Here is a 53889-nt window from a genome sequence, read left to right as displayed (position 1 = left end):
AAGCTGTTGTTTTTACTGCGTGGTGGCAGCCTAAATATGTCTGGGGGGACGGTCGGACAGACGCGAGTGGCGCCGCTGTTGTTATGGCCTCTCGAAGGGTGGCATTTTCAGATGAGGGCCATGCAACGTTCCAGCCTTCGCCGCGGCGATGGTTTGAAAGATCGTCGGAAGCCCCCTTTTTCTTCGGGTGGATGAAAGGCTTAAGGCTGAGTTTGGGCGTCAGAGCGCCTGCGGTGACGTGCTGGCTATGGCGGATCGCAGCGATCACCCTGTCACAGTTCCTACGGTGCCTTGGCGTGGGCACGTCATTGAATGTGTTACCGAGGCCGCCCGTTTAGCCTGCGCGCGCCTCTAAAGCCCGACGTGCCGGTCCCCGAGTGGGGAGACAAACCCCACCCCTCGACCCGGCACCCCTTGTAGAATGGGCACCCCACGCCCATATCCCTTTCGCTATAGTCGCATATCGACGGTTTATCGGCGCTCTGCGACCCTTTCTCCCTCTTTCCCTGCAGCCCGGCATCAGGCGCAGCGACACGCGTTCCGCCTGTCACGAAAGAAGGGATTTCCCATGAGCACGATCGGCACCGTCAAATTCTTCAACGCCGACAAGGGGTATGGCTTTATCGCGCCTGAGAGCGGCGGCACGGATGCGTTCGTCCACATCTCGGCGGTCGAGCGCGCCGGCTTTGTCACGCTGACCCAGAACCAGCGCGTCGGCTATGACCTGGAAGAGGATCGCCGCGGCAAGATGGCCGCGGTCAATTTGCATAGCGTCGACTGATCCTCGCCGCCTGACATCGATCCGACGCCGTCCGATAGGGGCGGTGTCGGCATCTCGTTTCTCGTCCGGGGTTGAGCCATGTCGAACGATGCCGCCTTCTGCCGCCGTCAGGCGATGATCCAGCGTGGTGTCGCCGATGCGGCGACGCTGGACAATGTCCGTCTCCAGTCCGAGCGCGCCGCCGCGAGCTGGGATGCTATGGCCAGCCGCGCCGAACGGACCGAGCGCCTGCGTGCCGACCGATTGGCGCGCGAAACGATCCCCCCGACAATCCTGTCGTGACGGGCCGAGCGTCGGCTGTCGCCGCACGCATAACGCCCCGTCATCCCAACGTTCCGGAAACGTCGGTCGCGCTGGCCCATGCGACGCTGCGGCAGGGGGCGCGCCATATCGCGGGTCTCGCGCCTTGGGCTGATCCCATGGTGGAGGGGCCACAGGCGGTGGTCCGCGCCCGCTACGTGGGCAATTGCCTGCGGGAGCTCGACAGGTTTCTAGGCGTGTTGCTGGACGTCTCATGCCTCGCCCCACGGCCGCGGCTGCTGACGTTGAAGCCCGATACCGCAACCCGGATCGCCGTGTACGAAACGGATGGGTGGGACGTACGCCCGGCCCAGCGGCGACTGCGCGCCCTCGAACGGTCGCGCCTGTGCCTGTTTCATGATGCGGGACGGGTGGGCTGCGGGGATGTACCGCAGGCCCGCTGGCTGACATCGGGGTGGCGGGATGCCGGATCGCCGGACCTGCGCCGTTATGCGATCGGCGCGCGATTGCGCCCGAGTGCGCTGCATTTGCACGATATTGCCGGTTTCTACGCACGCTTGGGGGACCGCATCGTCAGCGGTGCGCCCGACAGCTGATCAAATCGCTTGCGACTCTGTCTCCGAAGTGACACGTTAGTGTCATAAAAGTGAAACCTGCACGTCATGCAGGGAAGGAGAAGGTGCTATGCGTGTGATGGTGGCAGCAATGCTCGCGGGTGCATGTCTGGCGACGCCGGCTCTGGCGGCGGATCGCACCGGCTATCAGGCGATCGCAGCCGGCGATTTCGCCACGGCTGCGAAGCAGATCGAGGCCGAGCGCCGGATTTTTCCGGGTCGCCCCGAACTGATGCTCAACCTTGCGGCGGCCTATCTGCGCACGGGGCGGACGGCGGATGCCCGTGCGCTGTATCACGGCGTCTTGGAGCGGCCGGCGGTGGCGATGGACATGCCGAACGGCGCCGTGCTCTCGTCGCATGACGTGGCGACGCGCGGCCTGTCACGGCTGACATCGACGACGCTCGCGACGCGCTGAGCCGCGGGGTGGCCCCGCAGCCGGGCGGCTCGGGGCGCGCCCGTGGGGATTACAGGCGGGGCAGAGTGACCCCGCGCTGGCCCATATATTTACCGGCCCGGTCGGCGTAGCTGGTCTCGCAGGGCTCGTTGCCCTTCAGGAACAGGAATTGGCAGGCGCCTTCATTGGCATAGATTTTGGCGGGCAGCGGGGTCGTGTTGGAGAATTCCAGCGTGACATGGCCTTCCCAGCCGGGCTCCAGCGGCGTGACGTTCACGATGATCCCGCACCGTGCGTAGGTCGATTTGCCGAGGCAGATCACGAGCACGTCGCGCGGCACGCGGAAATATTCGACCGTGCGAGCCAGCGCGAAGCTGTTGGGCGGGATGATGCAGACGTCGGTCTTGCGATCGACGAAGCTGTTCGACGCAAAGTCCTTGGGGTCGACGACCGCGCTATCGACGTTGGTGAAGATCTTGAATTCGTCCGCCACGCGCGCGTCATAGCCATAGGACGAGAGGCCATAGCTGATGCAGCCGTCGCGGCGCTGGCTTTCGACGAAGGGCTCGATCATCGCCTGCGTCTGCGCGGCCTCGCGAATCCAGCGGTCGGACAGGATGGACATGAACGGCTCCCCTTGAACCCGCGCGTCATTGCCGGTTCGGCGAGCAAGGGCAAGCTTTCGGACGTTTGCACGACTCGATAGAACATGCGGGATGCGTCCGCTGATCGATCTCGCCTATCGCTTGCGTCGCCGCGCGATGGCGCTGGTCGGGTGGCGGACGCGCGGCGTGAAGGTGATGGCGTTCGACGCATCGGGGCGGGTGCTGCTGGTGCGGCATCGTTATGGCCGGTCCGATCTGTGGATGCTGCCGGGCGGCGGCATCGCGCGCGGAGAGGCGCCGATCGCGGCGGCGTTGCGCGAACTGATGGAAGAAACCGGGTGCCGGCTGGATGCGGCCGAAATCGTCGGGCGATGGGACGCGCGCGCCGAGGGACGGCGCGATACGGTATGGCTCGTCCGTGGCACGACCACCGACACGCCGCAGATTGATGGCGTCGAACTCGCCGAGGCGTGCTTCTTCCCACCCGATGCCTTGCCCGCCGCGGCGTCTCCCGCGACGCGGCGGCGGGTGGACGAGCTGCTGGGCCGCAGCGTATCCGATGGACGGTGGTAGCGATGCTGCCGCCGTTGCGCAGGAGGGTGGCATGGATGGCGTAGCAGAGGTCGAACGCTGCGAGGCACGGTTGCGATCGGCGATGGTGGCGGGGGACGTTGCGGCCCTGTCGATGCTGATCGATCCGGCGCTGGTCTTCACTGGGCCGGACGGCAGTGTGCTGAACCGGGAGCAGGATCTGGCTGCGCATGCCGAGGGCCTGCTGAAACTGAGCCGCCTCGACCTGTCCGACACCCGCTATACCGTCATCGGCGACATGGTGCTCGTGACGACGAAGGCGACGCTTGTCGGTCGGTTCGCAGATGCCGTGATCGACGGGCTTTATGCCTACACCCGCCTTTGGCGGGAGACAGGGGGCGGCTGGGCCGTCGTGGCGGGGCAGGCGGCGCGTATCGGCTAGGCGATCCCGACGCGGACTGGCGAGCGCCCATCGCATCGGCTATCCGGGCGGCATGCTGCGCATCAATGAGCTGAAACTCCCCCTCAATCATCCCGAGGAGGCGCTGGCAGCGGCGATCCGGGATCGGTTGCGGATCGGGCCGCGCGATCTGGTGCGCTATACGGTGGCGCGGCGGGCCAATGACGCGCGCGATAAGATGGATATCCAGCTCGTCTATTCGGTCGACGTGACGGTGAAGAACGAGGGCACGGTGCTGGCCCGCTGCCGCCGCGACCGCAACGTCGGGTCGACGCCGGACACCGGCTATCGCTTCGTTGCCAAGGCGCCGGCGGATTACACGGGGCCACGGCCGGTGGTGATCGGGACGGGGCCGTGCGGTCTGTTCGCGGGCCTGATCCTCGCCCAGATGGGATTTCGCCCGATCATCGTCGATCGCGGCAAGGTGGTGCGCGAGCGGACCAAGGATACCTGGGGTCTGTGGCGGCGTAGCGAGCTGAACCCCGAATCGAACGTCCAGTTCGGTGAGGGCGGGGCGGGCACGTTCTCGGACGGCAAGCTCTACAGCCGGATCAAGGATCCGCGGCATCTCGACCGCAAGGTACTGACCGAGTTCGTGAAAGCGGGCGCGCCCGAGGAAATCCTGACCGAGGCACACCCGCATATCGGCACGTTCCGGCTGGTCACGATGGTGGAGAGCATGCGTGCGTCGATCGAGGCGTTGGGCGGCGAATATCGCTTCGAACGCCGGGTCGACGGCATCGACGTCGCGATCGACGCGGATGGCACCCGGCGGATGCGCGGACTGCACCTGCACAACGGCGACTATCTGGAGGCGGAGCAGGTGGTGCTCGCCGTCGGGCACAGCGCGCGCGACACGTTCGCGATGCTGCACGAGGCGGGCGTCTATATCGAGGCCAAGCCCTTTTCGATCGGCGTGCGGATCGAGCACCCGCAATCCTGGATCGATCAGGCGCGCTTCGGCCCCAATGCCGGCCATCCCATTCTGGGCGCGGCCGAATATCATATCTCGCATCACTGTTCGAACGGGCGGACGGTCTACAGCTTCTGCATGTGCCCGGGCGGCACGGTGGTGGCGGCGACGTCCGAGGAAGGGCAGGTCGCCACCAACGGCATGAGCCAATATTCGCGCAACGAGCGCAACGCCAATTCGGGCTTCGTCGTCGCGATCGATCCGGCGCGCGACTATCCGGGTGATCCACTCGCCGGCATCGCGCTGCAGCGCCGGATCGAGAAACTGGCGTTCGTTGCGGGTGGATCGAGCTACAAGGCGCCGGCGCAGCGGGTGGGGGATTTCCTGGCGGGGCGGCCGTCGACCGCGCTGGGATCGATCGCGCCGTCATATCGGCCGGGCGTGACGCCGACCGACCTTGCAACCTGCCTGCCCGATTTCGTCATTGCGGCGATGCGCGAGGCGCTGCCGGTCTTCGGACGGCAGATTGCGGGCTACGATCACCCCGACGTGGTGATGACGGGGGTGGAAACGCGCACCTCATCGCCGATCCGCATTACGCGGGGCGAGGATTTGCAGAGCCTCAATACGATCGGCCTGTTTCCGGCGGGCGAGGGGGCAGGCTATGCCGGCGGCATCCTGTCGGCCGCGGTCGATGGTATCAAGATCGCCGAGGCGGTCGCGCGGCAGATCATGGGAACGCAGGGCGCGGTTCCGCGGCAACGCCAGCCCGGAAAGCGGGCCGCGTAAGCGGTAGTGCCGATACGGTGTTGTTCGGCGCGCCAGACTTTCTATACTGAGCGATATGGAAAGCGTTCTTACCGCGTCACCCGGCCCGTGTGCAAAGGGGCGTCCGCGGGAATTCTGCACGGATACTGCCCTCGCCGCGGCGCTACGCGTCTTCTGGAGCAAGGGGTATGAAGGCACGTCGCTTGCCGATTTGACCGAGGCGATGGGGATCACGCGCCCCAGCTTGTACGCGGCCTTCGGCAACAAGGAGGCGCTGTTTCACAAGGCGCTCGACCTCTACGAGCAGGAAAAGCTGGAATATATGCGCGCGGCGCTGGAGCAGCCGACCGCGCGTGGCGTCGCAGAGACGATCCTGCGCGGCGCCTTGGCGATGCAGACCAGTCCCGGTGAACCCAAGGGGTGCCTGGGCGTGATCGCCACCATGCCCTGCGGATCGGAAGCCGATTCGGTTCGGGGCGAGATGATCGCGCGTCGCGCATCATCGCAGGCGGCACTAGTCGAACGGTTCGAGCGGGCGAAGGCAGATGGGGATCTGCCCGCGGCGGTCGATATCAGCGGTCTTACCAGCTATCTTTACGCGCTGTTGCAGGGGATGGCGGTGCAGGCGGGATCGGGCGCCAGGCGCGATGAACTCGAGCGGATGGTCGACACCAGCCTGGCGATGTGGCCGAGCCGCTAGGAGAGCGTCAGCTCAAGGGGTCTGATCTGGTGTCCCCTCGGCGCGCATTGCGTCGATCTCTCGGTCGACCGTGACGATGAACGCCCGTGCAAGCGGACCGCGATCGAAATCGCGGCGGATCAACTCCTGATGCAGCATGCCGAGCGCCATCGTTGAAATCATGTCCGACAAGACCGCACGCCGTTCCGCCATCCGCGGCGAGGGGGCGAGCATTTCCAACGCGTTGAGCATCAGGCCGCGGACGTCGTCGTTGATTCTGCGAAAGATCGCCGCAATCCGTTCGTTGCGTCCCGCCTCCGCGACGATTTCTGCGAACAGGCGCGAATTTTCGACGTCCTCCTCGGCGTCCTCGGCGGTGATGAACTGGTGCAACCAGTCGCGCACCAAGGCCGCGTCATTGTTTTCAATGGCGGCGCGCAGCGAGTCGCCTGCCATGAACGCGCAGCAATCGGCGTCGACGATCGCGGCAACGATGTCCTCCTTGGCCGAAAAGTCGCGATACAGCTGGCCGACCGCGATGCCCGATTCTTTTGCGATCTGCGCGATGCCGGTGCTGTGAAAACCTTTGTCGATGAAGAGCTTGCGAGCAGCCTCGATCACACGTTCACGACGCGCGTCCGCTTTATTCCTGGGTGCGGTGCAACAAAAATTCGCGTCGTTCATTCCATCCTCGTCCCGGCACGGGTTGACGCCCGTTCGAATCCGGTTGTACCAGAGCGTGAGTGATCGATCACTCACAAAAATCAAAATCGGACATTTCGGCATGGCGGATAAGCGACACGGCGCGGCGACGCTAGCGTTGGCACTGGTTCTGGGCGGAACGCTCACGGCCTGCGGCGGCAAGGGGCAACAGCAGCAGCAGGCGCCGCAGGGGCCGCCCACGGTCGGCTATGTCGTCGTGCGCGAACAGCCCGTGACGCTGACCACCGAATTGCCGGGGCGCACCACCGCCTTCGAAACCTCCGAGGTACGGCCGCAGGTCAACGGACTGATCCGCGCGCGCCTGTTCACCGAAGGCGACATGGTCCGCGCAGGCCAGCCGCTGTATCGCATCGATTCCGCGCCCTATCAGGCGCAGGTCGCCAGTGCCCGTGCGGCGCTGGCTCGCGCGCGTGCTGCGATCGCGTCGAGCGAGGCGCTGGCGCGCCGCTATGGCGAGTTGGTCAAGATCAACGCCATCGCGCGTCAGGAGTATGAAAACGCCCAGACGAGCGCGCAGCAGGCGCGCGCCGACGTTGCGGCGCAGCAGGCGGCGCTGCGGACGGCGCAGATCGATCTGGCGCGTACCACGATCCGCGCGCCGATCAGCGGGCGGATCGGCCGGTCGGTGTTCACGACCGGCGCGCTCGTCTCCGCGTCGCAGACCGAGGCGCTGGCGACGATCCAGCGGCTCGATCCCGTGTACGTCGATATCCAGCAGTCGAGTGCCGACCTGCTGAAGCTGCGCCAGCAGATCATGGATGGTCAGCTGCTGCGCGACGGCAATGCACCCGTGAAGCTGACGCTGGAGGATGGGACGGCCTATGGCCCGCAGGGGACGTTGCGCTTTGCCGACGTCACCGTCGATCCGACGACCGGATCGCAGGTGATCCGCGCACTCTTCCCCAATCCCAACGGGTTGCTGCTGCCGGGCATGTTCGTGCGCGCGTCGCTGGTGCAGGGCATCAAGCAGAATGGCATGCTGGTGCCGCAGCGCGCGGTGACGCGCGACGAAAAGGGTCAGGCGACGGCGATGGTGATCGGCGCCGATGGCAAGGTGCAGCCGCGCAGCTTGCAGACGACGCGAACGATTGGCGACAACTGGCTCGTCACCGGCGGGCTGAAGCCCGGCGACAAGGTGATCGTCGAAGGCGGCATGATGCTGCGGCCGGGTATGCCGGTGAAGGGCGAGCCGTGGAATCCGAACGCCAAGCCTGCCGGCGGTCCGCAAGGGCAGCCGCAGGCGCAGGGCCAGGCGAAGTAACGAACCATGGCACGCTATTTCATCGATCGACCCATCTTCGCATGGGTCATCGCCATCGTCATGATGCTGGCGGGCGCGATCGCGATCCGCAGCCTGCCCGTGGCGCAGTTTCCGGAAATCGCGCCGCCCGCGGTCGCGATCACCGCGAGCTATTCGGGCGCCGATGCCGAAACGCTGGAACGCACGACGACGCAGATCATCGAGCAGCAGCTGAAGGGCATCGACAACCTGCGCTATTTCTCGTCTTCGTCCTCCTCGGCGGGGACGGTGACGATCACGCTGACCTTCGAACAGGGCACCAACCCCGACATCGCCCAGGTGCAGGTGCAGAACAAGCTGCAGGCGGCGACCCCGCTGTTGCCGCAGGAGGTGCAGCGCCAGGGCATTCAGGTGACGAAGTCGTCCGCCAGCTTCCTGCTGGTCGTCGGTCTCGTCTCCACCGACGGGTCGCACAACAACACCGACCTGTCCGACATGGTCGTGTCGAAGTTCCAGGATCCGATCAGCCGCGTGTCTGGCGTCGGCGAATTGCAGGTGTTCGGCGCGCAATATGCGATGCGCATCTGGCTCGATCCGATCAAGCTGAACAGCTATGCGCTGACCGTCGCCGACGTGACGTCCGCGGTGCAGGCGCAGAACGCTCAGGTGTCCGCCGGTCAGATCGGCGCGCAGCCTGCTCCCAAGTCGCAGATGCTGAACGCCACCGTCAGCGTACAGTCGCGCCTTCAGACGCCCGAACAGTTCGGCGCGATCCGGTTGAAGACCACCACCGCGGGCGCCGTCGTACGGCTGCGCGACGTGGCGCGGGTGGAGCTGGGCGCGGAGAATTACGGCTTCGACGTCCAGTATAACGGCAAGCCCGCGTCCGGTTTCGGCGTGCGCCTCGCCTCGGGTGCCAATGCGCTCGACACGGTGGAGCTGGTCAAGGCGCGCGCGCAGGAGATCGGCAAGACGCTGCCCGCCGACGTCAAGGTCATCTACCCCTATGACACCACGCCGTTCGTGCGGCTGTCGGTCGAGCAGGTGATCCACACGCTGATCGAGGCGGTCGTCCTCGTTTTCCTGGTGATGTTCCTGTTCCTCCAGAACTGGCGGGCGACGCTGATCCCGACGATCGCGGTGCCGGTGGTGCTGCTCGGCACCTTCGCGGTGATGGCGGTGGCGGGCTTCACGATCAACACGCTGACCTTGTTCGGCATGGTGCTCGCCATCGGCCTGCTGGTCGACGACGCGATCGTCGTGGTCGAGAACGTCGAGCGTTTGATCGTCACGGAACATCTCAGCCCCAAGGATGCAGCGCGCAAGTCGATGGATGAGATCAGCGGCGCGCTGATCGGCATCGGCCTCGTCCTGTCGGCGGTGTTCCTGCCGATGGCATTCTTCGGCGGATCGACCGGCGTGATCTATCGCCAGTTCTCGATCACGGTCGTGTCGGCGATGGTGCTGTCGGTCATGGTCGCGCTGATCCTGACGCCGGCGCTGTGCGCGACGATCCTGAAGCCGCATGACCCGAACAAGGCGGAGGGCAACGGGCTGTTCGCGCGCTTCTTCCGCTGGTTCAACGATCGGTTCGAACGGGGCCAGCAGAAGTACGAAGGTGGCGTGAAGCGCACCGCGCGGAGCTGGAAGCGATCGCTGTTGGTCTATGCGCTGATCGTCGGTGGCATGGTGCTGGTGTTCACGCGCCTGCCCTCGGGCTTCCTGCCCGACGAGGATCAGGGCACGGTGCTGGCGCTGGTGCAGGGCCCGGCCGGCGCGACGAGCGCGCGCACCGACAAGGGGCTGACCCTCGTCCGCGATCACTTCATGAAAGCCGAAGGTGCCAACGTCGCCGGCGTGTTCACGATCAACGGGTTCAGCTTTGCGGGGCAAGGGCAGAATGCCGGTCTGGTCTTCGTGAACCTGAAGCCGTGGGACGAGCGCAGCGGGGCCGACAACAAGGCGCAGGCGATCGTCGGACGGGCGATGGGTGCGTTCAGCCAGTATAAGGACGGGCTGATCTTCGCGCTGGTGCCGCCGGCCGTGCAGGAACTGGGTAATGCGACCGGCTTCGATGCGCAGCTGGTCGACACTGGCGGCATCGGTCACGAAAAGCTGGTGCAGGCCCGCAACATGATGCTGGGCATGGCGATGCAGGACAAGCGCCTGGCACAGGTCCGCCCGCTGAGCCTGGACGATGCGCCGCAGCTGAAGGTGAAGATCGACGAGGACAAGGCGCGCGCGCTGGGTCTTGACCTTGCCGACGTCAATTCGACGATCGCGACGGCGTGGGGCGGTGGCTATATCAACGACTTCATCGATCGTGGCCGCGTGAAGCGCGTCTACGTCCAGGCCGATGCGCCCTATCGCCTCAGCCCGGAGGATGTCGGCGATCTGTACGTGCGGAACGGCACGGGTCAGATGGTGCCGTTCACCGCCTTTGCGACGCTGGAATGGGCGAATGCGCCGGTGCAGCTGACCCGCTACAATGGCCAGCCCGCCATGCAGTTGCAGGGTTCGCCGGGCGCGGGCCTAAGCACGGGTGCGGCGATGCAGGCGATGGAGGAAATCCACGCCAAGCTGCCACCGGGCACCGCGCTTGAGTGGACGGGGCTGTCGTTCGAAGAACGGCTGTCCGGCGGTCAGGCGCCCGCGCTGTATGGTCTGTCGCTGCTGATCGTGTTCCTGTGCCTCGCTGCGCTGTACGAAAGCTGGTCGGTGCCGATTTCGGTGATGCTGGTGGTGCCGCTCGGCGTGCTGGGTGCGGTGTTGGCGGCGTGGCTGACCGGCCTCAACAACGACATCTACCTGCAGGTCGGCCTGATCACGACGATCGGCGTCTCGGCGAAGAACGCGATCCTGATCGTCGAATTTGCCGAAGAGCGGATCAACGAAGGCATGCGGCCATTCGACGCGGCGGTGGAGGCGGCCAAGCTACGTCTGCGCCCGATCCTGATGACCAGCCTCGCCTTCATCTTCGGCGTGTTGCCGCTGGCGATCTCGACCGGCGCAGGTGCGGGCGGGCAGAATGCGATCGGTCGTGCGGTGGTCGGCGGCATGCTGTCGGCGACGCTGCTCGCGATCTTCTTCGTGCCGATGTTCTTCGTCGTGGTGCTGCGTCTTTTCGGGCACGGCCACGACGGCAAGCGGCCCGTCGAGGATAGGTCGCATGACAGCAATGACGCGGACGGCGAGGGCGATGCGCCCCGTCCGCAGGGAGCCTGAGTGGTGATGACACGCAAAATCGTCCTCGCGCTGCTGGGCGCCAGCGCGCTCGCGGGGTGCAATCTCGCACCGAAATACGTCCGGCCCGAAGGCGCGGTGCCCGCGGCCCTGCCGCAGGGCGGCGTGTATCCGGCCGCCGCGACCGATGCGCCCGACGTCAGCAAGATCGGCTGGCAGACGTTCTTCACCGACGACCGGCTGCGCAAGACGATCGCCCTGGGGCTGGAGAACAATCGCGATCTGCGGGTTGCTGCGGCCAACGTGCTGCAAGCGCGGGCGCAATATCGCATCCAGCGGGCCGATCTGGTGCCGTCGACCACGGTGTCGGGGTCGGGGACCTATACTAACAACATCTTCGGCGGCGCCTCCGCCGGTGCGGGTGCCGGTGCGGGTGGTGGCGCAGGAGCCGGTGCCGGAGCGGGCGCGGGAACGGGTGGCGGCGTGGGTGCCGGGGCTGGTGGCGCGGCGGTCGGGTCCAATTCGTCGAACCTCGAATTCTACTCGGTCAACGCTGGCTTTTCCGCTTTCGAGCTCGACCTGTTCGGCCGCGTCCGCAACCTCAACCGCGCCGCGCTGGAACAGTATTTCGCATCGGAAGAGGCGCAGCGCGCTGCGCGGATCAGCCTGATCGCCGAGATCGCGACGGCCTGGGCGACCCTGGGGTCGGATCAGGCCCACATTTCCCAAGTAAGGCGCTGATTTCGCTGTCCTGACCATTATATTTCCTATATAAAACATGGTGTTGAAGGCTGCGAGGGGCGCGTTTCATGGATCACCCAGAGGGTGCGGGCTTGCAACGGGCAGATCGGGTGGATTTCGACCCTCGCGTGCGGCTGGAATTTCGCGGCACGCAGCTCAGTTCCGACGGCGGCCTTCTGGTGATGCGCGAGCTTGATGACGCGCTCGGGTTGTCCGATTTGGCGTCAGCGGCGCTGCGCGATACTCGCTCTGGCAAGAACACGGTCCATCGGCTCGACGGCCTGTTCCGGCAATCAGTCTTTGGGCGGCTGGCCGGATACGAGGATGTCAACGACGCCAACCGTCTCGCCTGCGATCCGGTCATGCGCCAAGTTGTCGGCGGCAGAGCGGTCGATGCACAAGCGGCCTCGGCATCGCAGATGGGACGGTTCGAGACCGAGACGCTGGCTCTGGCCGGGAACCGTGCCGCGCTGGCCGACCTGAACGGGCAATGGATCGACCGGTTCCATGACCGTAACGGGCTGAAGTACATCGTTCTGGACATGGACAGCTCGGTCAGCCCGACCCATGGCGACCAGGAAGGGTCCGCCTGGAATGGCCATTTCGACTGTAGCTGCTATCACCCCAACTTTCTGTTCAACCAGTTCGGGATGCTGGAACGCTGCGCCCTGCGCCATGGCAACGTCCACAGCGCCGATGGCTGGCGTGATGTTCTCGACCCCGTCATTGCGCGCTACGCGGAGCGCGACCTTGGTGGCAGGTTCTTCCGGGCCGATGCTGCCTACGCGATCCCGGCGATCTATGAGCGATTGGAAGAAGCGCGGTTCTTCTACGCCATCCGGCTGCCCGCAAACGCGGTCCTCAAGGACAAGATCGCGCATCGGCTAACGCGCCCTGTCGGGCGGCCGTCACTGACCAAGGTCAAGCGGTTCTTCGAGGAATTCGAGTATCAGGCGGCGTCCTGGGACAAGGAACGCCGGGTGATCGCCAAGATCGAATGGCATCCGGGCGAACTGTTCCCGCGTGTCGGCTTCATCGTCACCAACCTGCCGATGGAGCCGGACTGGGTGGTGCGGTTCTACAACCAGCGCGGCACCGCCGAGCAGCACATCAAAGAGGGCAAATACGCCTTTCGCTGGACGCGGCTGTCGTGCCGGAAGTTCCGCGACAATGAGGTGCGGCTGCAACTGCACGCCCTGGCGTACAACCTGGCCACCTTCTTGCGCTGCATCGAGCTGCCCGAGGCCATGGCCGACTGGTCGTTGACCAGCCTGCAACTGAAGCTGATCAAGATCGGGGCACGTGTGGTCCGTCACGCCCGCACCATCACCTTCCAGCTGGCCGAGGTCGCTGTCACCGGCACGATGGTACGCGCCATCCTCGCCGCTATCCGCCGATTGCGAGCGCCACCGCTATGCGCATGATCGCGATCCACGCTCAAACTGAACGAAAGCGGCTGGACAGATCTGTCCGCTGCGCTGAAAAACGCCGCCCCTGGGCAAGGAAACAGCGGCTTCGCGGTCTGATCCGTCCAGATCCAGCAGTCTGCGCGACCGCAGGTGCCGCTTGCGGCAGAAAATCCTTGTCTAGCGCTCGGATACAGGCGATCTTCACCTCAAACGCCACGCCACTTGGGGAATGCAGGTCAGGATCAACTGCGCATCTCGCAGGAGACGCTGAAGGCGTTCGAGCAATCGCTGGAGCTGACGCGGGCGCAGTTCCGCATCGGTGTCGCCTCCGAACTGGAAGCGCGGCAGGCGGAAACGAGCTACCAGAGCGCGCGCAACGATATTGCCGTGCTGAAGACGCGGGTGGCGCAGGACAAGAATGCGCTCGACCTGCTGGTCGGTACGCCGGTGATGGCGGACCTGCTGCCGCAAGGGCTGGGTAACGGCGATGCCGCGTTGCAGGTACTGCCCGCGGGCCTGTCGTCCGAGGTCCTGCTGCGCCGGCCAGACGTGTTGCAGGCCGAGCATCAGCTGATCGCGCAGAATGCCAATATCGGTGCGGCGCGGGCGGCCTTGTTCCCGCGCATCTCGCTGACCGCGACGCTGGGGACGATCAGCACGGCGCTGAGCGGGCTCTTCGCGGGGGGCAGCTTCACCTATACCGGTGCGCCGTCGGTATCGCTGCCGCTGTTCGATGGCGGACGGCTGCGGGGCAATGTCGATTATGCCCGCGCGTCGCAGCAGGCGGCGGTGTCGACCTATGAGAAGACGGTGCAGACCGCGTTTCGCGAGGTCGCCGATGCGCTGGCACAGCGCGGCACGATCGACGAACAGATTGCGGCGCAGACTGCCCGTGTCGGGGCAGCGAACGTGGCGCTGCGCATTTCCGACGCGCGTTATCGGGCGGGGGTGGAATCGTTCCTCAACACGCTCGATTCGCAGCGCTCCGCTTATGCGGCACAACAGCAGTTGGTCACGACCCGACTGACACGCATCAGCAACCTTGTCGAACTATACCGCTCGCTGGGTGGTGGACTCGAGTAAACCATTTAACCCGTTCACCGTGCCGCAAGAGCGGACAGCAATCGAAGGCGCGGCACGGTGAACCCCGCCAGGCGGGGATAGCGCGCCTGTGGTTCGCGCTGGCGGACGGCTAGGCCGCGCGGCTCTCCGGCGCGCGCAGGGGCGCGAGGCTGTCGAGGAACTGGGCCGCGCTGCTCGCCCAAGTGAAGCGGGCGGCATAGGCGGTGCAGGTCGCGCGATCGCGGGTCAGCGCGCGCGGGATGGCGACGTCGAGGTCGGCGTCTATCGCGCCGACGCTGTCGTCCAGCACGTCCACCGGCCCCGGTGCGGGCAGCGCCGCGACGGGAGTGCCACAGGCGAGCGCCTCGATCATCACCAGTCCGAACGTGTCGGTGCGGCTGGGGAAGACCAGCACATCGGCGCTGCGATAGGCCGCGGCGAGGTCCGCGCCGAAGCGCGGTCCCAGGAAATGTGCCTGCGGGTAGCGTGCGGCCAGCATCGCCAGCGCGGGACCGTCACCCACGACCACCTTGCTGCCGGGCGTCGTCGACTGGAGGAACCCCTCGATATTCTTTTCGACCGCGACGCGGCCGACGTAGAGCTGGATCGGGCCTGGCAATGCCGTGATGACGGGATTGCGCGGCCCATCGGCGGTAAAGGTGGCGAGGTCGACGCCGCGGCCCCAGCGGCGCAGATGCGGCAGGCCATGGGCGCGCAGCACGGCATCGACCGACGGGGTCGAGGTGAGGATGGCGTCGGCGGGCGCGTGGAACCAGCGGATATAGCGCCAGATCCATTCGGCATTCACGCCGGTGCGTGCCGCGACATAATCGGGGAACTGCGTGTGATAGGCGGTGGTGAAGCGCACGCCGTCGCCGACGCACCAGCGCCGGGCGGCCAGGCCCAGGGGACCTTCGGTGGCGATATGCACGGCATCCGCGTCGAAGTCGCGGATCAGCCGCCCGATCGTGCCGCTGCGCGCCAGCGCCAGCCGGATTTCGGGATAGCTGGGGCAGGGCAGACTGGCGAAGCGATCGGGGGAGATCACGAGCAACTGATGGCCCTGCGCCTCCAGCTCGTCGCGGACGGCGGTGAGCGTGCGGACCACGCCGTTGACCTGGGGCGCCCAGGCGTCGGTGACGAGGGCGATGCGCATCAGGCGGCGCGGATCACGCTATCGGTGCTGGCCGGCGCATTGCGCGCCGCAATCTCATCCGCCCAATGCAGCAACTCCATGCGGCCGTCGAAATGTTCGACGAGGGCGGTGCAGCCCTCCACCCAATCGCCGTCGTTATAATAAGCGACGCCCTGGATATCGCGGATTTCGGCGGTGTGGATGTGTCCGCATACGACGCCATCGACGCCGCGCGATCCCGCGGCATGGGCGACGACCTCTTCGAAATGCGAGATGAAGGCGACGGCGTTCTTCACCTTCGCCTTGGCATGCTTCGACAGCGACCAATAGGGCATGCCGAGGCGGCGGCGCGCGACGTTGAGCCACTGGTTCACCACCATCAGCGCGGTGTAGGCGCTGTCGCCGATGAACGCGACCCAGCGGTGCGCGAGGGTGATCGCGTCGAATTCGTCGCCGTGCAGCACCAGCAGGCGGCGACCATCGGCGGTGGTGTGGATCGCCTTGCGGCGGATCTTGACGCCGCCGAAGTCCATGCCGGCGAACTGGCGGAACACCTCGTCATGGTTGCCGGGGATGTAGGTGACGCGGGTGCCGCGCTTGGCGCGCTTCATCAGGCGCCAGACGACGTCGTTGTGGCTCGCTGGCCAGTAGAAGCGCTTCTTGAGGCGCCAGCCGTCGATGATGTCGCCGACGAGATAGAGCTGGTCGCTGTCGACATGGTCGAGGAAGTCGATCAGCATGTCGGCATTGCAGCCGCGGGTGCCGAGGTGGACGTCCGAAATCCAGATCGTGCGATAGCGGCGGCGCGTGACGCCTGCAGCCTCCGGCACGGTCGGCCGCTGCGGCACGAAGGCGAGGATATCGGCGGTGGTCGTGTCGGTGGTCATGCGTGGCCCCCTCGGGAACCCGCTGTTCCCTTATGGGTGATGCATAGCCTGTCGATGTGACGCCGCGGTCACGGCGAGGTTACGGAAGTGTTGCGCTTACGCGGCCATCGTCGTGCGCAGCACGGTGAGCAGGATCCAGTAGAGCACGCCCGACAACAGCATCGCGGCGGGCAACGTCATGAACCAGGCGAGCGCCATGTTGCGCACGGTGCGCCATTGCAGGCCCGCGCCGTTCGCGACCGACGCGCCGGCGACGCCCGACGACAGGATGTGCGTCGTCGACACCGGCCTGGCGAAGTGATCCGCGAGCAGGATCGTCGCCGCGGTCACCAGCTCGGCCGACATGCCCATGCCATAGGTGAGGTGGGTCTTGCCGATCCGTTCGCCCACGGTGACGACGATCCGCCGCCAGCCGACCATCGTGCCGAGGCCCAGCGCGATGGCGACGGTGATCTTCACCCAGAGCGGAATGTAGCGCGTGCCCTGTTCCAACCGGCTGCCATAGGCCTTGATCCCGTCGATCTCGGCGGCGGTGAAGTGGGTGCGGGCGCCTTCGTCGGCGACGATCAGTTTGCCGGCATCGAGGACGAGGTACATGTCGCCGCGCAGGTTGGGCGTGGCAGCGGCGGGCACCTTGCCGAGCGAGCCGTAGCTTTCGAGCTTGTCGCCGACATCGCGCGACAGCGAGGCGAGGGCGCCGTACATGGCGGGCGTATCGACCCGGCGTTCGGCGAGCCCGCGCGTCACGGTGGCGCGGGCGATGTCGACCGTCGGTTCCGGCCCCGGCTGGCGCGCATAGATCTCTGCGGCCGAGCGCGCCTGTGCGACGAAGGCGGGCGTCGCGCTTTCGGGGACCGTGCGGTTCAGCGCGTAGGCGGTGGGCGCGCAGCCGATCAGGATCAGCATGATCAGGCCCATGCCCTTTTGCCCATCATTGCTGCCGTGCGCGAAGCTGACCGCGGTGCAGGTGGCGATCAGCGTCGCCCGAATGCCCCTGGGCGGCGGTGCCTGCGTGTCAGGCTCGCGATAGAGCTTGGGATCGCGAAGGAAGCGCTTCATGACCAGCAGCAGCACGAGGGCGGCGGTGAAGCCGATCAACGGGCTGAAGAACAGCGCGGAAAAGACCTTCTCCGCCTGATGCCAGTCGACGCCCGATGTGCCGTTCAAGCCTCGGGCAAGCAGTTGATTGGCGAGGCCGACGCCGAGGATCGAGCCGATCAGCGCGTGGCTCGACGAATTGGGCAGGCCGACATACCAGGTCGCGAGGTTCCACAGCACCGCCGCGAGCAGCAGCGCGAAGATCATCGCGAACCCGCCCGCCGAGCCGGTGTTGATCACCAGATCCACGGGCAATAGCGTGATGATCGAATAGGCCACCGCGCCCGACGAGGCGAGCACGCCGAGGAAATTGAACATGCCCGACCAGACGACGGCCAGCGGCGCGGGCATGGCGTGGGTGTAGATTACGGTGGCGACGGCGTTGGCGGTGTCGTGAAAGCCGTTCACGAATTCGAAGCCAAGCGCGATCAGCAGCGCGAGGCCGAGGAACAGGAAGACGCCCGTCGCCAGCGTTTCGCCGACCTCTGCCGTGTCCGTCAGGATGCTGGCGCCGGCATAGCCCAGCGCGCCGATCAGGACGGCCAGGAAGATCCAGCGACCGGCGGGATGCAAGTGTCCGTCGAGCCGCGGGCCGCGTGCAGCCGTTTGGGGGGAAGCGGCGGTGAGCGTCGTAGCCATATGTCCGCGGTGGACCCTGTATGTGACGAGTTCGTGACAGCAGCTGATTCGAACCGTGCCGACAACGCACCGATCGGCCATTGTGTTCGGGGCGGCGTAGCAGGGGGCGGGGCAGGGTGGCGGGGAGCCTTTGCCGGCTTGGTGCGTGTTAGCGGCGATGCATATCCCCTATCTCGATATCGACCTGCCGGACTGGGCGGGGAAGCTTGGCGGCGTGCTGGCGTTCGTCCTGCTGCTGTCGCTTGTCCATCGCATCCTGTTTGCGGCGCTGCGCCGGCTGGCGGGACGCACCGCGACGAAGACCGACGATATCCTGATCGCCCGGCTCGATCGGCCGAGTTTCTGGCTGGTGATCGTCATCGCGCTCGCCGCATCGGGGCCGGGGCTGGACCTGCCGCGGTACTGGGAGACGATCTGGCAGCGAGTGCTGGGGCTGCTGACGCCGGGCATCTTCGGCTGGATGCTGCTGGCCGGGCTGACGGCGTATCGGGACATCAGCGAGGTGCGGTTCGACATCACCGCCGCCGACAATCTGAGGGCGCGGCGGCGGCGGACGCGGATCGGCATCCTGCACCGGATCGGGGTGTTCGTGCTGATCCTGATCACGGCGATGATGATGTTGATGAGCATCCCGTCGGTGCGGACGATCGGGGTGACGCTGGCCGCCTCTGCCGGCGTGGCCGGTCTTGCCATCGGCGCCGCGGCGCAGCCGGCGCTGAAGAACCTGATCGCCGGCATCCAGATGGCCTTTACCGAGCCGATCCGGATCGACGACGTGGTCATCATCGACAACGAATGGGGGCGGATCGAGGATATCCGGCTGACCTATGTCGTGGTCCGGATCTGGGACGACCGGCGGCTGGTGGTGCCGGTGTCGAAGTTCCTCGAGAACAGCTTCCAGAACTGGACCCGGGAGACGAGTGCCCTGCTCGGTAGCGTCTTTTGGTATCTCGATCCCGCTGCCGATGTGGCTCGGATCAGGGCGAAGCTGGAGGAGGTCGTCCGGGCCAGCCCCCGCTGGGACCAGCGGTTCTTCAACTGCCAAGTCACTGATTCAAAACAGGATGGCCTGATGGAGGTGCGCGGGCTGATGACCGCCAAGGACGCCTCCACCGCGTTCGATCTGCGGTGCGAGGTGCGCGAGGCGATCTATGCCTTCATCCGCGACGAGATGCCGGAAGCGCTGCCGCGGACGCGGATCACGCCGGCTCCGCCTCCGTCTCCATCTCCAACGGGGCTTCCATCAGCGCCTCGGTGAAGGTCTTGCGCCACCAGCCGATATCTTCGCGGGTGATGACGTCCATCATCCGCTGCCAGCGTTCGATGCGTTCCTCGCGCGGCATGCGGAGCGCGAGCATGATCGCGTCGGACATCTCCTCGGCCGAATAGGGATTGATGAGGACGGCGTCGGTCAGCTGGCAGGCGGCGCCGGCGAAGCGCGAGAGGATGAGGACGCCGGGGTCCTCCGGGTTCTGCGCGGCGACATATTCCTTGGCGACGAGGTTCATGCCGTCGCGCAGCGGCGTCACGAGCCCGATCTTGGCGGCGCGATAGATGCCGGCGAGCACGTCGCGGGGATAGCCCTGGTTGACGTAGCGGATCGGCACCCAGTCGATGTCGGCATAGGCGCCGTTGATCCGACCCGCCAATCCTTCGAGATTGCTGCGGATTTTCTGATAGCTGCCGACGGTCGCGCGGCTGGGCGGCGCAATCTGGAGCAGCGTGACTTCCTTGCGCTCTTCGGGGTGTTCGACGAGGAAGCGTTCGTAGCCGAGGAAGCGCTCCTCCAGCCCCTTCGAATAATCGAGCCGGTCGACGCCGACGATCATGTCGCGCCCCACCGCGGCGTCGCGCATCTGACGATAGGCGAGGCGGCCGCGCGTGCTGACGGCAAGGCCGGCAAATTCCTTGGCATCGATGCCGATCGGGCAGGCCATAACGCGCACGCGGCGATCGTCCAGCACCAGCTCGTCGCCCTCGACGGTCGCGCCCAGTTCGGCGGTGCAATAGTCGCGGAACGACGACAGCCATTCGTCGGTGTGGAAGCCGATGACGTCATAGGCGAACAGGCTGCGGACCAGCGCTTGCGCTTCGGGCAGGATGGCGAGCAGGCGGCGTGGCGGCCAGGGGATATGGAGGAAGAAGCCCAGGCGGTTCTTCGCGCCGCGCTTGCGCAGTTCCTGCCCCAACGGGAACAGGTGGTAATCCTGGATCCAGACCGCGTCGTCTTCCTCGATCAGCGGCTGGACGGTGTCGGCGAAGCGTTCGTTGACGCGCTGATAGCCGCCGGCAAATTCGCGTTCATATTCCGCCAGATCGACGCGATAGTGAAAGAGCGGCCACAGGGTACGGTTGGCGTAGCCGTTGTAATATTCCTCGATATCCTGCTCTTCGAGGTCGACGGTCGCGGTGGTGACGCCTTCGCTGCGCTGGAAGGTGATCTGGCCGGTATATTCGTCGGTGCGCTCGCCCGACCAGCCGAACCACATGCCCTTATATTCGCGCAGGGCAGAGGCGAGGGCGACGGCGAGGCCGCCCTGTGCGCCCCCGGATTTGGACCCCGTGGGGGCGGACACACGATTGGAAATGATGATCAGACGGCTCAGCGGATCGAACTCCAGGGTTTGGACAGCAGGACGGCGCAGTTGATCATGCCGACCAGCGAATAGGTCTGGGGGTAGTTGCCCCACAGCTCCAGAGACGTAGGGTCGATATCTTCGGACAGCAACCCTGACGCGGTACGCCGTGCCAGCATCTCTTCGAAGAGAGCCCGCGCATCGTCGTGGCGGCCGGTGGCGTGCAGCGCCTCGATCAGCCAGAAGGTGCAGACGTTGAAGGCGGTTTCGGGCAGGCCGAAATCATCCTCCGTATCGTAGCGCAGCATGAAGCTGCCGCGACGCAGGCCTTGCTCGACCGCCTCGAGCGTGCCGAGGAAGCGCGGGTCGGTGGGTTCGAAGAAGCGCAGGTCGAGCAGCTGGATCAGGCTGGCGTCGAGGTCGTCGCCCGAGAAGGTCGCGGACATGCGATTGGTGTCGGGCCGCCACGCCTTGTCCTCGATCACCCCGCGGATATGGTCGGCGCGATCCTGCCAGAAGGTGCAGCGATCCTCCATGCCCAGCGCATGGGCGGCATTGGCGAGCCGGTCGCACGCCGCCCAGCACATCGCGACCGAATAGGTGTGGACGCTCTGCCGCGTGCGCAGCTCCCACAGGCCGGCGTCGGGCTTGTCGTAATGGGTCCAGGCGCGTTCGCCGACCTGTTCGAGGCGGTGGAAATCCTCGGCCGTATTGAGGCGGAGCAGGCGCTGGTCGAAGAAGGCGTGGACGCTGCACAGCACGATCTGGCCGTAGGCGTCATATTGATGCTGTTCGTAGGCGGCGTTGCCGACGCGCACCGGGCCCATGCCGCGATAGCCGGCCAGATCGGGCGCGAAGCGTTCGGTGAGCGTCGCTTCGCCGAGCACGCCGTACAATGGCTGAATATGGCCGCCGCGCGCATCGTCGACGATGTTGCGCAGATAGCCGAGATAGCCCTCCAGCACGTCGAGCGCGCCGAGGCGGTTCAGCGCCTGGACGGTGTAATAAGCGTCGCGGATCCAGCAGTAGCGATAGTCCCAGTTCCGTTCCGACCCGGCATGTTCGGGGATCGAGGTGGTGAGCGCGGCGACGATCGCGCCGGTTTCCTCATGCTGGCACAATTTGAGGGTAATCGCCGAGCGGATCACCACGTCCTGCCATTCCAGGGGGATGGCGAGGCCGCGCGTCCATTCCTGCCATTCGGCGATCGTCTGCGTGAGCATCGCCTCCATCGATTCCGCCAGATCGCCGCTGAAGCTTTCATCGGGGCCGAGGAAGAAATGCAGCGGGCGTTCGAGGCGGAAGATGCGCTCTTCCTGGATCATGCCGATCGGCGCGGTGGTGGTGAGGCGCATCTGCATCGTATCGAGGTTGATGCGCAGATGGTTCGACCCGCCGATCTGTTCGCGGCACGCACCGCCCCAGCCGCAGGTGGTGCGCAGCCGCATCGTCATGCGGGGGCTGCCCGACACCGGACGGACGATGCGCGCAAAGGCGACGGGGCGGTAGGTGCGGCCGAGGCGATCGAAGCGGGGGCAGAAGTCGATCACCTCCAGTGCGTTGCCGGCGCTGTCGGTATGCGTGCTGACCAGGATCGGCGTGTTGCGGATGTACTGCTGCTCGACCGACACCGAATCGGCGATCTCGACGCTCCAATAGCCGCTGTCCGGTTCGGCGCCGCCGACGAGGGCGGAGAAGAGCGGGTCGCCGTCGACGCGCGGCACGCACGCCCAGACGTAGCGGCCGGCGCGATCGATCAGCGCGCTGACCTGACAATTGCCGATCGGCCAGAGGTCTACGCTGGTCATGCGCTGAGGCTTTCGGTTGCGGCTTCGAGCCAGGAGAGGGTGTCGGCGACGCTGTCGAGGCGCCAGGCGGCGGCGGTGGCGCGGGGGGCGCCGATCAGGATGCCGGCGCCGCCGAGGGTCGCGGCGGCGGCCATGGCGGGTTCGTCGGTATCGTCATCGCCCAGGAAGACGGGTTTGCGGCCGGCAAGCGCAGGGGCCTGCATCATCTGACGCAGCGCGCTGCCCTTGTCGGCCCCGGCGACGCGCACCTCGACCATCATCTTGCCGGTCTGCAGGTGGAGGCCGGCATCGGTGGCGAGGCGGGTAGCGAGCTGCGTCGCGGCGGCTTCGGCCGTGGGGACGGCACGGTAATGGAGCGCGGCGCCGAGGGGCTTTTCCTCGACCAGGACGCCCCGTGTTGCAGTTGCGAAGTCGTGCATGTCGGCGACAATACGGTCGAGCGCTGCGGGTCGTTCCGCCTGGTGGACGCGGCCGTCGGGCCAGGCGACCTCCAGCCCGTGGCTGCCGGAGATGGCGAAGGCGGGGGCGTCGAACAGCGCGCGGATGCCGTCGACCGGCCGGCCGGAGATGATCGCGACGCGGCCATCGAGCGCGTGCGACAGCCGCTCGATCAGCGTGGCGAGGCGCGCGTCGACGCGGACGGCGTCGGGCCGCTCCTGCAATTCGACGAGCGTGCCGTCGAAATCGAGGAACAGCGCGGCGTCGCGCAACAGGTCGGCGGGGGGTGGGGGCAGGTGCGTCACGGCGCCGCTGTCCGGGATCGGGGCGAGCGGGTCAAGCGGGTCCGGCGCCCGATTCGGCGTTCGAGTCGGGGGCTGCGGAAGTGGACGAAGTGGACGATACGTTTTGCTCGGAAACGCCGCCTGCCCCGGGCCGCCGTGGGATGGGCGGGCGAGCGGAGGGCGCGGAGCATGGCGGGATCATAGCGGATCGACGGCGTGTAGGACAGGGCAAGTCATATCGGGATGGTCACGGTCTGGATCGTGGGCCTTGCCGATGCGGTACGATCATCGGACAAGATACGCCGTACTGTGGGGAAGGGATCACCATGGCCATCGCTACACTCTCCACGATTCTCAGCGCCGCGGCCGTCGTGGCGGGAAGCCCGGTCGTGGATGCGCCCGTCACGGTGTGGACATTGCTGCGGCTGGGAAACGTGGCAGTGCCGCCCGCCAAGCCGGCGGCGGCGACATTGGTCCTCGGCAAGCATCACGCTGTGGGCGGAACGGTCGCATGCAATTCCGTAGCCGGATCGCGGATAACATGGGTTTCGTCGCGGTCGGGACGACAGGGCAGGTTCTTGCAACATCCGGGCGAGTACATGCCCTCGACGCTGGTGTTGTGTCGCGATGCGGTGACAACGAGCATGGGCGGGACGTTCTGGCAGAAGATGCGATCCGCGCGGTCGTGGTCGGCCACGCCGGACAGGCTCACGGTCCGCTTCGCAGACGGGTCGACGGCAGTGCTGGTCCGCGCCGCGGCATCGACGCCGGGAAGCATCCGTTAACCCTCCCCTGCGACAGACGGTGGATCGCCGTCACGGAAAGTATTCGATGCCCTCTGCCCCCATCATTGCCGCGACGCTGATCGTGCGGGACGAGGCGCGGTGTATCGCGCGGTGCCTGGAGAGTGTGGCGCCGTTCGTCGACCGGATGGTGGTGGTGGATACCGGGTCGGTGGACGATACCGTTGCGATCGCAAAGGGGTGCGGGGCGGAGGTGCATCGGCTCGACTGGCCTGACGATTTCGCGGCGGCGCGCAACCATGCGCTGGGGCTGGCCGATGCGGACTGGCATCTGGTGATCGACGCGGACGAATGGATTGTCTCCGGCGGGGAGGCCTTGCGTGACTGGTGCGCGGGGGGCGAGCGGCTGGGGCGGGCGTGCGTGCTGAGCGACGATGGCGCGGGCGCGACGACGACGCGGAGCTGGATCACGCGGGTGCTGCCGCGCGGCGTGCGGTTCGAGGGGCGGGTGCATGAGCAGGTCGCCTCCGCTGTGCCGCGCGTGCGGACCGGGCTGCATATCGGGCATGACGGCTATCGGGCGGCGCAGCTTGCCCGCAAGCGCGATCGCAACCATCGGCTGTTGCTGGCGGAGCTCGCCGGGCGGCCGGGGGATGCGTACCTGCTGTACCAGATCGCCAAGGATGCCAACATGCGCGGCGACGGCGCGGCGTCGGCGAAAGCCTATGCGCAGGCGGTGGCAGCGACGCCGCCGGACGCGGGCTGGCGGCACGAACTGGTGACGTGTGCGATCGCCGCGCTGGCAAAGGCGGGGCGACTGGGTGATGCGATGGCGCTGGCCGAGGCGGAAATGCCGCGCTGGACGGAGTCGCCGGATTTCTTCTTCGTGCTGGGCGACCTGCTGCTGCATCATGCCATCGCCGATCCGGCGCGGGCGGTGGACCAGTGGCTGCCGCTGGCGAGCGGGGCGTGGGAGCGGGCGATTGCGATCGGCGAGCGGCCCGATCTGGAGGGCAGCGTCGCGGGGCGGGGCAGTCACCTCGCCCAGCATAACCTTGACGTGGTGCGGGGGCAGTTGGCGATGCTGCGCGGTTAGTGGGGGGCGGTTAGGGTCGCGCTGCGTTATGGGGGGCGTTCCTATCCTCCCCCTCCGTCACCGCCTTTGGGCGGCGCCACCTCCCCCTGGCGGGGGAGGATTTATCACCCCCACGCAAGATCGATCTGTCAGGGGCGTCAGGCGTCGCGCCATGCCCCCGGCGCGAGGTTGTCCAGCGTCCAGTCGCCGATCCGCCAGCGCACGAGGCGCAGCGTCGGGTGGCCGACGGCGGCGGTCATGCGGCGGACCTGCCGGTTGCGGCCTTCGCGGATGGTGAGGCGCAGCCAGCGGTCGGGGATCGCCTGGCGCACGCGGATGGGGGGCGTGCGCGGCCACAGGTCCGGCGGCTCGATCGCCTCGACCTCGGCGGGGCGGGTGGGGCCGTCCTTCAGCACGACGCCGGTGCGCAACGCGGCGAGGGCGGCGGCGTCCGGCACGCCTTCCACCTGCACGAGATAGGTTTTGGGCAGCTTGAACTTCGGATCGGCGATGCGCGCCTGGAGGCGGCCGTCGTCGGTCAGCAGCAACAGCCCCTCGCTGTCGCGGTCGAGCCGACCGGCGGGATAGACGCCGGGGACATCGATGAAGCGCGACAGCGTGACCCGCTCCGCCGGCGTGCCGCGATCGGTGAACTGGCTGAGCACGTCATAGGGTTTGTTGAAGAGGATCAGGCGACTCATGTCGGCTCGTGCAAGGAGGAACGCCCCGCTGTAACGGCGCGCGGCGATGCCGGCCATGGCGATCCGCCCGCCCGGCGGTCCCTCGCGCATACGAAAAGGGAGGCGCCGGCCGGCACCTCCCCGTTCGTCATACAAGGGACGCGATCAGCCGAGCTTGGCGGCCATCAGCGCCTTCATGTCGACGTTCGGACGCGCGCCGAAGTGGCTGATGATCTCGGCCGCGCAGATCGCTCCGAGCTTCAGCGATTCCTCCAGGCCCTTGCCCTGCGCCTGACCGTGCAGGAAGCCGGCGGCGAACAGATCGCCCGCGCCGGTCGTGTCGACGACACGCTCGATCGGCTCCGCCGCGACTTCGGCACGCGTGCCGTTCTGCAGCGCGCAGGCGCCGTGCGCACCGCGCGTCACGACCAGCGTCGGCACCTGCGCTGCGATCTTGGCGACCGCGGCCTCGAAATCCTCGGTTTCGGCGAGCGCGGCCAGTTCGCCTTCATTGGCGAACAGGATGTCGATCAGGCCATCCGCGATGAGCTGGCGGAAGTCGCCGCCGTGGCGACCGATGCAGAAGACGTCGGACAGCGTGAAGGCGACCTTGCGACCCGCCTTGCGCGCGGCCTCGATCGCGACGCGCATCGCGGCGCGCGGCTCTTCCGGGTCCCACAGATAGCCTTCGAGATACAGGATCGCGGCATCTTCGATCATGCCGAGATCGAGCGCGGCGGCGGGCAGGAACTGCGAGGCGCCGAGATAGGTGTTCATCGTGCGCTGGCCGTCCGGCGTCACGAAGATCAGGCAGCGCGCCGTGGTCGGCTGGCCGGGACGCACGTCGGTGGTAAAGGCGACGCCCGCCGCGCGGATGTCGTGCGCGAACACCTCGCCGAGCTGATCGTCGGCGACCTGGCCGATGAAACCGGTGCGCCCGCCGAGCGCCGCGATGCCGGCGACGGTGTTCGCCGCCGATCCGCCCGACACCTCACGCCCCGGACCCATGCGATCGTAGAGCGCGTCGGCATCCTCGGGCGAAAACATCAGCTGCATCGAGCCCTTGGCAACGCCGATCGACTCGATGAACGCATCGTCGGCCTGCGCGAGGATGTCGACGATCGCATTGCCGATCGCGACGACGTCATAGGTGGGGTGGGACAAGGGAAGCTCCGGTAAAGTCAGATGTCGCTCCCTAGGGGGCAGCGCGGTTTCGTGCAACGCGGGGCGGGGTGGGGTGGGGTGGGGTGGATGTGGGGGCGGGTGCCTGCCTGCCTAATGCCCTTCGTCACCCCGGACTTGTTCCGGGGTCCACTCTGCGGCGAGGGGGACGGTCAGAGCCTCCGGCCACTCCCCCGCTGCCCGGTGGACCCCGGAACAAGTCCGGGGTGACGGAGAGGGTTTGGCGAGGGGGACGCGCATTTGAATCGGCGCGCTGGTCTCCTATGTCTCTGCGGACCACGCTCGGGGTGACGGAGAGAAGGTGGCGGCCCGTGACGTGCCAGCCGTTGACGCCCCCGATCGCACACGTCACCCCACGTTCTATGCTCCGCGCCTTTACCCTCTCCCTCGGCCAACTCGGCGATGCCGCGATATTGCGGGTGCTGGCGAAGTCGCTGGCGCTGACGGTGGCGATCTTCGTCCTGCTCGGGCTGGCGTTGTTCGGTGGATTGCACGCGGCCTTTGCCGATCTGGGCGCAGCGCTGGGCGATGGGCTGGCGGGGGCGCTGACGGTGATCGTGTTCGTCGTTGCCGCCTGGCTGCTGTTCCGCGTGGTCGCGATCGCGGTGATCGGGCTGTTCGGCGACGCGATCGTCGCCGCGGTCGAGGTGCGTCACTATCCTGCCGCGCATGCGGTCGCCCGCGACGTCGGGTTCGTGCGGTCCGGGCGGATGGCGCTCGCGTCGGTGGTGCGGGCGCTGGGCATCAATCTGGTGATGACGCCCGTCTATCTCGCCTTGCTGTTCACCGCGATCGGGCCGGCGATCGCGTTTTTCCTGGTGAATGGCTGGCTGTTGGGGCGTGACCTGGGCGACATGGTGGCGAGTCGGCACGTCGACGATGCGACGATGCGGGGCTGGCGCAAGGCGACCCGCGGCCAGCGGTTCGTGCTGGGCCTTGCCGTCGCGGGACTGTTCGTGGTTCCGCTCGCCAATCTGTTCGCGCCGATCCTGGGCGCGGCAATGGCGACGCACCTGTTCCATGGGGGGCGAGGGGGACACGCATGACGACGCGCACGATCTTGAGCCTCGCGCTCGCGGCAGGGCTGGGCGCGTGCGCCGCACCGGGTGCGGTCGGTCCGACGGTCAGCCGGCCGGTCGTGCCCTATACCAGCGCCGGGTTGGAGCGGGTGATCGGCCAGGATGCGGCGGGCCTCGTCCGCCTGTTCGGCCAGCCCGACGCGGACATTCGCGAGGGCGCGGCGCGCAAGCTGCAGTTCGCCGGGCCGATCTGCGTGCTCGACGCCTATCTGTACCCGAAGGAGAATGAGGGGCCGCGCGTCACCTATCTCGACGCGCGCGAGCCCGATGGCAGCACGATCGACCGGGCGAGCTGCGTGGCGGCGCTGACCCGTCGCGAGGGGGGGAAGTAGGGTTTTCCTGCGTCACCCCGGCCGACGAGCGGGGGGCCCGCTTTTCCCGACCCACCGCAAGAAGAAGCGGGACCCCGGGTCAAGCCCGGGGTGACGGGGGAGGGGGGTGCGACGTGGCGGGAAACGCCTTAACATCGCCGGATCGCCCCGGCCTACGAACCGTTGCCGCTAGCCCCCCTTCCTCACAGCGGCTAGCCTTGCCACCATGACCCAGCGTTTCCATTCGATCCACGCCCACCAGATGGTCCGCGTCGCCGCGGCGACGCCGCGCGCAAGCGTCGGCGATATCGACGCGAACCTTGATGCGGCGGTCGCGATGGCGCGGGAGGCGGATGCGCGCGGCGTGGATTGCGTCGTCTTTCCGGAGCTCAACCTGACGTCCTACGCGCTCGACGACCTGCACCTGCAATCGGCGCAGCAGCGGGCCAGTGACGCGGCAGTGGTGGCGTTCGCCGAACGGACCGCGGGATGGGCGCCGCTGCTGCTGGTCGGTGCGGCGCTGGTCCGCAACGGGCGGCTCTACAATTGCGCGGTGGCGGTGCATCGCGGGCGCATCCTGGGCGTGGTGCCGAAGAGCTTCCTGCCCAATTACCGCGAATATTACGAGAAGCGCTGGTTCGCGACGGGGCTGGGCCTGACCGGCCTAACGATCCGGCTGGGCGAGGACGACGTGCCGTTCGGCACTGATCTGCTGTTCGCGGCGGAGGATCTGCCGGGCTTCGTCGTGCATGCCGAGATTTGCGAGGATTATTGGGCGCCGACGCCGCCGTCGACGCTGGGTGCGCTGGCGGGGGCGACGATCTGCTGCAACCTCAGCGCCTCCAACATCGTCATCGGCAAGGCGCGCGAACGCATGCTGCTGGCCGCCGCGCAATCCGCGCGCGCCGCCTGCGCCTATGTCTATTCCGCCGCGGGACCGGGGGAGAGCACGACCGATCTCGCCTGGGACGGACAGGGGCTGATCTACGAACTGGGCGAATTGCTGACCGAATCGAGCCGCTTCTCGAACGCGGCCGAGCTTGTCGTCGCCGACATCGATTGCGAGCGGCTGGTTCAGGAGCGGTTGCGCAACGGCACGTTCAACGACAGCGCGGTGGCGGCGGGGCACCCCGAGCGTGACGTCCGTCGAATCGGCTTCGCGCATGGCGTGCGCGACGGCGACACCGGCCTCGACCGCCGCATCCGCCGCTTCCCCTTCGTGCCCGACGATCCCGCGCGCCGCGACGAAGATTGCTACGAGGCCTTCAACATCCAGGTCGAGGCACTGGTAAAGCGGCTGTCGGCCACCGGTTCCAAGACGCTGGTCATCGGCGTGTCGGGCGGGCTCGATTCGACGCATGCGCTGATCGTCGCGGCGAAGGCGATGGACCGGATGGGGCGGCCGCGCAGCGACATCCTCGGCTTCACCATGCCGGGCTTCGCCACCGGAGAGGCGACGAAGGGCAATGCCTGGGCGCTGATGCGCGCGCTGGGCTGTACCGCCGACGAGATCGATATCCGCCCCGCCGCGCGCCAGATGCTCGCCGACATGGGCCACCCCTTCGCCAGCGGCGAGCCGGTTTATGACGTCACGTTCGAGAATGTGCAGGCAGGCCTCAGAACCGATTACCTTTTCCGCCTCGCCAATCAGCGCCGTGGCATCGTGCTGGGCACCGGGGACCTCAGCGAGCTCGCGCTCGGCTGGTGTACCTATGGCGTCGGCGACCAGATGAGCCATTATGCGATCAACGCCGGGGTGCCTAAGACGCTGATCCAGTTCCTGATCCGCTGGTGCATCCGGACGGACCAATATGACACGGCGACCAACGCCGTCCTCGCGACCATCCTGGCGCAGGAGATTTCGCCCGAGCTGGTGCCGGCCGATGCCGATACGGGCGCGATGCAATCGACCGAGTCGATGATCGGGCCCTATGCGCTCAACGACTTCTTCGCGCATTACGTGATCCGCCATGGGCTGGCGCCATCGAAGATCGCTTTCCTGGCCTGGCATGCGTGGCACGATGCGGCGCAGGGCGGGTGGCCTGAGGATGTTCCGGCCGATGCGCGCGTCGCCTACGACCTGCCGACGATCAAATATTGGCTCGAGCGATTTCTGGTTCGCTTCTTCCAGACCAGCCAGTTCAAACGGTCGGCAATCCCCAACGGACCGAAAGTGTCGGCGGGTGGGGCACTTAGCCCACGGGGCGATTGGCGGGCACCGTCGGATGGCACTGCGTCAGTATGGCTGAACGAACTGCGCCGAAACGTTCCGTAGAATATTGCCTTCGGTAGCATACGGGCGCAATATGAAGCCCTGATGACACCGCCTCCCCGGGATGGCTCACGCGATCGCCGGATCGAGGACCCATCCAACCTCTATCTGATCCACCCCGCGTCGCACGCCTTGCTCCCCCTTGCCTTGCGGCACGGCGTGTCGGCCAATGCGGTGTCGCTCGCGGGGCTCGCCTGCGGCACGGTGGCCGCCTTTGCCTATGCGCAATGGCATGATCCGCTGATGGCGCTGGTCGGCCTTGCCTTCTCGGTCGCCTGGCTGGTCGCCGACGGGCTCGACGGCATGATCGCCCGGGCGACGCGGACCGCGAGCGCGCTCGGGCGGACGCTGGACGGGCTGTGCGATCACGGCGTGTTCGCGCTGATCTATCTCTCGCTCGCCTATACCGTCGGCACCGCCGGGGGCTGGGCGCTGGCGATCGCCGCGGGCGCCTGCCATGCGGTGCAATCCAGCCTATACGAGGGCGAGCGCGCCCGCTTCCACCGCCGGGCACGCGGGGAGGCGCTGTCGAGCGTGCCGGTGCCGACCGGCCCGTGGCTGGTGCGCGTCTACGACAGCGTCGCGGGCAGCGTCGATCGCATCTCCATGCCGTTCGAACGCCGCTTCGGTGTAGCCGAGGACCGTGCCGCCTTCGGTGCGGCCTATGCCGCCGCCGCGGTGCCGGTGATGCGCCTCCAATCGCTGCTCACCGCGAACGTCCGCGTCTGGACGATCTGCCTCGCCTGCCTGATCGGCAATCCGCGTATTTTCTGGTTGGTCGAGATCGGCCCGCTGTCGGCCATCTGTCTGATCGGCCTCATCCGTCACCGGCGCGTCGAGCGCCGCTTCGTCCACGGCCAAGCGCCGCATTCCATCCTTTTATCCAGCGAACAGGGTCATTCATGAAGAGCATCAACATCGCCATCGTCGGCATCGGCAATTGCGCGAGCTCATTGGTCCAGGGACTCGAATATTATCGCGAAGGCACGAACGACACGGTCGGCCTGATGCACTGGGAAGTCGGCGGCTATAAGCCGTCCGACATCAAGGTCGTCGCCGCCTGGGACGTCGATGCGCGCAAGGTGGGCAAGGACGTCGCCGAGGCGATCTTCGCCAAGCCCAATTGCACCGCGGTCTTCGCCGCCAATATCCCGGCGACTGGCACCGTCGTGAAGATGGGCGCGGTGCTCGACGGCGTCGCCGACCATATGAGCGACTATAAGGACGATCGCACCTTCGTGGTCGCCAACGACACGCAGCCGACCAAGGAGCAGGTCGTCGCCGACCTGAAGGCGAGCGGCACCGACGTGCTGATGAACTATTTGCCGGTGGGTAGCCAGGAAGCGACCGAATTCTACGCCGAATGCGCGCTGGAAGCCGGCGTCGCCTTCGTCAACAACATCCCGGTCTTCATCGCGTCGAACCCCGAATGGGCGAAGAAGTTCGAAGATGCCGGCGTCGCGATCATCGGCGACGACATCAAGGCGCAGCTCGGCGCGACGATCGTCCACCGCGTGCTGACCGACCTGTTCGCGAAGCGCGGCGTGAAGCTCGATCGCACCTATCAGCTGAACACCGGCGGCAACACCGACTTCCTCAACATGTCGAACCACCGCCGCCTGGCGTCGAAGAAGGTGTCGAAGACCGAGGCGGTGCAGTCGGTCGCGGCCGAGCGGCTGGAGGACGAGAACGTCCACATCGGCCCGTCGGACTATGTGCCCTGGCAGAACGACAACAAGGTCTGCTTCCTGCGCATGGAAGGCCAGCTGTTCGGCGGCGTGCCGATGAACCTGGAACTGCGCCTGTCGGTCGAGGATTCGCCCAATTCGGCGGGCGTCGCGATCGACATGATCCGTTGCGCCGCGATCGCCAAGGATCGCGGCATCGCCGGCGTGATCGATCCCGCCTCGGCCTATTTCTGCAAGCATCCGCGCCACCAGATGACCGACGATCTCGCGCAGATCGCGGTCGAGGACTTCATCAAGGCCGCCTGATGATCACGACGGGCCTGCTGCTCGCCGCCGGTCAGGGCACCCGCCTGCGCTCGGTCACGCCATACAAGCCGCTGTGCCCGGTCGCGGGCCGGGCGCTGATTGACCATGCGCTGGACAGCATGGCGGCGGCGGGCCTCACCCGCGTGATCGTCACGCTGGGCTATGGCGCCGATGCGATCGCCGCCCATCTCGCCGGCCGCGACTGGCCGGTCGAGGTGCTGACGGTGATGACCGATTTCCACCAGCCCAACGGCGTCAGCGCGCTCGCCGCGCGGGCGCTGGTGGGGCCGGAGGGCGCGGTGATGGCGATGTGCGACCATCTGGTGCTGCCGCGCCACTACCGGCGTCTTGCCCGCGCGGGTGCGGGCGAGGGGCTGCGGCTCGGCATCGATCGGCGGCTGGGGCATCCCTGGGTCGATCCGCTCGACGTCACCTGCGTCGCGACGCGTGGCGACCGGATCGTCGCGATCGGCAAGGAGCTGGAACCGCACGACTGCTACGACACCGGCGTGTTCGCGGTGGGGCAGGCGTTCTTCGATGCGCTTGCCGGGCTCGACAGCCCGTCGCTGACCGAGGGCGTGCGCATCCTTGCCGCGCAGGACCGGGCGCACGTGGTCGATTGCAGCGACCTCGACTGGCTGGACGTCGATGACGCTCCGGCCTTCGCGCATGCCGAGGGCTGGATGACGCGGCTGGCCGCGTAAGCCGCGCCGGGCAAGGGCGTCCGCCGCAGGGCCGGTTTCCCTTATACCGACAAACAAAAAGGCCGGGGGATCGCTCCCCCGGCCTTTTTGCGTGACCGGCGAACCGATCAGTCGAGCTTGCGCGCCGTTTCGGGCTGCATCGACGCATCGTCGACGACGTCGATGATGCCGCGACCGACGTAGGAGCGGCTGCGGCTGTAGCCGAAGTAGATGACGAGGCCGATGAGGCCCCAGATCGGCAGCACCAGCTTTGCCGTCAGCGGCAGCGACAGGTACAGCACGACGCAGCCGATGATCGCGAGCGGCGCGACGACATAGACGGCCGGCGTACGGAACGGCCGATGACGGCTGGGGTCGGTGCGGCGCAGCACCATCACCGAGATCGCCACCATGAAGAAGGCGAACAGCGTGCCGGCGTTGGAGTAATCGGCGAGCTTGCCGACCGGCAGGATCGCCGCCGCCACCGCTGCCGCGACGCCGGTCATCAGCGTGACGACGTGCGGCGTGCGATAGCGCGGGTGGACCGAAGCGAGCTTGTTCGGCAGCAGGCCGTCGCGCGCCATGGTGAAGAAGATGCGCGTCTGGCCGAACATCATCATCAGCACGACCGACGGCAGCGCCAGCACCGCAGCGAGGCCGACGAGGCGGCCGATCATCGGCCAATTGATCACGTCGAGGACGTGGACCAGCGCTTCCTTCGAGCAGACGAGCGGTTCGAGCGCGCCGCTGGCGACGATCGCGGCGCAGCGGCCGGCGATTTCCGGCGTACCCGGCGAGAGCACCTTGCCGGCGAGCGAGGTGACCGGCTGCGCGCCGATCGCCCCGATCGCGCCAGAGGCAACGAGGATGTAGAAGATGGTGCAGATCGCGAGGCTGCCGATCAGGCCGATCGGCACGTTGCGCTGCGGGTTCTTCGTTTCTTCCGCGGCGGTCGAGACGGCGTCGAAGCCGACATAGGCGAAGAAGATCGAGGCGGCGGCACCCAGCACGCCGAGGCCCGACGAACTGAACGGATTGCCGATGCCGGTGGGCAGGAACGGGTTGAAATTGTCCGCCTTCATCACCGGGATCGTCAGGGCGACGAAGGCGGTGAGCGCGGTGATCTTGATCGCGACCAGCACGGCGTTGACGCGCGCACTTTCGGTGGTGCCGATGATGAGCAGCCAGGTGACGAACGACACGACGATGATCGCGGGCACGTTGACCCAGCCGCCCACCGCCATCGCCTGCGTCAGATCAGGGCTGGGGGCGGCGCCGAAGGCGAGATACATGTGCGCCATCAGCGCGTCGGCGTTGCTGATCGCGGCGGGCACGTGGAAGCCGATGCCGTTGAGCAGGCCGACCGCGTGGTTCGACCAGCCGACCGCGACGGCGCTGGCGCCGACCGCATATTCGAGGATCAGCGCCCAGCCGACCATCCAGGCGAGGATCTCACCCGTCACCGCATAGGTGTAGGTGTAGGCCGAGCCCGACACCGGCACCATCGAGGCGAGTTCGGAATAGCAGAGCGCGGCAACCGCGCAGATGAAGCCGGCGACGAGGAAGCTGAGCAGCATGCCCGGCCCCGCCTTTTGCGCTGCTTCGGACGTCAGCACGAAAATGCCGGTGCCGATGACGGCACCGATGCCGAGCATGGTGAGCTGAAAGGCCCCGAGCGAGCGATGCAGGCCCTTCTTTTCGGCCGTGGCGAGAATGGCGTCGAGTGGTTTGACGCGCCCGAATATCATGTAGCGTATCCCCCCAGGTGCGTAACGGTCATGAACGCGCCGCCGCATTGGTGAAGCGGGGGATGCTAGTCTCAAATGAAACGGAGGCAATCCCCTTAATGCAGGTGGATGGCGTTACCGCGCGAGCATGGGGCCCAGCGGTGCGCCGCCGAACAGGTGGACGTGGAGGTGCGGCACCTCCTGCCCGGCATGGCCGCCGATATTGGCGAGCAGGCGATAACCGGGGGCGACGAGGCCGTGGTTGCGCGCGACATGCCCCACCGCGCGGACGAAACCGGCGATCTCCGCATCGGAGGCGCGGGCGCTGAAATCGTCCCACGAGACGTAGGGGCCGCGCGGGATCACCAGGATATGGACCGGCGCGACGGGCGCGATGTCGTGGAAGGCGACGGCGTAATCGTCCTCGTACACGCGCTTCGACGGGATTTCGTCGCGCAGGATCTTCGCGAAGACGTTCTGGTCGTCATAGGGCAGGGTGGCGTCGATCGGCATGCGGGTCCTCCTGCGGGCCTGTGTAGCCGGGTTGTCGGGGGCGATCGAGCCTTGCGTTGGCGCTACCCCGTCACCCCGGACGTGATCCGGGGTTTCGCTACCGGCGACGGCAAGAAGAAGCGGGACCCCGGATCAAGTCCGGGGTGACGAGGGGGGGTATCCGCGTTTCGGCCGTATTACCGACTGGCCTTTTCGACATGGCCCGACACGCCTTCGCGGCGCGCCAGTTCGGCGCGGACGTCGTCCAGCGACAGGCCGGCGTCGGCGAGCAGGACGAGCAGGTGGAAGACGAGGTCCGCCGCCTCGGACGCCAATTTGTCCGGCTCCGCCAAGGCGGCGATGACGGTTTCGGTGGCCTCTTCGCCGACCTTTTGCGCGATCTTTGGCCGGCCCTTGGCGAACAGGCTGGCGACGTACGACGTGCCGGCATCGGCATCGCGGCGGCTGCGGATCGTGGCGTCCAGGCGGTCGAGCGGGTCCATGCCTCCCGCTTGGCGCGGAGGAGGGGGCGGGGTCAATCCTTGTCGGCGTTGCGGTGCGCAAAGCGACGGCGCAACGCGCGCCGGACGAGCCAGACGCCGAGCGCCGCGACGACGAACAGCGCGATATCGGACCATTCGGGGCCGGTGCGGCGGTGGACGGTGCCGGAATGGCCGCCGGCGACCGATAGCAGGGCGAGCGACGTCATGCCGTGGCGGCCGCGTCCGGCGCGGTCAGCCAGTCCCATGACGCCGCAGCGGTGTCGAAGATGCGTAGATAGGGTTGGGTCATCAGCCGCTGCACTTGCAGGCGGGTGATCGCGCTGGCGGTGACGATGGCGATGCGGCTGGCGCGCGGGAAGCCGGCCAGTCGCTCATGGATCGCCGCGGCGGCCTGCACCGGCTGGACGCTGCACGCGCCCATGTCGATCCGCAGGCGATAGCCGTTCGTGAAGCCTTCCTTGCGGAACCGGTCCACCAGTTCCGCGGCATAGCGTTCGACGCCCGCCAGATCGAACAGCCTCTGCCACTGGATATCCAGCAGGTTGTACTCATGCCGAAAGGAAATGGTGTACATGGCTGACCTGTATAGCGGTCAAGCCTTGCGGAAACGCTAAGCGAGGACTGGCCGGCGGACCGGAATTCCTGCCTGAGCCAGTGCGTTATGCGCATCGGCGATGCTTGCCTCGCCGAAATGGAAGATCGAGGCGGCAAGCACGGCGCTGGCGTGGCCGTCGCGGATACCGGCGACGAGGTCGTCGAGGCCGCCGACGCCGCCCGAGGCGACGACGGGCACGCTGACCCGATCGGCGATGGCGCGGACGAGATCGAGGTCGTAGCCCGAGCGGGTGCCGTCCTTGTCCATCGAGGTGACGAGCAACTCGCCCGCGCCCAGGTCCGCGAGGCGCAGCGCGTGCTCGATCGCGTCGATACCGGTCGGGCGGCGGCCGCCGTGGGTGAACACCTCCCAGCGGTCCCCGACGCGGCGCGCGTCGACCGAGGCGACGCAGCACTGGCTGCCGAAGCGCTCGGCGATGTCGGCGACGACTTCGGGACGCGCGACTGCGGCGGAATTGACCGCGACCTTGTCCGCGCCCGCCAGCAGCAGCGCGCGGGCGTCGTCGGCGGTGCGCACGCCGCCGCCGACGGTCAGCGGCATGAAGCACACCGCGGCGGTACGGCGCACGACATCGAGGATCGTGCCGCGGTTTTCGTGGGAGGCCGTGATGTCGAGGAAGCAGAGCTCGTCGGCACCGGCGGCGTCATAGGCGCGCGCCTGCTCGACCGGATCGCCGGCGTCGCGCAATTCGACGAAATTCACGCCCTTCACGACGCGGCCGTCGGCGACGTCGAGGCAGGGGATCACACGGGCGCGGACGGTCATGGATGTGTCCAGAGAGAAAAGGATTGCTCACGCGAAGACGCGAAGACGCGAAGAGGTCCGTTCGCTTGACCACGATTCGCTCTGCAATCGCGATCGGGAGACGGCTGGCCGCCTGCGGCGGTGGAAAGACGCGGCCACGCGCGCGGCCTCTTAGCGTCTTCGCGTCTTCGCGTGAACATCATCACGCCGCCTGTGCGACCGCCAGCGCCGCGGAAAGGTCCAGCCGTCCGTCGTACAGCGCGCGGCCGGTGATGACGCCTTCGATGCCGTCCTTGGCATGGATGGAGAGCAGATGGATGTCGTCGATGCCCTTCACGCCGCCGCTGGCGATGACGGGGATCGAGACGGCGCGGGCGAGATCGACCGTCGCGTCGACGTTGCAGCCCTTGAGCAGCCCGTCGCGGCCGACGTCGGTGAACAGAAGCGACGCCACGCCGGCATCCTCGAAACGGCGGGCGAGGTCGACAACGCTCGTCGTCGAGACGTCCGCCCAGCCCTTGGTCGCGACCATGCCGTCCTTGGCGTCGACCGCGACGACGATGCCGCCGGGGAAATCGCGCGCGGCTTCGCGGACGAAATCGGGGTCCTCCAGCGCGGCGGTGCCGATGACGACGCGGGAGACGCCGAGGTCGAACCAGCGTTCGACGCTGGCCCGGTTGCGGATGCCGCCGCCCAGCTGGACGTGGCCTGGGAAGGCGGAGACGATGCCGCGCACCGCCTCGCCATTCACCGATTCGCCGGCGAAGGCGCCGTCTAGGTCGACGACGTGGAGGTGCTGCGCGCCCGCATCGGCGAACAGCATCGCCTGCGCGGCGGGATCGTCGCCATAGACGGTGGCGCGGTCCATATCGCCCTCGGCGAGGCGGACGACCTGGCCGCCCTTGAGGTCGATGGCGGGGAAGACGATGAGGGTCATCAGATCCTCCCCGGAACGGGGAGGGGGACCATGCGCAGCATGGTGGAGGGGGAGTGCGGCATAGGATGTCCCATGTAGGAAAAGCGGTCGTGCGCGGCGGCCCCCCTCCACCACTCGGCTGACGCCGAGCGGTCCCCCTCCCCGTGCCGGGGAGGAGTGGATGGCATCACGGTCGCCATGCGAGAAACCTCTCCAGCATCGCCAAGCCATAGCGCTGGCTCTTTTCGGGGTGGAATTGCAGCCCCAGCATCGTGTCGCGGGCGATGGCGGCGGTGATCGGGCCGGCGTGGTCGCTGGTGGCGATCACGTCCTCGCCCTCATAGGCGTAGCTGTGCAGGAAATAGGCCTCGCCGGCGGGGACGAGCGGGTGGTCCCCGGTCGGAACCACGTCGTTCCAGCCCATGTGCGGGACTTTGGCGTCCATCGTACCCGGCTCGAGTCGCCGCACGCGGCCGCGCATCCAGCCGAGGCCGCGATGCTCGCCCATTTCCTCGCCGACGTCGGCCATCAGCTGCATGCCGACGCAAACACCCAGGAAGGGCGCGCCCTCTGCCCGCACGCGGCGGTCGAGCGCCTCGACCATGCCGGGCACGGCGCGCAACGCGCTGGCACAGGCGCCGAACGCACCGACGCCGGGCAGGACGATGCGGTCGGCCTTCGCCACAACATCGGCGTCGGCGGTGACGGCGAGGTCGGTCGCGCCGGCCGCGCGCAGGGCATTCTCGACCGAATGGAGGTTGCCCGCGCCGTAATCGATCAGCGCGATGCTCATGACGCCAGCATATCCTCGAGCGGCAGGGCGGCCATGCTGGCGGTGAAGGGCGTGATCTCGGCGGTGGCGAGGCCGCGTGCGACGAACGGGTCGAGCGATACCATCGCCTCCACCTCCGCGCGCGTGCCGATCGCGATGATGATGCCGCCGGTGCGCGGCTGCTTGCGGCCCGAGGCGATCAGCCGCCCTTCGACATAGCAAGCGCGCAGCCAGTCGACATGGTCGCTCATCGCGGCGTCGATCGCGTCGATGTCGACGCCATAGGTCAGCGACACGATGCAGAGCGTCGTGCCGGGGCGGGCGAAGGGTTCGCTCACAGCACGCCCTTGGTGGACGGGATCGCGTCGCTCTTGCGCGGATCGATCTCGACCGCGGTGCGCAGCGCGCGCGCCAGGCCCTTGAACGCGCTCTCGACGATATGGTGGTTGTTGCTGCCGTATAGAGTTTCGACGTGGAGCGTCAGCCCGGCGGTCTGCGCGAAGCTGTGGAACCAGTGTTCGATCAGCTCGGTGTCGAGCTCGCCCAGCCGCTGCATCGTGAAACCCGACTTCCACACCAGCCATGGCCGCCCCGAAATGTCGAGCGCGACGCGGGTCAGCGTCTCGTCCATCGGGCTCAAGGCGTCGCCGTAGCGGCGGATGCCGCGCTTGTCGCCCAGCGCCTTGGCGATCGCCTGGCCCAGCGCCAGCGCCGAATCCTCGACGGTGTGATGGCCGTCGATATGCAGGTCGCCTTCCACCTTGAGGTCGATGTCGATCAGGCCGTGGCGGCTGAGCTGTTCGACCATGTGATCGAGGAAGCCGATGCCGGTCTTGATGCTGTAGACGCCGGTGCCGTCGAGGTTGACGGTGACGTCGATCCGCGTCTCGGCGGTGGAGCGGTTGATCGTGGCGGTGCGCATGGCCGTGCCCCATAGGACGGTTGAGTACACGTCGTCACACACAAATTTCATGGGCCATCGTGGCGGCTTGACCCCGCCGCCGATCGCGCTACCCAAGGGGCCATGACCGACGGCCTGCCCGATAGCCTGATCCCCTATGACGAAATCGTTCAGGAGGCGCTGCGTGCCGTCGTCGGACGCGTGCTCGGCTCCGTCGCCGATTCGGGCGGACTGCCGGGCGAGCATCATTTCTACATCACGTTCAAGACGCAGGCGCCGGGCGTCGACATCCCGCAGCGGCTGATCGAACGCTTTCCGGACGAGATGACGATCGTCCTGCAGAACCGCTATTGGGATCTGCTGGTCGACGAACGAAAGTTCTCGGTCGGCCTGTCGTTCAATCAGGTGCCGTCGAAGCTGGTCATCCCGTATTCGGCGATCACCGGTTTCCACGATCCGGCGGTGAATTTCGAGCTGCGCTTCCAGGCGACCGAGGGCCCGGACGATGGCCCCGAACCGCATGACGAGGCGGAAAACGACGGCCCCACCGTCACGCCGGCCGAAGACGGGTCGAACGTCGTCAGCGTGGATTTCAAGCGCAAGAAGTGAGGCGCTTCGCGCGCTAGTCGGGTGCGAATGCGGGCGGGGCGGGCAGGGTTGTGCGCGTCGCCGGCCGTCCCCATGTGCTGGTCTGCAAAATTATGGCCACATTTGATGGCTAATGGGCGGTATTCCGGGGGCGGGAGATCGACATGACGTGTGCAGTTTCGGCAATCCTGACGACGACGCGCGCCATCGGCGCAGCGGAGCAGTAAGCCATGCGTCCGTTGAGCTTCTATCTGTACGTGCTGGCCGGTGCGTTGATGATCATCGCATCGGTGATCGCCCTGCCGTTCGTTCCGGCGCGATCGCGCTGAGGGCTGACCGGGCGGTTCTCGGTCCGCGTGGTCGCGGGTGTCGGCGGTGATGTCGGCCGGCGGCTGGTGTCTCTTTTGCTGCGATAGACCTCGGGTAGACGCGTCACCTCAGCGGAGGCTGGGTCTCACGCGGCAATCGACGCGCGCTTCTATCGGGAGATCCCAGTCTGTCCTGGGATGACGGTTTGCCGACGTGGATGAGGCAGACCTTTTCTAGCCCGCCTTTTCGATTTGTTCGGAGGCTTTCCTTCCCATCTCGTCACCCCCGGACCTGTTCCGGATTCACGTCTCCGTGCGCGGGGGGTTTAGGCGGGTGTGGCGAACTGGCCGAGCGGGCGTACCTCTCGCAGGCACCGTATCTGCGGCCCGGTGGACCCGGGATCAGTCCGGGGTGACGGGGCGATTTGGGCCAGGTTGTGATCGTGCCCGATGTCGGGATTGCCTGGTCGATTGTCGGCAACCTTATGCAATGCCGGGCACGACATCCAAAACGATCGGGAACATCGCCGGCCGCATGAGGGCGCGATGTTCCCGATTCGGGGAAGGCGGGGTTACGCCTTGACGTGCTGCGAGATGTACTTGTTCATCTCGAACATCGTCACCTTGTCCTTGCCGAAGACCTTCTTCAGCTTCTCGTCGGCGACGATCTCGCGCTTGTTCTCGGGGTTCTGCAGGTTGTTGGACTTGATATATTCCCACACCTTGCTGATCACCTGGCTGCGCGGCAGCTTCTCGTTGCCGACGACCGCTCCCAGCTCGGGAGACGGCTGCACGGGGGCGTGGATGCCGCCGGTCTTGGGTGCAGTAGCCATCGCATTCCTTCCTGTTTGCGCCCGGTCCAGCCCGGGGCGTTGAAACGTTACGCCTTTTTGAGCGCGTCCGCCTTGTGCGCTGCCTTTCCGCCGTTGTCACTCTTTACAATGAACTGCGGGTCGTCCTTCGACGCGCGGACGGTGTGCCCCTTGATCGTCGTGTCGCTCGTCTGCTTCTTCTCGACCGTGCCATGGGCGGTGCCGCCGTGGCTCTTCCAGGTCACTTCGTCGCCCTTCTTCAGGTCTGCCATGATCGCCTCCATTGCGTGGTGCGCGATCAAGCGCTCGGCGGGGCGAAGGGTTGCGCCTTCGCCCCGCCGCGCGATCAGAACTTGAAGCCGACCGCCGCGCCGTAGCGGCGCGGTTCGATGGTGAAGATGTTGGTGTACAGGCCCGACGACTGGTCCGCGACCGCCTGGCCGGTGATCGCATTGTTGTTGGTCAGGTTCTGGACGAAGGCGCGCAGGTAGAAGCGGTCGTCGGGCGCGTTGAGCTGCACCTGCGCGTTGACGACTTCATAGCCCGGCACACGATCGACGTTCATGTTGAACACGCTGGCCGAAAAATTGCCGGTGTAGTTGAGGTCGGCACGCGGCACGAGGCTCCAGCCGCTGCCGAAGTCCATCGTATATTGCGCGCCCACCGACCATTTGTACATCGGCGCCTGCGGCAACTTGTTGCCGTTCAGCCCGACGGGCACGCCATCGGTAACCGTCACCGGCGTCTGCGTCGCGGCGGCCTGCGCCTGTAGCACCGAGCAGATGCCGAAGGCGCCGGTCGTGCCGGTGCCGGAGATCGCCGTCGGTCCCTGCAGGCCCACCGCGCGGTTCACCGCGGTGACGAAGCCGTTAGACACCGCCGCGCCGCCCGCATTGGGGATGACGACGCAATTGGACGCGTTGGTGATATCCTTGATGATGACGGTGTCGGTGCGGCCGCCGGAGGGCAGGCGCGGGTTGATCAGCGCCTTGTTGCCGGTGATTTCGGTGTGCAGGTAGCTGGCGTTCATGTTGACGACGAAGCGCGGGATCGGCGCGACGATGGCTTCGGCCTCCAGGCCGTAGATATTGGCGTCGACATTGTCGTTCACCGCGGTGCGCGCGACGATGCGGCTGAGCTGCAGCCCCTTGTACTTGTAATAGAAGCCGGTGACGTTGAGGCGCAGCGCGCCGTTGAGGAAGGTGTTCTTCGACCCGATTTCGAACGCATCGACCTGTTCGGGCGTGAAGGTAGTGGGCACCGAGAAGGTGGCGGCGACCGGCGGGTTGATGCCGCCCGACTTATAGCCGCGCGAATAGGAGGCGTAGAGCAGCTTGTTGTCGTCGATCTTGTAATCGAACACGGCGCGGCCGGTCAGGCGGCCGAACGACACGTTGCGGCGCGCATAATCCTGGATGCCGGGCGTCGTCGGGTCGAAATCGACCTGCGCATAGTTGAAGCCGTTCTGAATGCCTTGCGCGCCGTACGGCGTCAGGACGTTCAGCGTGAGGTTGCGCGCCTGCACGAACTTGTCGTCATGGTTGTAGCGCAGGCCCAGCGTCAGCTTGGCGCGCTTGCTGAATTCGAAATAGGTCTCGCCGAAGATGCCGTAGGATTTCAGGCGGAAGCGCGGCGAATCGTTGCGGTAGAAGGGCGTCGACAGGAAGGCGTTGCCGCCGACGCCCGGGATCGCCGCCGACGAGGCTGCACCGAGGATGCCCGACGCGTAATCCAGGCCGAAGGCATTGACGAAATAGTCGTTATTCTTGCTGAGGCTGTCGAGATAAATGCCGCCCAGCAGGAAGTTGAACATGCCGTCGAACTTGCTGTCGATGTGCGCTTCGGCGGAGAACTGGCGGTTCTGGATGCGCGAGCGGTCGAAATCGAGGCTCTGCGGGAAGCAGCCGATCGCATTGCCGCCGTACACGCCGACATTGTTCGGATCCGCCGCCGACTGGCAGACGCCGCCGGCCGGCCCGTTGGGGATCAGCGTCTGGCGGACGCCGTTCAGGAAAGCGAAGGGCGATCCGGCGCGGCCCAGCGCGTTGAGGTTGGCGAGGCCGGCGTTGTTCGCCAGCGGCGCCTCGACCGCGAGGTTATAGTCGACCGTGCTGTCGACCGAGTTGCGGGTATAGCCGCCGGTGATGTTGAGGTTCACCGGGCCAAAATCGTGGAAGATCTTGACCATATACTGCTCTTCGTCCGCGAAATAGGTCGGACGATAATCGAGCCGCACGGTGCGCACGTCGGCGGGGTTGACGACACCGGCATAGGGGTCGGCGCCGTACAGGCTTTGCAGCGCGAAGCGGCCGAGCGCGGGGTTGTTGACGTTGAAGAATTCGGTCGAGGTCAGCACCGCGGCGAGCGTCGAGAGGCCGTTGGTCGTCTCATAGCTCTTGGTATCGGGCAGACAGCCCAGCACGCCGGTCGGATCGCGATGGCACAGCTGCTTCTGGATGCGGCTGCGATTGTCCTTTTCGCGGAAATAATAGCCCATCAGGTCGATGCGCGTGTCGGACGAGGGCTCCCACGACAGCGTGCCGCGGATCGCATACAGGTCGCGATCATCGATGCGGCTGTTGTCGTAGGTGTTGAAGGTATAGCCGTCGCGCTTCAGATACGTGCCGGCGACGCGGATGCCGAGCGTGTCGGTGATCGGCAGGTTGAACATCGCCTTCGCGCGCTTCGAATCGTAATTGCCATATTCGAATTCGCCCGCGGCATGGACGCCGCTGAGATCGGGCTTGGCGGTGATGAAGTTGACGACGCCCGACGTCGCGTTGCGGCCGAACAGCGTGCCCTGCGGCCCGCGCAGCACTTCGACGCGTTCGAGGTCGAAGAATTCGCTTTCGAACAGGCGGGTGGTGGCGAGCGGCATGTCGTTGACGTGGATCGCCGTCGCCTGATCGCACGTTACGCCGACGCACAGGTCGCCGATGCCGCGGATCGTGAAGCTGGAGGTCGTATAGCCCGTTTTCGTGAAGGTGATGCTGGGCAGCGACTGTTGCAGCGCGATCGGGTTGACGATCTGCTGCTTTTCGATGTTGTCGGCGGAGAAGGCGCTGACCGCGATCGGCACGTCCTGCAACCGCTGCGACTGACGCTGCGCGGTGACGACGATGTCTTGGATGCCCGTATCGGCGGAGGCGGCATTGGGATCGATGCTCTGCGCCGAGGTCGCTTCCTGTCCGGGTCCGTTGGTGGGTGCCGTATTCTGCGCGGACGTGGTAGCGCCCGTCTGTGCGGCGGCGGGCATGGCGGCCGTCATGGCGAGGGCGGATGCGGCAAGCAGTTCGAATTTCTTCATGATGGCCTCGTCTCCCTGTCGCCATCCGGTCTTGCGCCGGTAGAGCGGTTTCCAGTCTTCGGTATGGTGGAGTTAGCGTCGGAATTTCGTCGTCGTCAAACGTTTTGTACAGCGGGAAACTGCCGTATGCGGGGCCGCGGCGATCACCACGATAAGTTGCTAAATTGAACGTAAGGTTTGCTGCACCGCAGCGATGAGCCTGTTGGCTGAAAGGGTATGGAATGTCACACGATCACGCGGCACCGGACGACGGGGATCTGGTCGGCTCCGCGGCCGAGGCTGCGATCCCCCAGGATGTGGCGGAGGCGATCCGCACGCTGATCCGCTGGGCAGGCGACGATCCCACGCGCGAAGGGCTGGTCGACACGCCGCGCCGCGTCGCCAAGGCATGGCGCGAATATTGCGCCGGCTATGGTGACGATCCCGCGCATCACCTGTCGCGCGTGTTCGAAGAGGTCGGCGGCTATGACGAGATCGTGCTGCTGAAGGACATTCCCTTCCAGTCGCATTGCGAGCATCACATGGCGCCGATCATCGGCAAGGCGCATATCGCCTATCTGCCCAAGGATCATGTCGTCGGAATCAGCAAGCTCGCGCGCGTGCTGCACGGCTTTGCCCGGCGGTTGCAGGTGCAGGAGCGGCTGACCGCGGAAGTCGCCGATTGCATCTGGCAGAATTTGCGCCCGCAGGGTGTCGCGGTGGTGATCGAGGCGAGCCACGCCTGCATGACCGCGCGCGGCGTGCGCACGCCCGGCGTGTCGATGGTGACGAGCCGGATGATGGGCGTGTTCCGCGACGACGAGCGCAGCCGCAAGGAGGTGCTGTCGCTGATGGGCCTGCGCAGCTGATGGCCGGCCCGGCGCTGGGGCAGGTGCTGGTCACGGGCGGCGGCAAGCGGCTGGGCGCGTGTATCGCCCGCGCCTGCGCCGCCGCCGGATGGCGCGTGGTGATCCATTACGGCCGGTCCGCTGATGACGCGCGTGCGCTGGCGGGGGAACTGGGCGGTGCGGTGGTGCAGGGCGACCTGTCCGATCCGTCGCAGGCGGCGGCGCTGTTCGCACGCGCCCGTGCGGCGGCGGGCGGGCCGATCGCGGCGCTGGTGAACAGTGCGTCGGCGTTTGAGTTCGACCGGCCCGAGGCGATCGATGCAGACCTCGCGGCCCGACTGCATGCGATCAATGCGGTGACGCCGGCGATTTTGGCGAGCGCGCTCGCGGCGCAGGATGATGTTGCGGAGGGGGCGGTGGTCAATCTGCTCGACCAGAAGCTCGCCAATCCGAACCCCGATTTCTTCAGCTATAGCCTGAGCAAATATGCGCTCGCCGGGGCGACGACGATGCTGGCGCAGGCGCTGAGCCCGCGCGTGCGGGTGAATGCGGTGGCACCGGGGATCACGCTGCCGAGCGGTGGGCAGAGCGAGGCGGACTTCGCCGCGGTCGCATCCGACAATCTGCTGCGCCATCCGGTGGGGGCGGACAATGTCGCGGCGGCGGTCGTGTATCTGCTCGGCGCGCGTAGCGTCACCGGCCAGACGCTGTACGTCGACGCCGGCCAGCGGTTCGTGCCCAGCGCGCGCGACGTGATGTTCGGGGATGAGGCATGAGCGTCTACACCACGATCCTCGACGGGCTGGAGGTGGCGATGCGCCTCGGCATCCACCCGCACGAGGCCGAGCCGCAGCGCGTGCGCCTGTCGGTGTGGATGACGGTGGATTATGCCGCGCCGCCCAGCGCCGACCGGATCGAGGAAGTGCTCGATTACGATTTCGTGCGCGATGGAATCCGGCGGCTGGCCGATGGGCCGGGCTTTGCGTTGCAGGAGACGCTGGTCGATGCGGTGGCGGCACTGTGCCTTGCCGATCCGCGCGTGCGGCAGGTGCGCGTGCGCTCGATGAAGCTGGATGTGTACCCCGACGCTGCGGTGGGCTGCGAGATCGAACGGGGGCGGTAGGGGCGGCCTACCCCCGTCACCCCGGATCAAGTCCGGGGTGACGGAGCATAAGAGGATCAGGGCGTCTTCAAGGCTGCCGCGAGGCTGGCGGTGGCGCTGCCCCGGCGGGCGGGTTGGGGCTGCGAGGCGTCGGGGGCCCAGCCGGTGAGGAAGACGATCGAGAAGCGCTCCGTCGTGCGGCCGTCTGGCCCCGCCGCCTCGGCGAAGGCGGCGGCGGCGCGGGCGAGCGTGCCGCGGGTCATGCCGGTGCGCGCGGTCAGGATATTGCCCAGCGCACTGCCGCGCAGATCGTCGAGCAGCCGGCCGAAGCTCGCATAGCGCACGTCGAGCGTCTCGACGTCGGCGACCGGCAGGGTCAGGCCGGCGCGGACGAGCAGGTCGCCCGCCGAACGGACGTCGATCTGCGGGTGCAGGCGGGGAGCGGGCCGATCGCCCTCCGCCGCGCGGAACGCGGCGCGGAGCGCGGGCAGGCTGCCGGCGCCGAGGAAAGCGCCGAGGAACACGCCATCGGGCCGCAACGTGCGGCGGATCAGCGACAAAGCGCCGGGCAGGTCGTTGACTTGGTCGAGCACGCCGGCGCTGAGCACCGCATCGAAACTGGCGTCGGCGAAGGGCAGGCGGTCTTCGTCCGCCTGCACGCCGCCGCTGGCGCGCGCGAAGGCGAAGCCGGGGTCCATCCGCGCCACCCGTGCGCCGGGCACCATGAGCGCGGTGTCGCTGGCGCCGACATCGAGCACGTCGGCGAAATCGCGCTTCACCGCGGCGAGGCGTTCGAGCAGCCCGTCGACCATCGTCTCGCGCAGGAAGGCGTGGGCGGCATAGTCGCCCGCAGCGGCGCGGTCGCGGCGGCGGCGGCGGGCCGCGGCGTCGAAAATGGCATTGGGGGCGGGACTGGTCACGCGCCGGCTTGTGCCTTTCGGACGGCCGGGCGACAAGCGGGCATGAGCCGATTTGCGCCACGCATCGCCGCGTCCGCCTGGAAGGGGCTGGCGGGCGTCGTCGGGGCGCTGGTCGCGCAGGCGCTGCCGCCGCGCTGTCCGGGATGCGGCGAGCCGGTGGCGGCGGACCACCGCTTCTGTGCCGCCTGCTGGAGCAGCCTGCACCTGATCGGGCCGCCGTGGTGCGCGACCTGCAACCTGCCCTTCACGCATGCGATGGGGGAGGGCGTGCAATGCGCGGCCTGCCTTGCCGATCCGCCGCGCCACCGCGGGGTGCGGGCGGCGGTCGCTTATGGCCCGATCGCGCGGCAGTTGGCCCTGCGGTTGAAATATGGCGGGCGGATGGGGATCGCGACGACGATGGCGCAGCGGATCGCGCCGCTGGTGCCCGCCGACGTCGATCTGCTGGTGCCGGTGCCGCTGCATCGCTGGCGGCTGTGGTCGCGCGGCTACAACCAGGCCGGGCTGATCGCGGCGGCGCTGGCGCGCGAGACGGGGCTGCGGCACGATCCCTTCGCGCTGACCCGGCGGCGGCGGACCGCGGCGCTGCGCGGCATGGGACGCAAGGCGCGGGCGCGGGCGGTGAAGGGGGCCTTTGCGGTGCCCGACCCGGCGCGGGTGCGCGGGCTGCATATCGGGCTGGTCGACGACGTCTACACCAGCGGCGCGACGACGGACGCCTGCACGGAAGTGCTGCTGCGCGCGGGGGCGGCATCGGTGACGATCCTGTGCTGGGCGCGGGTGATCGCGGAGAGCGACGATTGACAAGACCGCCGTCGCATCACACCTCCACAGGCATGGCAAAGGTCGAAATCTACACCAAGGCATTCTGCCCCTATTGCTCGCGCGCGATGCGGCTGCTGGCCGACAAGGGCGTCGAGCCGGTGGAATATGACATCACGATGGGCGGCCCGCAGCGGCAAGAGATGATCCAGCGCGCCAACGGGCGCACCACCGTGCCGCAGGTGTTCATCGACGGCGCGCATATCGGCGGGTCGGACGATCTGGCGGCGCTCGACGCGCGCGGCGGGCTCGATCCGCTGCTCGCCGGCTGACGTCACCCCCGTGCTGATCGCGCTGTTGCAGATGACGAGCGGGATCGACCCCGCCGTCAACGCCGCGGACCTGCGCCACGGCATCGCCGCGGCCAAGGCGAACGGCGCGGGCATGGTCTTCGCGCCCGAGATGGCGGGGCTGCTGGATCGCGATCGCGCGCGGGCGGCCGCGTCGATCCATGCCGAGGGCGACGACCCCGTGCTGGCGACGGTGCGCGAGGCGGCGGCGAAGGCGGGGATCTGGGTGCAGCTGGGGTCGCTGGCGATCCTGCGTGACGACGGACGGCTCGCCAATCGCAGCTTCGTGATCGACGATACGGGCGCGATCCGCGCGCGCTATGACAAGCTCCACCTGTTCGACGCGGATCTGCCGACGGGCGAGAGCTGGCGCGAATCGGCGAGCTATGCGCCGGGCGACACCGCGATGGTGGTGGATACGCCGCTGGGCGGCATGGGGCTGTCGATCTGTTACGATCTGCGGTTTGCCGGTCTGTATGCCACGCTGGCGCAGGCGGGCGCGACAATGCTGTCGATCCCGGCGGCGTTCACGCGTCCGACCGGCGCGGCGCACTGGCATGCGCTGCTCCGCGCCCGCGCGATCGAGACGGGGTGTTTCGTCGTCGCTGCGGCGCAGGCGGGGGCGCATGCGGACGGCCGCGCGACCTATGGCCATTCGCTGGTCGTCGATCCCTGGGGTGACGTGTTGCTCGACATGGGCGAGGCGCGCGGGCTGGGCTTTGCCGAGGTCGATCCAGCGCGCGTCGCCGATGTGCGGGGGCGCATGCCGGTGTTGCAGCATCATCGGCCCATTCCGCCGGTGGTCCGGGCGTGATCGTCTTCGACTTGCGCTGCGATGGCGGCCATGTATTCGAGGCGTGGTTCCAATCGAGCGTGGCCTATGAAACGCAGCGATCCGCGGGCCATGTCGTCTGCCCGATGTGCGGCACGACCGGGGTGGGCAAGGCGGTGATGGCGCCGGGCATCCCGGCCAAGGGCAACACGCGCGAAGCGGCGCCGTCGCCCGATGTCGTGAAGGCGGCGCTGCGCGAACTGGCGGGATTGCAGGCCAAGGCGCTGGAGGGGTCGCAATGGGTCGGGCGCGACTTTGCGACGCGCGCGCGGGCGATGCACGACGGCGAAGAGACGGTGAGCGCCATCCATGGCCAGGCGAGCCTCGCCGAGGCGAAGGCACTGGTGGAGGAGGGCGTGCCGATCGCGCCGCTGCCGCTACCCGTGCGGCCGCCCGAAGAGGCGAACTGACGGGCTGGACCCTGCGCCCGCGCACCGGTATCAGGCGAGGCAGTGGCCCCGTAGCTCAGCAGGATAGAGCGCCAGATTCCTAATCTGTAGGTCGCGCGTTCGAATCGCGCCGGGGTCACCATCGCTGCCGGTCGCGGACGGCCCGTGTTGCGAATAGCCGCTTTCCATCCGGAACGGACGCTTTTATGCCTGCCTGCGGTTCGACGGCAGGAGCAGGCGCAATGTACACCGAGATCGTCAGGCTGCTGAGCGCCGGGGCGCTCGACGACGATGCCGTGCGCGAGAAAGCGGCGGAAGTGGACGCGGCGGTGACCGACCCCGAAGACTGGCTGCGCGATTACGATCCCGAGGAGATCCGGCAGCTGGTGGTCGAGATGACGCTGGGCGAGTTCTTCCTGATCGGCGACAAGATCGATGAGCTGCACGAGCTGATCAGCGACGAATTCGCCGAGCCGCTGCCGCCGTTTCCCTATCGCGAGGATCAAGAAAAGGTGCTCTCGAAGGACTATTTCGCGTGGCTCGACGCGCAATTGCTCGCGCGGCCGACTGCATGGGAAGTGGTGTCGTGGCACAACGGTCTCGACGACAATCTGCACGTCGTCATCGTCCGCCGATCGGATACGGACCGGCTGCTGGCGCTGGCCGGCACGATGGGGCTGCGCGTAGAGCGGGCGACCGCCATCTGAGCGGCAAAAGGTCTACGTCCGGGGTCGGATGAACAGATCGCGGGTCGTGCGCCCCTCCGCACGGGCGCGGCGGATCGACCGGACGATGGCATAAGCGAAGGCGGCGAGGCCGGCGATCCACAGCAGCGGCGTCAGAAGAAACCCACCAATCAGCGCGAACAGGATCGCGCCGAGCAACAGCCGGCTGAGCGGCCCTGCGCGGCCCAGCCCGATCCACAGGACCGGCGCGAGGAGCAGCGTGCCGAGCAGCGCGACGAGCATCGCCGCATAGCCGCACGCCCCTTCGAAACAGGAGCCGAAGACGCCGGGGTCGATCGCCCTCGCGATACCGGTCCCCGCCAGGGCGAGGACGAAGGCGAGCGTCAGGGACAGGATCACTCTCATGCCCCCGACAGGTGACGGCGCGCGCGATGCGGGTCAAGCCTGTCCGATTCTGACCATTGATCCCGTTGGCCTCCGCTGGCAGACACGCGTCATGATCCGCCGCATGTCCTTCGTCCTGCCGCTCGTGCTGACGCTGTCCCTGCCGCCTAATGCCGAAGCGCAGGCCGAGCCCGTGCCGGCCGACGCACCGGCCGCGCTGACGCCGGAGCTGCTGAGCGATGCGCTGTCCTGCCGGTCGCGCGACGCGCTGGAGGCCTTTGCCAACGGGCTGTTCCTCGACCCGAAAATCCCCGCCTGGATGAAGGAGGGCGCCCCCGACACGGCGACCGAAGGCATGCTGGGCATCGAAGGCTATACGCTGACGACGCCAGCATCGCTGATGGGGCAGCGCGTCGATCGCGTCTACTTCCTCGACAACTGGATCGTGACGCTGTGGCCGCGCAAGGTCGCCGAGGCGTTTATCGCGGCGCACGGGCTAAAGCGCGCGCCGATCGCGATCACCGAGCAATATTATCGCTTCGTCGATCCCAAGAGCGGCCCGATGCTGGGGGCGTTCGCGCCGACGGGCAATGCCACCGCTGCGTTGCTGGCCAAGGCGTTCGGGGCGAAGGCACCGCCGCCGCCGCCGCCGCCGGCCGACAGCCTGTTCGTCGGCTGCAACTATGCCCCGGTGTCGGAAGCGGAATTCCTGGCGGTCGCGCGTCGGGCGTCGGGTATGGCGGCGGATGCGAGCCGTGCCGTCGCCGACGATGTCGGCGCGGTCGTCCCGCCGCAATGACCGACGCTCCGTCCGACCTCGCCGATCGCTACGCGCGTCGGGTGCTCGACCTGATCGGCTATTGTCCGGTTGGGAAGTCGTTGAAGGCGCAGGACACGGGGCGTTTCGCCGACTGTTCGCGCAAGCGGGGCAAAGCAGAGCTGCGCCTGAAGGTGGGGCTGCGATCCGACGTGACGGGTCGGGCGTTGCTGCATGCCCGGTTCCGGATCGGCTTCCCGTTCGGCCGCGAGCCCGTCGTCGTGCTGCACCATCTCGAAGGGCGACGCGAGACCGACGAGCTGACCGTCCGGCAGGAAAAATTCCTGTCCGCGCTGATGACGTGGGCCGAGCAGGTCCTGCCCGATGTCACCCCGACGGAGCCGGGTCCACGGACCCCGCTGTGGCAACGGCAGTTCGCCGAGCTGTACCATCGACTGTCCGGCCGGTCGCTCGCCAGCGCGCGGCGGCGGCTGCGCGAGGGCTTCTTCGTCGATCAGGAGGATACGTCGGAGTCGATGCGGATCGACTCCTTCCTCGAACTGCTCAGCGAAGAGGGGTGGGTCGCGCTGGTCGACTGGAAGGAAGAGACGGTCGACGAACTCGTGCAGGAGATCGCCCGGCAGCGGCTCGCGGCGGCACGGGTGCGATCGGTGGACACGATCGATCCTGCCAGCCTTGCCGAAGCCGGCTATGCCATCGTCTCGCTGGAAGACGGCAGCGACGGATCGACGATCGCTATCGCGGCGCGCGACGACATTGAAACGGTCGCGCAGCTGCTGGCGGAGGTCGCCCCGCACATGACGCTGCGGGCCTGACGCTTCGGGCCTGATTTATCGCCGGAGCGGCTCCGGCCGCTAGACCGAACGCTATTTGCGGTCGGGGACGTGGACGACCCGCATCGGGGTCGCGCAGGCATAGGCCGCCTTATAGGGCTGGCCCCAGCAGCGGTCGAAGCCTTCGAAGACATTCATGTTGAGCGGCCAGCGGATCGGCAGCGGCTTGCCGTCCGGGCCGTTGAACGCAAACCCGGCCGGCTGCGGCAAGGCCGCGAGGCGCGCCCGGGCGGCATCGAAGGCGGCGCGGTCGTGATCGAGAAAGGCGATCGTGCCGTCGACATAGTGGTTCCAGCCGATGCGGTCCTTCGCCGCCGGCTTGTACGATTGACGGAAGAGCGCGATCGCCTGCGCGGTCTGGCCGATGTCGGCGCGCAGCTGCCCCTCGTGCCAGAACAGGATGGTATCCTGCGCCTTGTGCGCGATCCGCCAGTCACGGATCAGGTCGGCGGCCTCTGCCTCGCACCCGTTCTGTTCCAGCTTGCGCCAGCCGCCGGTCATGTCCTGATCGAACGCCGCCTGATCGAGCGCCAGCATCGCGGCGCGGTCGTAATGGCAGGGGCCGGCGGCGAGCGCGGCCTGCGCGATCAGGGCAATAATCAGCATGTCGCAAAATTGGCACATCCCCTGTCTTGCAACAAGCGCTTGTCTGACGAATTGGAGCCGCATGACCACGCGCACCGAAACCGATTCGATCGGACCGATCGAGGTTCCCGCCGACGCCTATTGGGGCGCCCAGACCGAACGCAGCCTGGAGAATTTCCCCTTCGGCCCACGCGAGCGGATGCCGGTGGAGATCGCCCACGCGCTCGCCATCGTGAAGCAGGCGGCGGCGCGCGTGAACCGGCGACATGGGCTGGACGCGCACAAGGCGGATGCGATCGAGGCAGCGGCGGCGGCGATCGTCGCGGGCGACCTCGATGACCAGTTCCCGCTCGTCGTCTGGCAGACGGGCAGCGGCACGCAATCGAACATGAACGTCAACGAGGTGATTGCCGGCCACGCCAACGAGGCGCTGGCAGGCACGCGCGGTGGCAAGACGCCCGTCCACCCCAATGACGACGTCAACCGCGGCCAGTCCTCGAACGA

Annotated in this window: 58 protein-coding genes, 1 tRNA gene and 2 pseudogenes (1 of these 61 only partly in view); 35 read left to right on the top strand and 26 right to left on the bottom strand. The window is 67.2% G+C overall.

Features of this window, described 5'->3' with window-relative positions; translation table 11 throughout:
* Positions 1–568 precede the first annotated feature (568 nt).
* From A7E77_RS02310 to A7E77_RS02295, 4 genes are all read left to right on the top strand, one after another.
* Entirely contained in the window at positions 569–781 is a 213-nt protein-coding gene (locus A7E77_RS02310; RefSeq protein WP_063685621.1) for a cold-shock protein, read from the top strand.
* Positions 782–859: 78 nt separating this feature from the next.
* Complete coding sequence (locus A7E77_RS02305; protein ID WP_043060644.1) at positions 860–1063, top strand: hypothetical protein; 204 nt, start codon at positions 860–862, stop codon at positions 1061–1063.
* Positions 1060–1638, top strand: coding sequence for a hypothetical protein (locus A7E77_RS02300; protein ID WP_226341812.1), 579 nt, complete (start codon positions 1060–1062; stop codon positions 1636–1638). The genes A7E77_RS02305 and A7E77_RS02300 overlap by 4 nt, the downstream gene beginning before the upstream one ends.
* Positions 1639–1726: 88 nt before the next feature.
* Positions 1727–2074: a tetratricopeptide repeat protein gene (locus A7E77_RS02295; protein WP_063685619.1), complete on the top strand. Its 348-nt coding sequence runs from the start codon at positions 1727–1729 to the stop codon at positions 2072–2074.
* Positions 2075–2123: 49 nt separating this feature from the next.
* Here the strand turns inward: A7E77_RS02295 and dcd are convergent, their stop codons facing one another.
* Positions 2124–2678 carry a dCTP deaminase gene (gene dcd / locus A7E77_RS02290; RefSeq protein WP_017979400.1) on the bottom strand — a complete coding sequence of 185 codons (555 nt, stop codon included), beginning with the start codon at positions 2676–2678 and terminating at the stop codon, positions 2124–2126.
* A gap of 91 nt (positions 2679–2769) precedes the next feature.
* On the opposite strand from dcd, the gene A7E77_RS02285 reads away from it, so the two are divergent.
* From A7E77_RS02285 to A7E77_RS02270, 4 genes are read left to right on the top strand one after another with little or no spacing between them, the layout of a single operon-like run.
* Positions 2770–3231 carry an NUDIX domain-containing protein gene (locus A7E77_RS02285; RefSeq protein WP_063685617.1) on the top strand — a complete coding sequence of 154 codons (462 nt, stop codon included), beginning with the start codon at positions 2770–2772 and terminating at the stop codon, positions 3229–3231.
* A 31-nt stretch (positions 3232–3262) separates the two neighbouring features.
* A complete protein-coding gene (locus A7E77_RS02280) occupies positions 3263–3631 on the top strand; it encodes a nuclear transport factor 2 family protein (protein WP_063689647.1) in 369 nt (122 codons plus the stop codon).
* Positions 3632–3683: 52 nt separating this feature from the next.
* Complete coding sequence (locus A7E77_RS02275; RefSeq protein ID WP_063685615.1) at positions 3684–5351, top strand: NAD(P)/FAD-dependent oxidoreductase; 1668 nt, start codon at positions 3684–3686, stop codon at positions 5349–5351.
* Positions 5352–5406: 55 nt separating this feature from the next.
* Positions 5407–6030, top strand: a complete 624-nt coding sequence (locus A7E77_RS02270; protein WP_017979396.1) for a TetR/AcrR family transcriptional regulator — start codon at positions 5407–5409, stop codon at positions 6028–6030.
* A 12-nt stretch (positions 6031–6042) separates the two neighbouring features.
* Here the strand turns inward: A7E77_RS02270 and A7E77_RS02265 are convergent, their stop codons facing one another.
* The gene (locus tag A7E77_RS02265) at positions 6043–6693 is read right to left on the bottom strand and encodes a TetR/AcrR family transcriptional regulator (RefSeq protein WP_226341811.1); all 651 of its coding nucleotides are present in this window, start codon (positions 6691–6693) and stop codon (positions 6043–6045) included.
* Between the two features lie 100 nt (positions 6694–6793).
* Between A7E77_RS02265 and A7E77_RS02260 the strand changes: the two genes are divergently transcribed.
* The 5 genes and pseudogenes from A7E77_RS02260 to A7E77_RS02240 all read left to right on the top strand — a co-directional run.
* Positions 6794–7993, top strand: coding sequence for an efflux RND transporter periplasmic adaptor subunit (locus A7E77_RS02260; RefSeq protein ID WP_192930005.1), 1200 nt, complete (start codon positions 6794–6796; stop codon positions 7991–7993).
* 6 nt (positions 7994–7999) lie between these two features.
* On the top strand, positions 8000–11197 hold the full coding sequence (locus A7E77_RS02255) for an efflux RND transporter permease subunit (protein ID WP_063685613.1): 3198 nt from the start codon (positions 8000–8002) through the stop codon (positions 11195–11197).
* 6 nt (positions 11198–11203) lie between these two features.
* Positions 11204–11869, top strand: a pseudogene (locus A7E77_RS02250) (TolC family protein); the annotation flags it as partial.
* A gap of 95 nt (positions 11870–11964) precedes the next feature.
* On the top strand, positions 11965–13320 hold the full coding sequence (locus A7E77_RS02245; RefSeq protein ID WP_006473457.1) for an IS1380-like element IS1247 family transposase: 1356 nt from the start codon (positions 11965–11967) through the stop codon (positions 13318–13320).
* 222 nt (positions 13321–13542) lie between these two features.
* Positions 13543–14388 (top strand): annotated as a pseudogene (locus A7E77_RS02240) (efflux transporter outer membrane subunit); the annotation flags it as partial.
* Between the two features lie 109 nt (positions 14389–14497).
* Here the strand turns inward: A7E77_RS02240 and A7E77_RS02235 are convergent.
* The 3 genes from A7E77_RS02235 to A7E77_RS02225 form a co-directional block, all read right to left on the bottom strand.
* Positions 14498–15523 (bottom strand): glycosyltransferase family 4 protein, encoded by a 1026-nt coding sequence (locus A7E77_RS02235; protein WP_063685611.1) that lies wholly within the window; start codon positions 15521–15523, stop codon positions 14498–14500.
* Complete coding sequence (locus tag A7E77_RS02230) at positions 15523–16389, bottom strand: UDP-2,3-diacylglucosamine diphosphatase (RefSeq protein WP_017979390.1); 867 nt, start codon at positions 16387–16389, stop codon at positions 15523–15525. The genes A7E77_RS02235 and A7E77_RS02230 overlap by 1 nt, the downstream gene beginning before the upstream one ends.
* A 96-nt stretch (positions 16390–16485) precedes the next feature.
* Positions 16486–18126 (bottom strand): inorganic phosphate transporter, encoded by a 1641-nt coding sequence (locus A7E77_RS02225; RefSeq protein WP_063685609.1) that lies wholly within the window; start codon positions 18124–18126, stop codon positions 16486–16488.
* Between the two features lie 157 nt (positions 18127–18283).
* Between A7E77_RS02225 and A7E77_RS02220 the strand changes: the two genes are divergently transcribed.
* On the top strand, positions 18284–19384 hold the full coding sequence (locus A7E77_RS02220) for a mechanosensitive ion channel family protein (protein ID WP_063685608.1): 1101 nt from the start codon (positions 18284–18286) through the stop codon (positions 19382–19384).
* Here A7E77_RS02220 and A7E77_RS02215 read toward each other — a convergent pair.
* From A7E77_RS02215 to otsB, 3 genes are read right to left on the bottom strand one after another with little or no spacing between them, the layout of a single operon-like run.
* The gene (locus tag A7E77_RS02215) at positions 19326–20732 is read right to left on the bottom strand and encodes an alpha,alpha-trehalose-phosphate synthase (UDP-forming) (protein ID WP_063689644.1); all 1407 of its coding nucleotides are present in this window, start codon (positions 20730–20732) and stop codon (positions 19326–19328) included. The genes A7E77_RS02220 and A7E77_RS02215 overlap by 59 nt on opposite strands.
* A complete protein-coding gene (locus tag A7E77_RS02210) occupies positions 20729–22510 on the bottom strand; it encodes a glycoside hydrolase family 15 protein (protein WP_063685606.1) in 1782 nt (593 codons plus the stop codon). Before A7E77_RS02210 ends, A7E77_RS02215 begins: the two co-directional genes overlap by 4 nt.
* The gene (gene otsB / locus A7E77_RS02205) at positions 22507–23253 is read right to left on the bottom strand and encodes a trehalose-phosphatase (protein WP_063685604.1); all 747 of its coding nucleotides are present in this window, start codon (positions 23251–23253) and stop codon (positions 22507–22509) included. The genes A7E77_RS02210 and otsB overlap by 4 nt, the downstream gene beginning before the upstream one ends.
* Positions 23254–23558: 305 nt before the next feature.
* Here otsB and A7E77_RS17205 point away from each other — a divergent pair, with 305 nt between their 5' ends.
* Both A7E77_RS17205 and A7E77_RS02195 read left to right on the top strand, forming a co-directional pair.
* A complete protein-coding gene (locus tag A7E77_RS17205; RefSeq protein ID WP_192930004.1) occupies positions 23559–24017 on the top strand; it encodes an META domain-containing protein in 459 nt (152 codons plus the stop codon).
* Between the two features lie 46 nt (positions 24018–24063).
* Positions 24064–25071: a glycosyltransferase family 2 protein gene (locus A7E77_RS02195; RefSeq protein ID WP_063685600.1), complete on the top strand. Its 1008-nt coding sequence runs from the start codon at positions 24064–24066 to the stop codon at positions 25069–25071.
* A gap of 137 nt (positions 25072–25208) precedes the next feature.
* On the opposite strand, the gene A7E77_RS02190 is transcribed toward A7E77_RS02195, so the two are convergent.
* Together A7E77_RS02190 and A7E77_RS02185 are read right to left on the bottom strand one after the other, a co-directional pair.
* Positions 25209–25751, bottom strand: coding sequence for a pseudouridine synthase (locus A7E77_RS02190; RefSeq protein ID WP_063689642.1), 543 nt, complete (start codon positions 25749–25751; stop codon positions 25209–25211).
* A 144-nt stretch (positions 25752–25895) separates the two neighbouring features.
* Positions 25896–26894 carry an adenosine kinase gene (locus A7E77_RS02185; RefSeq protein WP_017979381.1) on the bottom strand — a complete coding sequence of 333 codons (999 nt, stop codon included), beginning with the start codon at positions 26892–26894 and terminating at the stop codon, positions 25896–25898.
* Positions 26895–27274: 380 nt separating this feature from the next.
* Between A7E77_RS02185 and A7E77_RS02180 the strand changes: the two genes are divergently transcribed.
* From A7E77_RS02180 to A7E77_RS02155, 6 genes are all read left to right on the top strand, one after another.
* A complete protein-coding gene (locus tag A7E77_RS02180) occupies positions 27275–27958 on the top strand; it encodes an EI24 domain-containing protein (protein WP_063685598.1) in 684 nt (227 codons plus the stop codon).
* On the top strand, positions 27955–28323 hold the full coding sequence (locus A7E77_RS02175; RefSeq protein ID WP_017979379.1) for a hypothetical protein: 369 nt from the start codon (positions 27955–27957) through the stop codon (positions 28321–28323). Before A7E77_RS02180 ends, A7E77_RS02175 begins: the two co-directional genes overlap by 4 nt.
* Before the next feature lie 205 nt (positions 28324–28528).
* The gene (locus A7E77_RS02170) at positions 28529–30577 is read left to right on the top strand and encodes an NAD(+) synthase (protein ID WP_063685596.1); all 2049 of its coding nucleotides are present in this window, start codon (positions 28529–28531) and stop codon (positions 30575–30577) included.
* A gap of 42 nt (positions 30578–30619) precedes the next feature.
* The gene (locus A7E77_RS02165) at positions 30620–31480 is read left to right on the top strand and encodes a CDP-alcohol phosphatidyltransferase family protein (RefSeq protein WP_063685594.1); all 861 of its coding nucleotides are present in this window, start codon (positions 30620–30622) and stop codon (positions 31478–31480) included.
* Complete coding sequence (locus tag A7E77_RS02160) at positions 31477–32568, top strand: inositol-3-phosphate synthase (protein ID WP_017979376.1); 1092 nt, start codon at positions 31477–31479, stop codon at positions 32566–32568. The genes A7E77_RS02165 and A7E77_RS02160 overlap by 4 nt, the downstream gene beginning before the upstream one ends.
* Positions 32568–33272 (top strand): NTP transferase domain-containing protein, encoded by a 705-nt coding sequence (locus A7E77_RS02155; protein WP_063685592.1) that lies wholly within the window; start codon positions 32568–32570, stop codon positions 33270–33272. The genes A7E77_RS02160 and A7E77_RS02155 overlap by 1 nt, the downstream gene beginning before the upstream one ends.
* Before the next feature lie 107 nt (positions 33273–33379).
* On the opposite strand, the gene A7E77_RS02150 is transcribed toward A7E77_RS02155, so the two are convergent.
* From A7E77_RS02150 to hisB, 10 genes are all read right to left on the bottom strand, one after another.
* On the bottom strand, positions 33380–34999 hold the full coding sequence (locus A7E77_RS02150) for an amino acid permease (RefSeq protein ID WP_017979374.1): 1620 nt from the start codon (positions 34997–34999) through the stop codon (positions 33380–33382).
* Positions 35000–35113: 114 nt separating this feature from the next.
* Positions 35114–35491, bottom strand: a complete 378-nt coding sequence (locus A7E77_RS02145; protein ID WP_063685590.1) for a histidine triad nucleotide-binding protein — start codon at positions 35489–35491, stop codon at positions 35114–35116.
* A 176-nt stretch (positions 35492–35667) separates the two neighbouring features.
* A complete protein-coding gene (locus A7E77_RS02140; protein WP_017979372.1) occupies positions 35668–35973 on the bottom strand; it encodes a phosphoribosyl-ATP diphosphatase in 306 nt (101 codons plus the stop codon).
* A gap of 32 nt (positions 35974–36005) precedes the next feature.
* A complete protein-coding gene (locus tag A7E77_RS02135; RefSeq protein ID WP_226341810.1) occupies positions 36006–36179 on the bottom strand; it encodes a hypothetical protein in 174 nt (57 codons plus the stop codon).
* Entirely contained in the window at positions 36176–36547 is a 372-nt protein-coding gene (locus A7E77_RS02130; RefSeq protein WP_063685586.1) for a hypothetical protein, read from the bottom strand. Before A7E77_RS02130 ends, A7E77_RS02135 begins: the two co-directional genes overlap by 4 nt.
* Before the next feature lie 36 nt (positions 36548–36583).
* Positions 36584–37354, bottom strand: coding sequence for an imidazole glycerol phosphate synthase subunit HisF (hisF, locus tag A7E77_RS02125; protein WP_043060088.1), 771 nt, complete (start codon positions 37352–37354; stop codon positions 36584–36586).
* 181 nt (positions 37355–37535) lie between these two features.
* Complete coding sequence (gene hisA, locus A7E77_RS02120) at positions 37536–38270, bottom strand: 1-(5-phosphoribosyl)-5-[(5-phosphoribosylamino)methylideneamino]imidazole-4-carboxamide isomerase (RefSeq protein ID WP_063685584.1); 735 nt, start codon at positions 38268–38270, stop codon at positions 37536–37538.
* Between the two features lie 166 nt (positions 38271–38436).
* On the bottom strand, positions 38437–39042 hold the full coding sequence (gene hisH / locus A7E77_RS02110; RefSeq protein ID WP_063685580.1) for an imidazole glycerol phosphate synthase subunit HisH: 606 nt from the start codon (positions 39040–39042) through the stop codon (positions 38437–38439).
* Entirely contained in the window at positions 39039–39359 is a 321-nt protein-coding gene (locus tag A7E77_RS02105; protein ID WP_063685578.1) for a YciI family protein, read from the bottom strand. Before A7E77_RS02105 ends, hisH begins: the two co-directional genes overlap by 4 nt.
* The gene (hisB, locus tag A7E77_RS02100) at positions 39356–39943 is read right to left on the bottom strand and encodes an imidazoleglycerol-phosphate dehydratase HisB (RefSeq protein WP_043060085.1); all 588 of its coding nucleotides are present in this window, start codon (positions 39941–39943) and stop codon (positions 39356–39358) included. Before hisB ends, A7E77_RS02105 begins: the two co-directional genes overlap by 4 nt.
* Positions 39944–40045: 102 nt before the next feature.
* Between hisB and A7E77_RS02095 the strand changes: the two genes are divergently transcribed.
* Entirely contained in the window at positions 40046–40531 is a 486-nt protein-coding gene (locus tag A7E77_RS02095) for an SspB family protein (RefSeq protein WP_063685576.1), read from the top strand.
* A gap of 859 nt (positions 40532–41390) precedes the next feature.
* Here the strand turns inward: A7E77_RS02095 and A7E77_RS02090 are convergent.
* From A7E77_RS02090 to A7E77_RS02080, 3 genes are all read right to left on the bottom strand, one after another.
* Positions 41391–41651 (bottom strand): SWIB/MDM2 domain-containing protein, encoded by a 261-nt coding sequence (locus A7E77_RS02090; protein ID WP_043060084.1) that lies wholly within the window; start codon positions 41649–41651, stop codon positions 41391–41393.
* A gap of 47 nt (positions 41652–41698) precedes the next feature.
* On the bottom strand, positions 41699–41902 hold the full coding sequence (locus A7E77_RS02085) for a DUF2945 domain-containing protein (RefSeq protein WP_024310300.1): 204 nt from the start codon (positions 41900–41902) through the stop codon (positions 41699–41701).
* 74 nt (positions 41903–41976) lie between these two features.
* Positions 41977–44937: a TonB-dependent receptor gene (locus tag A7E77_RS02080; protein ID WP_017979358.1), complete on the bottom strand. Its 2961-nt coding sequence runs from the start codon at positions 44935–44937 to the stop codon at positions 41977–41979.
* 221 nt (positions 44938–45158) lie between these two features.
* Between A7E77_RS02080 and folE the strand changes: the two genes are divergently transcribed.
* Genes folE through A7E77_RS02065 form a run of 3 tightly spaced genes read left to right on the top strand, consistent with a single transcriptional unit; the run spans position 45159 to position 46887 of the window.
* Positions 45159–45785, top strand: coding sequence for a GTP cyclohydrolase I FolE (gene folE / locus A7E77_RS02075; protein ID WP_043060083.1), 627 nt, complete (start codon positions 45159–45161; stop codon positions 45783–45785).
* The gene (locus A7E77_RS02070) at positions 45785–46540 is read left to right on the top strand and encodes an SDR family oxidoreductase (protein WP_063685574.1); all 756 of its coding nucleotides are present in this window, start codon (positions 45785–45787) and stop codon (positions 46538–46540) included. The genes folE and A7E77_RS02070 overlap by 1 nt, the downstream gene beginning before the upstream one ends.
* Positions 46537–46887, top strand: a complete 351-nt coding sequence (locus tag A7E77_RS02065) for a dihydroneopterin aldolase (protein WP_063685572.1) — start codon at positions 46537–46539, stop codon at positions 46885–46887. Before A7E77_RS02070 ends, A7E77_RS02065 begins: the two co-directional genes overlap by 4 nt.
* A 56-nt stretch (positions 46888–46943) precedes the next feature.
* Here A7E77_RS02065 and A7E77_RS02060 read toward each other — a convergent pair whose 3' ends face one another.
* A complete protein-coding gene (locus A7E77_RS02060; RefSeq protein ID WP_063685570.1) occupies positions 46944–47786 on the bottom strand; it encodes a methyltransferase domain-containing protein in 843 nt (280 codons plus the stop codon).
* Positions 47787–47828: 42 nt separating this feature from the next.
* On the opposite strand from A7E77_RS02060, the gene A7E77_RS02055 reads away from it, so the two are divergent.
* The 6 genes from A7E77_RS02055 (at position 47829) to A7E77_RS02030 (ending at position 50826) form a co-directional block, all read left to right on the top strand.
* Positions 47829–48590 (top strand): ComF family protein, encoded by a 762-nt coding sequence (locus tag A7E77_RS02055; protein ID WP_063685568.1) that lies wholly within the window; start codon positions 47829–47831, stop codon positions 48588–48590.
* A 32-nt stretch (positions 48591–48622) separates the two neighbouring features.
* Positions 48623–48880, top strand: coding sequence for a glutaredoxin 3 (gene grxC, locus A7E77_RS02050; protein WP_017979352.1), 258 nt, complete (start codon positions 48623–48625; stop codon positions 48878–48880).
* Between the two features lie 10 nt (positions 48881–48890).
* Positions 48891–49712 carry a carbon-nitrogen hydrolase family protein gene (locus tag A7E77_RS02045; RefSeq protein WP_063685566.1) on the top strand — a complete coding sequence of 274 codons (822 nt, stop codon included), beginning with the start codon at positions 48891–48893 and terminating at the stop codon, positions 49710–49712.
* A complete protein-coding gene (locus A7E77_RS02040; RefSeq protein ID WP_063685564.1) occupies positions 49709–50140 on the top strand; it encodes a DUF1178 family protein in 432 nt (143 codons plus the stop codon). Before A7E77_RS02045 ends, A7E77_RS02040 begins: the two co-directional genes overlap by 4 nt.
* Before the next feature lie 44 nt (positions 50141–50184).
* Positions 50185–50261, top strand: a tRNA-Arg gene (locus A7E77_RS02035).
* A gap of 100 nt (positions 50262–50361) precedes the next feature.
* A complete protein-coding gene (locus tag A7E77_RS02030) occupies positions 50362–50826 on the top strand; it encodes a hypothetical protein (protein WP_063685562.1) in 465 nt (154 codons plus the stop codon).
* Positions 50827–50838: 12 nt separating this feature from the next.
* Here A7E77_RS02030 and A7E77_RS02025 read toward each other — a convergent pair whose 3' ends face one another.
* Positions 50839–51210 (bottom strand): hypothetical protein, encoded by a 372-nt coding sequence (locus A7E77_RS02025; RefSeq protein ID WP_226341809.1) that lies wholly within the window; start codon positions 51208–51210, stop codon positions 50839–50841.
* A gap of 91 nt (positions 51211–51301) precedes the next feature.
* Between A7E77_RS02025 and A7E77_RS02020 the strand changes: the two genes are divergently transcribed.
* Both A7E77_RS02020 and A7E77_RS02015 read left to right on the top strand, forming a co-directional pair.
* Positions 51302–51988 (top strand): hypothetical protein, encoded by a 687-nt coding sequence (locus A7E77_RS02020; protein ID WP_063685558.1) that lies wholly within the window; start codon positions 51302–51304, stop codon positions 51986–51988.
* Complete coding sequence (locus A7E77_RS02015) at positions 51985–52782, top strand: hypothetical protein (protein ID WP_063685556.1); 798 nt, start codon at positions 51985–51987, stop codon at positions 52780–52782. Before A7E77_RS02020 ends, A7E77_RS02015 begins: the two co-directional genes overlap by 4 nt.
* 51 nt (positions 52783–52833) lie before the next feature.
* Here the strand turns inward: A7E77_RS02015 and A7E77_RS02010 are convergent, their stop codons facing one another.
* On the bottom strand, positions 52834–53406 hold the full coding sequence (locus tag A7E77_RS02010; RefSeq protein WP_063685554.1) for a hypothetical protein: 573 nt from the start codon (positions 53404–53406) through the stop codon (positions 52834–52836).
* Between the two features lie 61 nt (positions 53407–53467).
* Here A7E77_RS02010 and fumC point away from each other — a divergent pair, with 61 nt between their 5' ends.
* Positions 53468–53889, top strand: partial view of a class II fumarate hydratase gene (fumC, locus tag A7E77_RS02005; RefSeq protein ID WP_063685552.1) — the start only. The gene runs 967 nt beyond the window's last position; 422 of the gene's 1389 nt are visible here — the first part of the coding sequence; the start codon lies at positions 53468–53470; its stop codon lies beyond the right edge, outside the window.

Origin of the sequence: Sphingomonas sp. NIC1 (assembly GCF_001638925.1) — a bacterium.
In the GTDB taxonomy this organism is placed as follows: domain Bacteria; phylum Pseudomonadota; class Alphaproteobacteria; order Sphingomonadales; family Sphingomonadaceae; genus Sphingomonas; species Sphingomonas aquatilis.
The sequence above is the reverse complement of the archived record's forward strand: the minus strand, read 5'-3'. Positions and strand labels throughout refer to the sequence as shown.

Excerpts from the sequence above, each read along its gene's own strand:
- A7E77_RS02140 (WP_017979372.1), bottom strand. The coding sequence starts at position 35,973 with ATGGACCCGCTCGACCGCCTGGACGCCACGATCCGCAGCCGCCGCGAT.
- A7E77_RS02245 (WP_006473457.1), top strand. The coding sequence starts at position 11,965 with ATGGATCACCCAGAGGGTGCGGGCTTGCAACGGGCAGATCGGGTGGAT.
- A7E77_RS02090 (WP_043060084.1), bottom strand. The coding sequence starts at position 41,651 with ATGGCTACTGCACCCAAGACCGGCGGCATCCACGCCCCCGTGCAGCCG.
- A7E77_RS02150 (WP_017979374.1), bottom strand. The coding sequence starts at position 34,999 with ATGATATTCGGGCGCGTCAAACCACTCGACGCCATTCTCGCCACGGCC.
- A7E77_RS02130 (WP_063685586.1), bottom strand. The coding sequence starts at position 36,547 with ATGTACACCATTTCCTTTCGGCATGAGTACAACCTGCTGGATATCCAG.
- hisH (WP_063685580.1), bottom strand. The coding sequence starts at position 39,042 with ATGAGCATCGCGCTGATCGATTACGGCGCGGGCAACCTCCATTCGGTC.
- A7E77_RS02025 (WP_226341809.1), bottom strand. The coding sequence starts at position 51,210 with ATGAGAGTGATCCTGTCCCTGACGCTCGCCTTCGTCCTCGCCCTGGCG.
- A7E77_RS02020 (WP_063685558.1), top strand. The coding sequence starts at position 51,302 with ATGATCCGCCGCATGTCCTTCGTCCTGCCGCTCGTGCTGACGCTGTCC.
- A7E77_RS02180 (WP_063685598.1), top strand. The coding sequence starts at position 27,275 with ATGCTCCGCGCCTTTACCCTCTCCCTCGGCCAACTCGGCGATGCCGCG.
- A7E77_RS02170 (WP_063685596.1), top strand. The coding sequence starts at position 28,529 with ATGACCCAGCGTTTCCATTCGATCCACGCCCACCAGATGGTCCGCGTC.
- A7E77_RS02030 (WP_063685562.1), top strand. The coding sequence starts at position 50,362 with ATGTACACCGAGATCGTCAGGCTGCTGAGCGCCGGGGCGCTCGACGAC.
- A7E77_RS02295 (WP_063685619.1), top strand. The coding sequence starts at position 1,727 with ATGCGTGTGATGGTGGCAGCAATGCTCGCGGGTGCATGTCTGGCGACG.
- A7E77_RS02160 (WP_017979376.1), top strand. The coding sequence starts at position 31,477 with ATGAAGAGCATCAACATCGCCATCGTCGGCATCGGCAATTGCGCGAGC.
- hisB (WP_043060085.1), bottom strand. The coding sequence starts at position 39,943 with ATGCGCACCGCCACGATCAACCGCTCCACCGCCGAGACGCGGATCGAC.
- A7E77_RS02095 (WP_063685576.1), top strand. The coding sequence starts at position 40,046 with ATGACCGACGGCCTGCCCGATAGCCTGATCCCCTATGACGAAATCGTT.
- A7E77_RS02070 (WP_063685574.1), top strand. The coding sequence starts at position 45,785 with ATGGCCGGCCCGGCGCTGGGGCAGGTGCTGGTCACGGGCGGCGGCAAG.
- folE (WP_043060083.1), top strand. The coding sequence starts at position 45,159 with ATGTCACACGATCACGCGGCACCGGACGACGGGGATCTGGTCGGCTCC.
- A7E77_RS02265 (WP_226341811.1), bottom strand. The coding sequence starts at position 6,693 with ATGAACGACGCGAATTTTTGTTGCACCGCACCCAGGAATAAAGCGGAC.
- A7E77_RS02310 (WP_063685621.1), top strand. The coding sequence starts at position 569 with ATGAGCACGATCGGCACCGTCAAATTCTTCAACGCCGACAAGGGGTAT.
- A7E77_RS02055 (WP_063685568.1), top strand. The coding sequence starts at position 47,829 with ATGAGCCGATTTGCGCCACGCATCGCCGCGTCCGCCTGGAAGGGGCTG.
- hisF (WP_043060088.1), bottom strand. The coding sequence starts at position 37,354 with ATGACCGTCCGCGCCCGTGTGATCCCCTGCCTCGACGTCGCCGACGGC.
- A7E77_RS02065 (WP_063685572.1), top strand. The coding sequence starts at position 46,537 with ATGAGCGTCTACACCACGATCCTCGACGGGCTGGAGGTGGCGATGCGC.
- A7E77_RS02275 (WP_063685615.1), top strand. The coding sequence starts at position 3,684 with ATGCTGCGCATCAATGAGCTGAAACTCCCCCTCAATCATCCCGAGGAG.
- A7E77_RS02195 (WP_063685600.1), top strand. The coding sequence starts at position 24,064 with ATGCCCTCTGCCCCCATCATTGCCGCGACGCTGATCGTGCGGGACGAG.
- A7E77_RS02235 (WP_063685611.1), bottom strand. The coding sequence starts at position 15,523 with ATGCGCATCGCCCTCGTCACCGACGCCTGGGCGCCCCAGGTCAACGGC.
- A7E77_RS02220 (WP_063685608.1), top strand. The coding sequence starts at position 18,284 with ATGCATATCCCCTATCTCGATATCGACCTGCCGGACTGGGCGGGGAAG.
- A7E77_RS17205 (WP_192930004.1), top strand. The coding sequence starts at position 23,559 with ATGGCCATCGCTACACTCTCCACGATTCTCAGCGCCGCGGCCGTCGTG.
- A7E77_RS02270 (WP_017979396.1), top strand. The coding sequence starts at position 5,407 with ATGGAAAGCGTTCTTACCGCGTCACCCGGCCCGTGTGCAAAGGGGCGT.
- A7E77_RS02145 (WP_063685590.1), bottom strand. The coding sequence starts at position 35,491 with ATGCCGATCGACGCCACCCTGCCCTATGACGACCAGAACGTCTTCGCG.
- A7E77_RS02285 (WP_063685617.1), top strand. The coding sequence starts at position 2,770 with ATGCGTCCGCTGATCGATCTCGCCTATCGCTTGCGTCGCCGCGCGATG.
- A7E77_RS02230 (WP_017979390.1), bottom strand. The coding sequence starts at position 16,389 with ATGACCACCGACACGACCACCGCCGATATCCTCGCCTTCGTGCCGCAG.
- A7E77_RS02225 (WP_063685609.1), bottom strand. The coding sequence starts at position 18,126 with ATGGCTACGACGCTCACCGCCGCTTCCCCCCAAACGGCTGCACGCGGC.
- A7E77_RS02280 (WP_063689647.1), top strand. The coding sequence starts at position 3,263 with ATGGATGGCGTAGCAGAGGTCGAACGCTGCGAGGCACGGTTGCGATCG.
- A7E77_RS02010 (WP_063685554.1), bottom strand. The coding sequence starts at position 53,406 with ATGCTGATTATTGCCCTGATCGCGCAGGCCGCGCTCGCCGCCGGCCCC.
- A7E77_RS02155 (WP_063685592.1), top strand. The coding sequence starts at position 32,568 with ATGATCACGACGGGCCTGCTGCTCGCCGCCGGTCAGGGCACCCGCCTG.
- A7E77_RS02175 (WP_017979379.1), top strand. The coding sequence starts at position 27,955 with ATGACGACGCGCACGATCTTGAGCCTCGCGCTCGCGGCAGGGCTGGGC.
- A7E77_RS02015 (WP_063685556.1), top strand. The coding sequence starts at position 51,985 with ATGACCGACGCTCCGTCCGACCTCGCCGATCGCTACGCGCGTCGGGTG.
- A7E77_RS02165 (WP_063685594.1), top strand. The coding sequence starts at position 30,620 with ATGACACCGCCTCCCCGGGATGGCTCACGCGATCGCCGGATCGAGGAC.
- A7E77_RS02190 (WP_063689642.1), bottom strand. The coding sequence starts at position 25,751 with ATGAGTCGCCTGATCCTCTTCAACAAACCCTATGACGTGCTCAGCCAG.
- A7E77_RS02255 (WP_063685613.1), top strand. The coding sequence starts at position 8,000 with ATGGCACGCTATTTCATCGATCGACCCATCTTCGCATGGGTCATCGCC.
- A7E77_RS02260 (WP_192930005.1), top strand. The coding sequence starts at position 6,794 with ATGGCGGATAAGCGACACGGCGCGGCGACGCTAGCGTTGGCACTGGTT.
- grxC (WP_017979352.1), top strand. The coding sequence starts at position 48,623 with ATGGCAAAGGTCGAAATCTACACCAAGGCATTCTGCCCCTATTGCTCG.
- A7E77_RS02080 (WP_017979358.1), bottom strand. The coding sequence starts at position 44,937 with ATGAAGAAATTCGAACTGCTTGCCGCATCCGCCCTCGCCATGACGGCC.
- A7E77_RS02305 (WP_043060644.1), top strand. The coding sequence starts at position 860 with ATGTCGAACGATGCCGCCTTCTGCCGCCGTCAGGCGATGATCCAGCGT.
- A7E77_RS02135 (WP_226341810.1), bottom strand. The coding sequence starts at position 36,179 with ATGACGTCGCTCGCCCTGCTATCGGTCGCCGGCGGCCATTCCGGCACC.
- A7E77_RS02085 (WP_024310300.1), bottom strand. The coding sequence starts at position 41,902 with ATGGCAGACCTGAAGAAGGGCGACGAAGTGACCTGGAAGAGCCACGGC.
- dcd (WP_017979400.1), bottom strand. The coding sequence starts at position 2,678 with ATGTCCATCCTGTCCGACCGCTGGATTCGCGAGGCCGCGCAGACGCAG.
- hisA (WP_063685584.1), bottom strand. The coding sequence starts at position 38,270 with ATGACCCTCATCGTCTTCCCCGCCATCGACCTCAAGGGCGGCCAGGTC.
- A7E77_RS02210 (WP_063685606.1), bottom strand. The coding sequence starts at position 22,510 with ATGACCAGCGTAGACCTCTGGCCGATCGGCAATTGTCAGGTCAGCGCG.